The organism is Mesorhizobium sp. B2-3-4 (genome assembly GCF_006442315.1).
Taxonomy (GTDB): Bacteria; Pseudomonadota; Alphaproteobacteria; order Rhizobiales; family Rhizobiaceae; genus Mesorhizobium.
Genome location: NZ_VFVY01000003.1, coordinates 168811 through 223737, shown reverse-complemented (window position 1 = coordinate 223737; position 54927 = coordinate 168811). Strand labels below are relative to the sequence as shown.

At 64.1% G+C, this 54927-nt stretch carries 59 protein-coding genes (2 of these 59 cut by a window edge); 25 read left to right on the top strand and 34 right to left on the bottom strand.

What is annotated here, in order from left to right; genetic code table 11:
• Positions 1-1464 carry the 5' portion of a magnesium-protoporphyrin IX monomethyl ester anaerobic oxidative cyclase gene (gene bchE / locus FJ967_RS07305; protein WP_140731032.1) on the bottom strand. Its footprint begins 81 nt before the window's first position, so 1464 of the gene's 1545 nt are visible here — the first part of the coding sequence; the start codon lies at positions 1462-1464; the stop codon falls past the left edge of the window.
• Positions 1465-1573: 109 nt separating this feature from the next.
• Positions 1574-2050: an Lrp/AsnC family transcriptional regulator gene (locus tag FJ967_RS07300; protein WP_140731031.1), complete on the bottom strand. Its 477-nt coding sequence runs from the start codon at positions 2048-2050 to the stop codon at positions 1574-1576.
• Between the two features lie 139 nt (positions 2051-2189).
• Between FJ967_RS07300 and phhA the strand changes: the two genes are divergently transcribed.
• On the top strand, positions 2190-3026 hold the full coding sequence (phhA, locus tag FJ967_RS07295; protein ID WP_140731030.1) for a phenylalanine 4-monooxygenase: 837 nt from the start codon (positions 2190-2192) through the stop codon (positions 3024-3026).
• Positions 3027-3124: 98 nt separating this feature from the next.
• Here the strand turns inward: phhA and FJ967_RS07290 are convergent, their stop codons facing one another.
• Positions 3125-3529: a VOC family protein gene (locus FJ967_RS07290; protein ID WP_140731029.1), complete on the bottom strand. Its 405-nt coding sequence runs from the start codon at positions 3527-3529 to the stop codon at positions 3125-3127.
• A gap of 102 nt (positions 3530-3631) precedes the next feature.
• Between FJ967_RS07290 and FJ967_RS07285 the strand changes: the two genes are divergently transcribed.
• Positions 3632-4264, top strand: a complete 633-nt coding sequence (locus FJ967_RS07285) for a TetR/AcrR family transcriptional regulator (RefSeq protein ID WP_140731028.1) — start codon at positions 3632-3634, stop codon at positions 4262-4264.
• Between the two features lie 170 nt (positions 4265-4434).
• The gene (locus tag FJ967_RS07280) at positions 4435-5739 is read left to right on the top strand and encodes an FAD-binding oxidoreductase (RefSeq protein WP_140731027.1); all 1305 of its coding nucleotides are present in this window, start codon (positions 4435-4437) and stop codon (positions 5737-5739) included.
• Positions 5740-5811: 72 nt separating this feature from the next.
• Here FJ967_RS07280 and FJ967_RS07275 read toward each other — a convergent pair whose 3' ends face one another.
• Entirely contained in the window at positions 5812-6285 is a 474-nt protein-coding gene (locus tag FJ967_RS07275; protein WP_140731026.1) for a MarR family transcriptional regulator, read from the bottom strand.
• A 97-nt stretch (positions 6286-6382) separates the two neighbouring features.
• Here FJ967_RS07275 and FJ967_RS33290 point away from each other — a divergent pair, with 97 nt between their 5' ends.
• Positions 6383-6550: a hypothetical protein gene (locus FJ967_RS33290; RefSeq protein ID WP_181175695.1), complete on the top strand. Its 168-nt coding sequence runs from the start codon at positions 6383-6385 to the stop codon at positions 6548-6550.
• A 38-nt stretch (positions 6551-6588) separates the two neighbouring features.
• Complete coding sequence (locus FJ967_RS07270; protein ID WP_246675207.1) at positions 6589-7770, top strand: NAD(P)/FAD-dependent oxidoreductase; 1182 nt, start codon at positions 6589-6591, stop codon at positions 7768-7770.
• A 145-nt stretch (positions 7771-7915) separates the two neighbouring features.
• Here FJ967_RS07270 and FJ967_RS07265 read toward each other — a convergent pair whose 3' ends face one another.
• The 3 genes from FJ967_RS07265 to FJ967_RS07255 all read right to left on the bottom strand — a co-directional run bounded on the left by FJ967_RS07265 (position 7916) and on the right by FJ967_RS07255 (position 10481).
• Complete coding sequence (locus FJ967_RS07265; protein WP_140731024.1) at positions 7916-9355, bottom strand: GMC family oxidoreductase; 1440 nt, start codon at positions 9353-9355, stop codon at positions 7916-7918.
• Positions 9352-9537 (bottom strand): hypothetical protein, encoded by a 186-nt coding sequence (locus FJ967_RS07260; RefSeq protein ID WP_140731023.1) that lies wholly within the window; start codon positions 9535-9537, stop codon positions 9352-9354. The genes FJ967_RS07265 and FJ967_RS07260 overlap by 4 nt, the downstream gene beginning before the upstream one ends.
• A gap of 182 nt (positions 9538-9719) precedes the next feature.
• Positions 9720-10481: a GGDEF domain-containing protein gene (locus FJ967_RS07255; protein WP_140731022.1), complete on the bottom strand. Its 762-nt coding sequence runs from the start codon at positions 10479-10481 to the stop codon at positions 9720-9722.
• A gap of 161 nt (positions 10482-10642) precedes the next feature.
• Here FJ967_RS07255 and FJ967_RS07250 point away from each other — a divergent pair, with 161 nt between their 5' ends.
• Positions 10643-11362 (top strand): pyrimidine 5'-nucleotidase, encoded by a 720-nt coding sequence (locus tag FJ967_RS07250; protein WP_140731021.1) that lies wholly within the window; start codon positions 10643-10645, stop codon positions 11360-11362.
• Positions 11363-11446: 84 nt separating this feature from the next.
• On the opposite strand, the gene FJ967_RS07245 is transcribed toward FJ967_RS07250, so the two are convergent.
• Entirely contained in the window at positions 11447-12292 is an 846-nt protein-coding gene (locus FJ967_RS07245; protein ID WP_081294967.1) for an LOG family protein, read from the bottom strand.
• A gap of 225 nt (positions 12293-12517) precedes the next feature.
• Between FJ967_RS07245 and dapD the strand changes: the two genes are divergently transcribed.
• The 4 genes from dapD to FJ967_RS07225 all read left to right on the top strand — a co-directional run bounded on the left by dapD (position 12518) and on the right by FJ967_RS07225 (position 14960).
• Positions 12518-13372, top strand: a complete 855-nt coding sequence (dapD, locus tag FJ967_RS07240; RefSeq protein WP_140731020.1) for a 2,3,4,5-tetrahydropyridine-2,6-dicarboxylate N-succinyltransferase — start codon at positions 12518-12520, stop codon at positions 13370-13372.
• A gap of 71 nt (positions 13373-13443) precedes the next feature.
• Positions 13444-13797, top strand: coding sequence for a DUF805 domain-containing protein (locus FJ967_RS07235; protein WP_140731019.1), 354 nt, complete (start codon positions 13444-13446; stop codon positions 13795-13797).
• Positions 13790-14167, top strand: coding sequence for a DUF805 domain-containing protein (locus tag FJ967_RS07230; RefSeq protein WP_181175694.1), 378 nt, complete (start codon positions 13790-13792; stop codon positions 14165-14167). The genes FJ967_RS07235 and FJ967_RS07230 overlap by 8 nt, the downstream gene beginning before the upstream one ends.
• Before the next feature lie 13 nt (positions 14168-14180).
• The gene (locus FJ967_RS07225) at positions 14181-14960 is read left to right on the top strand and encodes a hypothetical protein (protein ID WP_140731018.1); all 780 of its coding nucleotides are present in this window, start codon (positions 14181-14183) and stop codon (positions 14958-14960) included.
• On the opposite strand, the gene FJ967_RS07220 is transcribed toward FJ967_RS07225, so the two are convergent.
• Positions 14860-15915, bottom strand: coding sequence for a 2-dehydropantoate 2-reductase (locus FJ967_RS07220; protein ID WP_140731017.1), 1056 nt, complete (start codon positions 15913-15915; stop codon positions 14860-14862). The genes FJ967_RS07225 and FJ967_RS07220 overlap by 101 nt on opposite strands.
• A gap of 125 nt (positions 15916-16040) precedes the next feature.
• Here FJ967_RS07220 and dapE point away from each other — a divergent pair, with 125 nt between their 5' ends.
• Both dapE and FJ967_RS07210 read left to right on the top strand, forming a co-directional pair.
• Positions 16041-17234 carry a succinyl-diaminopimelate desuccinylase gene (dapE, locus tag FJ967_RS07215; protein ID WP_140731016.1) on the top strand — a complete coding sequence of 398 codons (1194 nt, stop codon included), beginning with the start codon at positions 16041-16043 and terminating at the stop codon, positions 17232-17234.
• Between the two features lie 5 nt (positions 17235-17239).
• The gene (locus tag FJ967_RS07210; RefSeq protein ID WP_140731015.1) at positions 17240-17872 is read left to right on the top strand and encodes a transporter; all 633 of its coding nucleotides are present in this window, start codon (positions 17240-17242) and stop codon (positions 17870-17872) included.
• On the opposite strand, the gene truA is transcribed toward FJ967_RS07210, so the two are convergent.
• The 4 genes from truA to def form a co-directional block, all read right to left on the bottom strand.
• A complete protein-coding gene (gene truA, locus FJ967_RS07205; protein WP_140731014.1) occupies positions 17869-18630 on the bottom strand; it encodes a tRNA pseudouridine(38-40) synthase TruA in 762 nt (253 codons plus the stop codon). The genes FJ967_RS07210 and truA overlap by 4 nt on opposite strands.
• A gap of 121 nt (positions 18631-18751) precedes the next feature.
• Positions 18752-19258 (bottom strand): N-acetyltransferase, encoded by a 507-nt coding sequence (locus FJ967_RS07200; protein WP_140731013.1) that lies wholly within the window; start codon positions 19256-19258, stop codon positions 18752-18754.
• Positions 19255-20202: a methionyl-tRNA formyltransferase gene (fmt, locus tag FJ967_RS07195; RefSeq protein ID WP_181175703.1), complete on the bottom strand. Its 948-nt coding sequence runs from the start codon at positions 20200-20202 to the stop codon at positions 19255-19257. Before fmt ends, FJ967_RS07200 begins: the two co-directional genes overlap by 4 nt.
• A gap of 10 nt (positions 20203-20212) precedes the next feature.
• Complete coding sequence (gene def / locus FJ967_RS07190; protein ID WP_140731011.1) at positions 20213-20743, bottom strand: peptide deformylase; 531 nt, start codon at positions 20741-20743, stop codon at positions 20213-20215.
• Between the two features lie 103 nt (positions 20744-20846).
• Here def and FJ967_RS07185 point away from each other — a divergent pair, with 103 nt between their 5' ends.
• Entirely contained in the window at positions 20847-22100 is a 1254-nt protein-coding gene (locus FJ967_RS07185; protein ID WP_140731010.1) for a DNA recombination protein RmuC, read from the top strand.
• Between the two features lie 12 nt (positions 22101-22112).
• Here FJ967_RS07185 and FJ967_RS07180 read toward each other — a convergent pair whose 3' ends face one another.
• On the bottom strand, positions 22113-22517 hold the full coding sequence (locus FJ967_RS07180) for a GFA family protein (protein ID WP_140731009.1): 405 nt from the start codon (positions 22515-22517) through the stop codon (positions 22113-22115).
• A 116-nt stretch (positions 22518-22633) separates the two neighbouring features.
• Positions 22634-23587 (bottom strand): cation diffusion facilitator family transporter, encoded by a 954-nt coding sequence (locus FJ967_RS07175; RefSeq protein ID WP_140731153.1) that lies wholly within the window; start codon positions 23585-23587, stop codon positions 22634-22636.
• 227 nt (positions 23588-23814) lie between these two features.
• Between FJ967_RS07175 and FJ967_RS33930 the strand changes: the two genes are divergently transcribed.
• Together FJ967_RS33930 and sugE are read left to right on the top strand one after the other, a co-directional pair.
• Entirely contained in the window at positions 23815-23940 is a 126-nt protein-coding gene (locus FJ967_RS33930) for a hypothetical protein (protein WP_081294138.1), read from the top strand.
• 200 nt (positions 23941-24140) lie between these two features.
• Complete coding sequence (gene sugE / locus FJ967_RS07165; RefSeq protein ID WP_140731008.1) at positions 24141-24455, top strand: quaternary ammonium compound efflux SMR transporter SugE; 315 nt, start codon at positions 24141-24143, stop codon at positions 24453-24455.
• A 249-nt stretch (positions 24456-24704) separates the two neighbouring features.
• On the opposite strand, the gene FJ967_RS07160 is transcribed toward sugE, so the two are convergent.
• Positions 24705-25133, bottom strand: coding sequence for a DUF6481 family protein (locus FJ967_RS07160; RefSeq protein WP_140731007.1), 429 nt, complete (start codon positions 25131-25133; stop codon positions 24705-24707).
• 219 nt (positions 25134-25352) lie between these two features.
• Between FJ967_RS07160 and FJ967_RS07155 the strand changes: the two genes are divergently transcribed.
• Positions 25353-26414 (top strand): LLM class flavin-dependent oxidoreductase, encoded by a 1062-nt coding sequence (locus FJ967_RS07155; RefSeq protein WP_140731006.1) that lies wholly within the window; start codon positions 25353-25355, stop codon positions 26412-26414.
• A gap of 57 nt (positions 26415-26471) precedes the next feature.
• Here the strand turns inward: FJ967_RS07155 and FJ967_RS07150 are convergent, their stop codons facing one another.
• Positions 26472-27308 (bottom strand): helix-turn-helix transcriptional regulator, encoded by an 837-nt coding sequence (locus FJ967_RS07150; RefSeq protein WP_246675206.1) that lies wholly within the window; start codon positions 27306-27308, stop codon positions 26472-26474.
• A 97-nt stretch (positions 27309-27405) separates the two neighbouring features.
• Positions 27406-27972: a carboxymuconolactone decarboxylase family protein gene (locus tag FJ967_RS07145; RefSeq protein WP_140731005.1), complete on the bottom strand. Its 567-nt coding sequence runs from the start codon at positions 27970-27972 to the stop codon at positions 27406-27408.
• 321 nt (positions 27973-28293) lie between these two features.
• Here FJ967_RS07145 and FJ967_RS07140 point away from each other — a divergent pair, with 321 nt between their 5' ends.
• The 4 genes from FJ967_RS07140 to FJ967_RS07125 all read left to right on the top strand — a co-directional run bounded on the left by FJ967_RS07140 (position 28294) and on the right by FJ967_RS07125 (position 32236).
• The gene (locus FJ967_RS07140; RefSeq protein ID WP_140731004.1) at positions 28294-29442 is read left to right on the top strand and encodes an AI-2E family transporter; all 1149 of its coding nucleotides are present in this window, start codon (positions 28294-28296) and stop codon (positions 29440-29442) included.
• Between the two features lie 91 nt (positions 29443-29533).
• A complete protein-coding gene (locus FJ967_RS07135) occupies positions 29534-30367 on the top strand; it encodes an arylamine N-acetyltransferase (protein ID WP_140731003.1) in 834 nt (277 codons plus the stop codon).
• Positions 30364-31365, top strand: coding sequence for an LLM class flavin-dependent oxidoreductase (locus FJ967_RS07130; protein ID WP_140731002.1), 1002 nt, complete (start codon positions 30364-30366; stop codon positions 31363-31365). The genes FJ967_RS07135 and FJ967_RS07130 overlap by 4 nt, the downstream gene beginning before the upstream one ends.
• 82 nt (positions 31366-31447) lie before the next feature.
• Positions 31448-32236 carry an inositol monophosphatase family protein gene (locus FJ967_RS07125; RefSeq protein WP_140731001.1) on the top strand — a complete coding sequence of 263 codons (789 nt, stop codon included), beginning with the start codon at positions 31448-31450 and terminating at the stop codon, positions 32234-32236.
• Positions 32237-32256: 20 nt separating this feature from the next.
• Here the strand turns inward: FJ967_RS07125 and FJ967_RS07120 are convergent, their stop codons facing one another.
• Entirely contained in the window at positions 32257-33276 is a 1020-nt protein-coding gene (locus tag FJ967_RS07120; protein WP_140731000.1) for a LacI family DNA-binding transcriptional regulator, read from the bottom strand.
• 218 nt (positions 33277-33494) lie between these two features.
• On the opposite strand from FJ967_RS07120, the gene FJ967_RS07115 reads away from it, so the two are divergent.
• Genes FJ967_RS07115 through FJ967_RS07105 form a run of 3 tightly spaced genes read left to right on the top strand, consistent with a single transcriptional unit; the run spans position 33495 to position 37341 of the window.
• Positions 33495-35072, top strand: coding sequence for a sugar ABC transporter ATP-binding protein (locus tag FJ967_RS07115; protein ID WP_140730999.1), 1578 nt, complete (start codon positions 33495-33497; stop codon positions 35070-35072).
• The gene (locus FJ967_RS07110) at positions 35069-36376 is read left to right on the top strand and encodes an ABC transporter permease (protein ID WP_140730998.1); all 1308 of its coding nucleotides are present in this window, start codon (positions 35069-35071) and stop codon (positions 36374-36376) included. The genes FJ967_RS07115 and FJ967_RS07110 overlap by 4 nt, the downstream gene beginning before the upstream one ends.
• On the top strand, positions 36373-37341 hold the full coding sequence (locus FJ967_RS07105) for a substrate-binding domain-containing protein (RefSeq protein ID WP_140730997.1): 969 nt from the start codon (positions 36373-36375) through the stop codon (positions 37339-37341). Before FJ967_RS07110 ends, FJ967_RS07105 begins: the two co-directional genes overlap by 4 nt.
• Before the next feature lie 77 nt (positions 37342-37418).
• Here FJ967_RS07105 and FJ967_RS07100 read toward each other — a convergent pair whose 3' ends face one another.
• The 9 genes from FJ967_RS07100 to FJ967_RS07060 all read right to left on the bottom strand — a co-directional run bounded on the left by FJ967_RS07100 (position 37419) and on the right by FJ967_RS07060 (position 47010).
• Positions 37419-38141, bottom strand: coding sequence for an amino acid ABC transporter ATP-binding protein (locus FJ967_RS07100; protein ID WP_140730996.1), 723 nt, complete (start codon positions 38139-38141; stop codon positions 37419-37421).
• Positions 38128-38796 carry an amino acid ABC transporter permease gene (locus FJ967_RS07095; protein WP_140730995.1) on the bottom strand — a complete coding sequence of 223 codons (669 nt, stop codon included), beginning with the start codon at positions 38794-38796 and terminating at the stop codon, positions 38128-38130. Before FJ967_RS07095 ends, FJ967_RS07100 begins: the two co-directional genes overlap by 14 nt.
• Before the next feature lie 122 nt (positions 38797-38918).
• The gene (locus FJ967_RS07090) at positions 38919-39731 is read right to left on the bottom strand and encodes a basic amino acid ABC transporter substrate-binding protein (protein WP_210243561.1); all 813 of its coding nucleotides are present in this window, start codon (positions 39729-39731) and stop codon (positions 38919-38921) included.
• A 217-nt stretch (positions 39732-39948) separates the two neighbouring features.
• Entirely contained in the window at positions 39949-40410 is a 462-nt protein-coding gene (locus FJ967_RS07085; RefSeq protein ID WP_140730994.1) for a MarR family transcriptional regulator, read from the bottom strand.
• Positions 40407-40991 (bottom strand): amino acid synthesis family protein, encoded by a 585-nt coding sequence (locus FJ967_RS07080; protein WP_140730993.1) that lies wholly within the window; start codon positions 40989-40991, stop codon positions 40407-40409. Before FJ967_RS07080 ends, FJ967_RS07085 begins: the two co-directional genes overlap by 4 nt.
• Positions 40984-41868 carry a UPF0280 family protein gene (locus tag FJ967_RS07075; protein ID WP_140730992.1) on the bottom strand — a complete coding sequence of 295 codons (885 nt, stop codon included), beginning with the start codon at positions 41866-41868 and terminating at the stop codon, positions 40984-40986. The genes FJ967_RS07080 and FJ967_RS07075 overlap by 8 nt, the downstream gene beginning before the upstream one ends.
• Positions 41868-43409, bottom strand: coding sequence for a 6-hydroxynicotinate reductase (locus FJ967_RS07070; RefSeq protein WP_140730991.1), 1542 nt, complete (start codon positions 43407-43409; stop codon positions 41868-41870). The genes FJ967_RS07075 and FJ967_RS07070 overlap by 1 nt, the downstream gene beginning before the upstream one ends.
• A complete protein-coding gene (locus tag FJ967_RS07065) occupies positions 43406-46153 on the bottom strand; it encodes a molybdopterin-dependent oxidoreductase (protein WP_140731150.1) in 2748 nt (915 codons plus the stop codon). Before FJ967_RS07065 ends, FJ967_RS07070 begins: the two co-directional genes overlap by 4 nt.
• A gap of 2 nt (positions 46154-46155) precedes the next feature.
• On the bottom strand, positions 46156-47010 hold the full coding sequence (locus FJ967_RS07060) for a xanthine dehydrogenase family protein subunit M (protein ID WP_140730990.1): 855 nt from the start codon (positions 47008-47010) through the stop codon (positions 46156-46158).
• 343 nt (positions 47011-47353) lie between these two features.
• Between FJ967_RS07060 and pncA the strand changes: the two genes are divergently transcribed.
• Entirely contained in the window at positions 47354-47968 is a 615-nt protein-coding gene (pncA, locus tag FJ967_RS07055) for a bifunctional nicotinamidase/pyrazinamidase (protein WP_140730989.1), read from the top strand.
• A gap of 28 nt (positions 47969-47996) precedes the next feature.
• Positions 47997-49421, top strand: a complete 1425-nt coding sequence (locus FJ967_RS07050) for a sodium:proton antiporter (RefSeq protein ID WP_246675205.1) — start codon at positions 47997-47999, stop codon at positions 49419-49421.
• A 60-nt stretch (positions 49422-49481) separates the two neighbouring features.
• Here FJ967_RS07050 and FJ967_RS07045 read toward each other — a convergent pair whose 3' ends face one another.
• From FJ967_RS07045 to FJ967_RS07020, 6 genes are all read right to left on the bottom strand, one after another.
• Complete coding sequence (locus tag FJ967_RS07045) at positions 49482-50219, bottom strand: ABC transporter ATP-binding protein (protein ID WP_140730988.1); 738 nt, start codon at positions 50217-50219, stop codon at positions 49482-49484.
• Positions 50216-50956 (bottom strand): ABC transporter ATP-binding protein, encoded by a 741-nt coding sequence (locus tag FJ967_RS07040; protein ID WP_140730987.1) that lies wholly within the window; start codon positions 50954-50956, stop codon positions 50216-50218. Before FJ967_RS07040 ends, FJ967_RS07045 begins: the two co-directional genes overlap by 4 nt.
• The gene (locus FJ967_RS07035; protein WP_140730986.1) at positions 50953-51915 is read right to left on the bottom strand and encodes a branched-chain amino acid ABC transporter permease; all 963 of its coding nucleotides are present in this window, start codon (positions 51913-51915) and stop codon (positions 50953-50955) included. The genes FJ967_RS07040 and FJ967_RS07035 overlap by 4 nt, the downstream gene beginning before the upstream one ends.
• On the bottom strand, positions 51912-52793 hold the full coding sequence (locus FJ967_RS07030; protein WP_140731148.1) for a branched-chain amino acid ABC transporter permease: 882 nt from the start codon (positions 52791-52793) through the stop codon (positions 51912-51914). Before FJ967_RS07030 ends, FJ967_RS07035 begins: the two co-directional genes overlap by 4 nt.
• Before the next feature lie 105 nt (positions 52794-52898).
• The gene (locus FJ967_RS07025; RefSeq protein WP_140730985.1) at positions 52899-54203 is read right to left on the bottom strand and encodes an ABC transporter substrate-binding protein; all 1305 of its coding nucleotides are present in this window, start codon (positions 54201-54203) and stop codon (positions 52899-52901) included.
• 156 nt (positions 54204-54359) lie between these two features.
• Positions 54360-54927 carry the 3' portion of a hypothetical protein gene (locus tag FJ967_RS07020; protein WP_246675204.1) on the bottom strand. 1139 nt of this gene lie beyond the right edge of the window, so only the last 568 of its 1707 coding nucleotides appear in the window; its start codon lies off the right edge, out of view — the gene reads right to left on this strand; it ends in the stop codon at positions 54360-54362.

Below are 54927 nucleotides of genomic sequence, written 5' to 3'. Positions count from 1 at the left end.
CTGCGGTGCGCCCCAGAATTCGGCGAGCGTCGGTCCGTTCTTGACCCTGCCGTCGCTGACCAGAAACCCCCAGACCTCGCGGAACCAGACCCTGCGGCCCATTTGCGTGTACCAGCGCATCGAATGGCGCTGCTCTGGATCGGGGTGGAACAGGATGCGCGCCAGCGCCTTGGGTCGTGACTGCACGGCCACTTCGATCAGCTTGACGGCGAAGAAAAGCATCCACGGTTTCAGCCGGGTCATGTGCAGCACCTGGTGCTTGTAGTCCCATAGACGGGCATCCCTTTGGATGACCTTGCGGTCGCGGGCGATGCGGAAGAAGGGCGTCCAGCGGTGCGGCGTCACATAGAGGGCCTGGATCTGGTCGGGATCGTAGGCGATGAGCTGGCGGAAGCCGCGCCATAGATCGCGAAAGCTCTCATCCTCGAAACCGGCCACCCAGGTCGCCATCGACAGGATGCCGTGCTTTCGCAACAGTCGGATCGCCTCGCGGTCGGACGAGGTGCTGCCGCCCTTGCGGATCAATGCAAGCGTCTGCTCGTCGGTGTTTTCCATGCCGAGCAGCCAGCGGATGACGCCGGCCTTGCGGTAGAGATGCAGGATGTCGGCGTCGCGCACGATGTCGTCGGCCCGCGTCGAGCCGACGATCAGAACCGGCACGTTCTCGGCGATCAGCGCGTCGAGAAAGGCGCGCCAGGCCTTCTTCGACACCGTCGGGTTTTCGTCGGCAAGGTTTATCAGCTCGACGCCATGCTCGCGGTGCAGCCAGGCGATCTCGCTCGCGAAGCGGACCGGGTCACGATGCCGCCAGCGGGTCCAGAAGCCGCGCTGGCCGCAATAGTTGCACAGATGCGGACAGCCGCGCGAGAACTGCATGACGACCGCACGCTTGCCGCCCCAGTAGGAGTAGCGCCTGTGATCGATCAGTTCCCAGCCGACGCGATAGGCGTCGAGATCGGCGATGGTCATGGCGGCTTGCGTGGCGACGGGGCGGCTGAGATCGTCGCGATAGGCGATGCCGGCGACGCTTGCCGGCGGCTGGTGCATCTCCAGCGCCTCGACCAGCGCCACCACGGTCGCCTCGCCCTCGCCGCGCACGATGAAGTCGAAAACGTCGGTCTCAGCCAGGATGTCGCGCCAGTGATAGGTCGGGAAGACGCCGCCATAGATGACGATCGTCGCCGGCGCGCGCGCCTTGATCATGCCTGCGATCAGCAAGGCGGTCGGATGCGCCGAGGTCGAGCCTGAATGGCCGATCAGGACGAAGTCGGGGCAGTCCTTCAGGGCTTCCGCGACGACGGCGGCGAGCGGCATCGGCCCGAATTCGGCATCGACGAGGCGCACCTCATGGCCGGCATCGATGAGCGGGCCGCCGATCGCCAGCAGGCCGAGCGGCGGCAAATGATCGTCGGGCACGCGGCTGCCGATGGCGGTGTGCGGCGGGTTGATCAGGACGATGTTCATGGCGGACCTCCGGGAAATTGGTCCGCGCATGCTGGCCGGCGATAGCGCCGCCCGATTGGCCGGTTTCAGCAGTTTGCTTGCAGCTTTTCCGCAGAAACGGGAAGCGCCCTCACCGTCTGAGATGCGCGAGCGGCACGTGGCCGGGTCCCTTGATGTTCTGCAGCACCAGCTGGGTGTGGACGTCGCGCACGCCGTCGAGCCGCATCAGCCGGTGCATGACGAAGGCGTTGAGTTCGTCGACCGACGGGACCATGACATGCAGCAGGAAATCGTGGTCGCCGGTCATCGTCCAGCACGACGACACCTCGTCCATGCGCTGCACGGCGGCAATGAAGCTTTCGGGCGAGCCGTCGCTGTGGCTGACAAGGCGCACCTGGATGAACACCTCGACCATCAGGCCGACGGCCCGGCGGCTGATCACCGCGGCAAAGCCCTTGATGATGCCGGTATCCTGCAGCGCCTCGAAGCGTCGCGCGCAGGGCGTGGTGGAGAGGCCTATCTCCTGCGCCAGCTCGGAGACAGGTTTGCGCCCGTCGCGCTGCAGGACATCGAGCATCTTGACCTCGAAATCGTCGAATTGAGGCATTTTCACTCTCCTGGCGGATATTTTGAGTGAATGGTATCTCGAATGGCCTGCTTCAGCCATCATCAAAACCGATTTGCCTCGGCAAATCAGGCTAGCCTCCCGGTCACGTCAGCCATTCGTGATTTGCAGGGAGAGAACCATGACCACGATGAGCGTTGCCGAATATGCCCGCGACTGTGCGGCCCAGGGGCTGCGCGGCGACTATTCGGTCTGCCGCGCCGATTTCACCGTGGCCCAGGGCTATGACTATTCGGCCGAGGAGCAGGCGGTGTGGCGCACGCTGTGCGACCGCCAGACCGAGCTGACACGCAAGCTCGCCCACCACTCCTATCTCGACGGCGTCGACAAGCTCGGCCTGCTCGACCGCATCCCCGACTTCGAATCGGTGAGCGCCAGGCTGCGCAAGCTGACCGGCTGGGAGATCGTCGCCGTGCCGGGGCTCATTCCGGCCGCCCCCTTCTTCGATCATCTCGCCAACCGCCGCTTCCCGGTGACGAACTGGTTGCGCACCAGACAGGAGCTCGACTACATCGTCGAGCCCGACATGTTCCACGACTTCTTCGGCCATGTGCCGGTGCTGTCGCAGCCGGTGTTCGCCGACTTCATGCAGATGTATGGCAGGAAGGCCGGCGACATCATCGCGCTCGGCGGCGACGAGATGATCACCCGGCTTTATTGGTACACCGCTGAATACGGCCTGATGCAGGAGGCCGGCCAGCCGCTCAAAGCCTTCGGCGCCGGGCTGATGTCGTCCTTCACCGAGTTGCAGTTCGCCGTCGAAGACAGGGATGCCCACCATGTGCCGTTCGACCTGGAGACGGTGATGCGCACCGGCTACGAGATCGACAAGTTCCAGCGCGCCTATTTCGTGCTGCCTTCCTTCGACGCCTTGCGTGACGCCTTCCAGAATGCGGATTTCACCGCGATCGTCGCCCGCCGCAGAGGCCAGCCCGCGCTCGACCCAGCGACGGTGTAGGCCTTTCTCTGGGGTGCTCCAGCAAATCCGTGCCGGTATTTCGGCGCGTCGCATGAATCAGTTTCCAGGCGACGCGCATTGGCCTTGGTTCAGCTGGGCTATTGCATCGCGGCCGGGTTCATCCACAGCAATTCCCAGACGTTGCCGTCGGGATCCTCGATGTGGCGGTTGAACATGAAGCCGAGATCCTGTGCCGGATTGGGATCGGCACGGCCGCCTGCCGCCACGCCCTTGTCGATCACGGCGTTGACCTCGTCCTTGCTGTCGGTGGTGAGCGCGATCAGCATCTGGCTCTCACGCCTGGGGTCGCCGATCTGCCGCGCCGTGAACTGGCTGTAGTGCTGGTGCGTAAGCAACATGACCCCAATGGAGTCCGAGAACATGATCGAGCTGGCCTGATCGTTCGAGAACTGCGGGTTCAGCGTGCCTCCGATCGCGAGATAAAACCTGGTCGCCACCTGAAGATCGCGCACTGGCAAATTTATAAAGATCATCTTGGTCATCGGTTTAAACCTTGCCTTCGTTGACAGGTACTAGTCAGTCCAGTACCGTTTTCATGGCTATCATAAGGGAACGGTACCGTCTAGTACTGTTTGCGAGGGACCATGAAAATCGACGGCGAGACCAGATCGGCACGCAAGGACCGTGAGATCATCCAGGCGGCGACGGCGGCGTTCATAGCGAAGGGTTATGATGGAACCAGCATGGAGGAAATCGCCACCAGGGCGGGAGCCTCCAAGCAGACCGTCTACAAGCATTTCAAGGACAAGGAGACGCTTTTCGGCGAAGTGGTTCTATCAACCGCTGCCCAGGTCAACGATATTATCGAGTCCGTGACGACACTGCTTTCGGAGGCGAAATTCATGCAGGGCGGCCTGCAGCAGCTTGCTCGACGTCTGGTCACTGTTCTCATGGATGAAGAACTGTTGAAGCTGCGGCGCCTGATCATCGCCAACGCGGATCGAATGCCGCAACTTGGCCGTAGCTGGTACGAAAAAGGTTTCGAGCGCATGCTCGCCTCGATGGCGTCCTGCTTTCAAAAGCTCACCGACAGGGGACTGATACAGACCGGCGATCCCCATCTGGCGGCCAGCCACCTTTTTGGGATGCTGCTTTGGATCCCGATGAATGAAGCCATGTTCACCGGAAGCAACCCACGCTCCAAATCCGACCTTGAACGGCATGCGGATGCCTCGGTGAAAGCGTTTCTCGTCGCCTACGGGGTCCAGCCGAAATAATCCCGTTCGCAGGCAAGAGGCCCGGTGACGTGAAGATGGCACGCTCGCCGTGCCGACCACGAAGTGGTACGGCAAGAACCACAGCGCCAAGTGAGGTCATCCACCGGCTGCCTCCGGGCAGTGGAGGCCTCACTCCACCACATGAAACGATCCTCGCAGCAAAGTCACCGATGGCCTATCCGGACACCTACTACGCACGCACCCAGACCGACCGCAAGACAAGGCCTGCGCTGCAAGGCGATGCGCAGTGCGACGTTGCCGTCGTCGGCGCGGGACTGGCCGGGCTGACGGCGGCGCTGCAACTGGCACGCGCCGGATTGCGTGTCGCCGTGCTGGAAGCACAGCTCGTCGGTTTCGGTGCCTCGGGCCGCAATGGCGGCTTCGTCACGCCCGGTTTCGCCACTGGCGGAGACGCCATTGCCGCACGTGTCGGCAAGATAGCGGCGCGCGACCTGCACCAGCTCTCGATCGAAGGCGTCGAATTCGTGCGCGACACGATCGAGACCCTCGCAATATCGGCAGCCATGCCGCGTCCCGGCCTGCTCAGCGTTTTACGCTACGACGACGGCGACGCGCTCAAGGCGTATGCCGACCAGATGGCTCGCGACCACGGCTATGAACTTCAGTATCTCCAGACAGAAAAGGTCCGGTCGGTGCTGAAATCCGCCCGCTACCATCAGGGGCTGCGCGACCCGAGCGCCTTTCACATCCACCCGCTCAACTATCTGCGTTGCCTGGCCGACGAGATCGAGCGCCTCGGAGGCAAAATCCATGAGGGGTCGGAGGTCGTGCAATGCGACCTGTCTGGACCGCAAAAGATGCTGCGCACCCGACAGGGCACGCTTCGGGCCTCCCACGTCGTGCTGGCGACCGGCGGCTATACCGGCCCGGTATTTTCTCAACTCCATCGCGCCTTCCTGCCGATCGCGACCTATGTGATGGTTTCCGAGGCGGCTCCCCGCCTTGTCGCGCAGGCCATCGCCACCGCGGAGGCCGTCGGCGACAACAGGCGGGCCGGCGACTATTATCGCCTGGTCGAGAACGGCAATCGGCTCTTGTGGGGCGGACGCATCACCACGCGCGCCGCGTCGGCCGACGCGCTGGCGCGCGAACTGCGCCGCGAGATGGTCGGCACCTATCCGCAGCTTGCCGGCCTCAAGACCGAATTGGCCTGGTCGGGGCTAATGTCCTACGCGCGGCATCTGATGCCCCAGATCGGAGAGTTGCAGCCGGGTGTCTGGTACTGCACTGCTTTCGGCGGGCACGGCCTCAACACCACGGCGATCGCCGGCAAAATCGTCGCGGAAGGGATTCTGGGCGCTTCGGACCGCTACCGGCAGTTCGCGCCGTTCGGGCTGAGCTGGGCCGGCGGCGCCGCCGGCCTCGCCGCCGCGCAGCTCACCTACTGGAAATTGCAGGCGCAGGACTGGTGGCGGGAACGCCGCGCCACCCCCAAGGGCGAGGTGACGGCATGATCGGCGGGCGTGATTCTTTGCCTTCCCAGCCGGCTTGCGTTCAAGGCGGCGTGTCTAGCGCGGCCGCGGTTCCTAGGCCTTCAGTCGCTCGAGCTGGGCACGCTGCAGGTCGAGCGCGGCATTGACGAAACGTGAGATGGTCGCGAGTTCGGCCTCGCTGAATGTGGCGATGACCTTTTCCCCCTCCTTGGCGATGGCGCCGTAATAGCGCTCCGACAAGGCGCGTGTCGCCTCGGTCCCCTCTATCACCACCTTGCGCCTGTCCTCGAGACTGCGTGTGCGCGTGACAAGACCTCGCGCCTCCAGCCGATCGATCAGCGCCGTCACCGCGGCAGGCGTCAGCCCGGTCGCCGTCGCGATGGCGCCGGCCGATTGCGGGCCGCCATAGAGCAGCCCCAGGCAATGCCGTTCGGCCGCGTTGAGCTCAAGCTTCGCCCCCACGGCCTCATCGTAAGCCTGCGTCGCGTCCTGCCATTGCATAACGGCGAGGCCGATTGACGCCGACAGCACGGCACGATTTTCGCTTGACGTATTTATTTCGATCATCTAACTATCAATCTGTCTAACATTTAGACCATTGCACAAATATGCGGTCATGTCTCGGACAAAGCAAGAGCCCGGCCGCCCGACAAGGATATGAAAAATGAGCCTGATTCAACAACGTTCGCCCCTCTCCCACGACGAGGAGTATAAATACGCCAAGCTTGCCATGGAGTGGTATGGCTGGGGCTCCCCCATCGGCCTCGGCATCCTGCTGGTGTCGCTGGCGGCCGCCGCCGTTCTGGTGCGCATCGCCATCCACGGCCTGTAACGATGACCGTTACGCGCACAGGCGTCGGAGCTTTGCCGGTGGCCATCATCGGCGCCGGCGTCGGCGGACTGGCTCTCGCCGTGATGCTGCGCCGGCAAGGTTTCGGCGTCAGCCTGTTCGAAGCAAGGTCACGCGAGGCGCTCAGCGAAGGCGCCTTCCTCACTCTGGCGCCCAACGGGATCAATGCCTTGCGGGCGCTTGGGCTTGCCCAGCGCATCACGGCGCTCGGCATTCCCACGCTCGGCTTCGAGATCACGAACGCCGCCGGGCGCCGTCTCGTCCATCTCGACGAGCGGCAGTCCATGCGCGAGGCCGGCGCCGAGAGCATCACCATCAGACGCTCGGATCTGCTCGGTGCGCTGCTGGACGAGGCACAGGCGCTTCGCGCCGACATCCGCTTCGGCCACGCGCTTGCCGACATCGAAAACCAGCCGGAGGGTGTGCGCCTGACCTTCGGCAACGGTGTGCGGGTCGACGCCGGCTGGCTGGCGGGTTGCGACGGTGTCTGGTCGCGCGTCCGCCGGCCCTGCTTCCCGGCCTCGCCGGATCCTGTCTATACCGGGCTGACCGGCACCGGCGGCACGATCGATGTTCCATCCGTGGCTCCGACCGACGGGTTCATGCACATGGTGTTCGGCGAGCAGGCATTCTTCGGCTACATGAAGGCGGCGGACGGACCGGTGTTCTGGTTCGATTCCTTCCCGCTCAGCGAGGACGCGGCGACGGCGCGGCCCGAACCGGCGCAGCTGGCCGCGACGGTTCGCCAACTGCATGCCGGCGACCCCGGGACGATCCGCGAGATTGTCGGCGCCATCGCGGAAGTTCCGCGCGCCTATCCGGTTTTCGACATGCCCCATCTGCCACAATGGCACACCGGCAATGTGGTCGTGCTGGGCGACGCGGCGCATGCCGTCTCCCCGCATGCCGGGCAAGGCGCGTCGATGGCCATCGAGGATGCCGTGGTGCTGGCCGCGTGCCTGGGCGCGACGCCATCGCCGTCGCAGGCCTTCGCTGCCTTTCAGGCGCTGCGCCGGGATCGCGTCGAACACATCGTCAAGATCAGCCGGCGCATCGGCACGCAAAAGCAGGCAAAGGGCCGCCTCGCCCTGTTCCTGCGCAATCTGATCCTGCCATTCTTCGTCCGCTTCGGCGCGCGCACCACCCGCGCCATCACGCTTTACCGCGCCGACCTGGCGCCGCTCGAAAAGCCATCGATCTGATGACGGCCGCGCCCTGCGCGAGCGCGGCCATTCCGCCAGCTTCCTACAGCATGTCGCGGCGAATAGGATTCGCCGACCTACTGTAAGCTTCTGATATTATGCATGTCGTTGTCCCGGAACCGAGGACACTTCCGGGCGACACGCATTAGACCGAAACCACCTTGCTCAAATGGTCGCCCAGCCGGCAGGCGAGCGCGGTGATGGTGGTGGTCGGGTTGGCTTGACCGGATGTGCAGAACACCGAGGAACCGCCGACATAAAGATTGTCCATGCCATGCACCTTGCAGTTGGCGTCCACCACGCTCCTGGCAACGTCGGTGCCCATTCGCGTACCGCCCATGTGATGATGACCGGCGGTTTCCTCGTTGGTCGGATAGTCCTCGCCGTTGGCGATCCAGTCCATGAGCCGAACGCGGCCGAGGTCCTTCTCGATCAGCGTCGTGCCGAACAGTTTCAGCCCCTCGACAAGCGTGCGGCGCTCCAGTTCCGATTTCTTCCAATGAAGTTCGATGCGCGGCACGCCGGCATGATCGACATCGGTCTTCGACAGTTCGACCTGGTTGGAGGCGAGCGGCGCCTGTTCCCAGGCGACATAGAGCTGGGCCGCGCAGCGCAGATTCTGGCTGAGCTTGGAGGACATCCATTCGGCCATATCGGGCGCGGTGCAGGCGAGGTCAGCGACAAGGCTTTTGACGCCCGCATAAGGCGTCTCGATCAGCCTGATGCCGAAATTCATGATCTTCAGGCGCTCCATGGCGGCAAGCGTCGGCGAGAAGAAAGCCTCTTTGACGTCGTCGACCTCGAACTCGCCATAGTTGGCCAGGATGGCATTGCCACCCTCGAAGGTCGGGTGCTCCATCCAGTAGCGGCCAAGGGCGGCGGCATTCGGCACGACGCCGCCATTGGAGCGCTGGTTCGACCACAGAAGCAGCCGCGAATTCTCCAGCCCGCCGGTGCAGACGATGAAATAGTCGGCGTTGAAGGTGCCCGCATCCCTGCCGTTGGACCACAGCCTGGCGCCCGTCACCCGCTTGCCGTCGCCGGCAAGCTCGGTGGCATAGGTGTTGAGAACGACGGCTATGTTCCTGCTCTTGTCGAGTTCGTCGCCGAACTTCTCCGCAAAGCGCACCGCCGGGCTCTTGATCAGCTGCACCCAGCGGATGTCGTCGGAGATCGGAACGTCCGGCCGGAAATCGGCAAGGTCGAGAATATCGTGCACTTCCGGGAGGTAGGGTTCGATGTCGGCGCGGCGGATCGGCCAACCTGTGTCGGGCGCCCAGGCTTTCGGCTCGAAATCCTGCTTGTCGAGCACGCGGCACCAGCCGGCCCAATGATTGGAACTGCCGCCCATGAACCGCAGCCGGGTGATGTCGAGATCGAAATAGAAATCGCCCACCGTGGAGCCGCGGTAGAAATCCTGCGACTCGTCGCTGAAATCCCGCGAACCGGCTTCCAGCACCACGACCGGGATGCCGGCCGCATCCAGTTTTCTGGCGATCGTGGTGCCGGCCGGACCGGAACCAAGGATGCAGACCTTCGGCGCGAAGCTGGCGGCGCGATACGCCTCGTAGCTGTCGAAGATCATGCCAGGTCACTCCGCTTCAGGATCCAGCCATTGACCTCGACGATTTCGTCGGGGTCGGCCAGGGATGCGCCGGCATGCGCGGTGTTGGCATCAGGCAGCTTGCCAAGCACGGACAGGGCAGGCAGGGCGACCAGCGCCTGCACGAGCGCGCGGCGCGACATTTTTTTTATGAAGAAACTCATGACAGGTCTCTCGAACAGGGGCTTCGATGCGCGCGATGACGTTCCCCGAACGGCACACGCATCTTCACCGAAGCCAGTATCGTGCCAAGGATGGGCTTAAGGCCGTGAAATGGCGATAGGCCGCGCAACAGGCTGCGAACAGGGTTAGGGAGTCCTTAACGGGCCGGGTTGGCCCGGACCGTTCATGCGGCTTCGGAAATGTCGGTATCCAGGATCGTCAGGTTGCGGCCGCCATGCTTGGCCTGATACAGGCGCCGGTCCGCGGCCCGCATCAGTTCCGATACGTTGGCATCCTCGCCGCAAACGGTGCCGCCGATGCTGACGGTCAACGGAATGGTCCGTTCATCGACTGGCCGGAAGCGGATGAGCTCGACCTCGCGGCGGATGCGCTCGGCGACACGCTTGGCCTCCTTGTCGGTGGCGCCGATCAGGAACGCACCGAATTCCTCGCCGCCGATACGGCCCAGCACATCACCGGCGCGCACGCCGCGCTCGATGGCGCTGGCGATCAGCAGCAGCGCGTCATCGCCGGTCAGATGCCCGAAATTGTCATTGATGGTCTTGAAGTGATCGGCATCGATGATCAGCAGGGCGCCGCGGTCGGACTTGCGCCGCGAGCCGTCCAGCGCGGCAAAGAAGCTCTCCCGGTTGAGCATGCCGGTCATGTCGTCGCGGCTCGCCTTTTCCGCCAGGCGGCGGTGCGCGGCGGCGAGTTGGGCATGCGCACGGGCAAGTTCGCGATGCGCGTTCTTCAGCCGGTCGCTCTGCCAGAACGTGCTGGCGCACGCCGCCCAGGCAAGCACCAGCGGACAGAGCGTCGAGGTCAGCCAGATGGTGCGGGTGATCGGGAAGCCCATGGCTGGGACGATGATCAGGGTCAGCAGGAGAGAGACGGCGACGGAGGCGAAAGCGATGGCGGCGGATTTGAGAATGATGCTGTTCATCGCGAACTCCCCACAGGACTGTCTCTGTGCCAGCAAGCCCTGAAGGCTACCTTTCCCGGATGATTAAAATTTGAATCGCGAGGCTGTTTATGCAACCTCAACGGGCAGAGGTTGTGGATAAAGTCCCTTTCAGAATCCCTGTTTCATGCCATAAGAAGCGCATGACGACGCTTCCCGATCCCGCCCGCTTCGCCCATGTCACCGACTGGGTGTTCGACCTCGACAACACGCTCTATCCGCACCACTCCAATCTGTTCTCGCAGATCGACGTCAAGATGACCGCCTATATCGGGGAGCTGCTGGCATTGCCGCGCGAGGATGCGCGCAAGCTGCAGAAGGAACTCTATCTCGAATACGGCACGACGCTGAACGGGCTGATGACGCGCCACGGCATCGACCCGGACGACTTCCTCGAGAAGGTGCATGACATCGACTATTCCTGGCTGGTGCCCGATCCTGTCCTGGGCACCGCCATCCGCCAGCTTCCCGGCCGCAAGTTCATCTTCACCAATGGCGACCGCAGGCACGCCGAGCGCACCGCGCGCCAACTCGGCATCCTCGACCATTTCGACGACATCTTCGATATCGTCGCCGCCGATCTCAACCCCAAGCCGGCGCGCCAGACCTATGAGAAGTTTGCCGAGCTGCACGCCGTCACCGGCCACAATGCGGTGATGTTCGAGGACCTCGCCCGCAACCTGGAGGTGCCTAAGGCGCTGGGCATGACCACGGTTCTCGTGGTGCCGCGCAATTTCGAGCCGACCTTTTCGGAAATCTGGGAACGCGATCCGGCGCAGGAAGACGACGTCGATTACGTCACCGATGACCTGGCGACGTTCCTGACGGGGATAGTTGCGGGGGTAGAGGAATTGAAGAATTGAGAAACTGGGGAATTGAAGAACTGGGGAATGATCCGGTCCTCTTTTCCTCAATTCTTCAATTCCCCAGTTCCTCAGTTCTCCGTCCTACTCCCCTAATTTGTAAAACCTGCTGATGATCCCCCAGGCCTCATCCGCCGTGTCGACGAAGTCGATAATGTCCTGATCACCGGGGCTGATCGTGCCCTGCTCGGCGAGGAAGTCGAGATCGATCGCCCGTTTCCAGAACGACTTGCCGAACAGGATCACCGGCACGCGCTCCATGCGCCCGGTCTGGATCAAGGTCAGTGTCTCGAAGAACTCGTCCATGGTGCCGAAGCCGCCGGGAAACACCGCGACCGCCTTGGCGCGCATGACGAAGTGCATCTTGCGAATGGCGAAATAGTGGAAGTTGAAGCAGAGTTCCGGCGTCACATAGGGGTTCGGCGCCTGCTCGTGCGGCAGCACGATGTTGAGACCGATCGACGGCGCGCCGACATCGTCGGCGCCGCGGTTTCCCGCTTCCATCACGCCAGGCCCGCCACCGGTCACCACGACATATTCGCGATAATAGGAAGCGGCGGACTGCTGCGAGCAAAGGCGGGCGAATTTGCGCGCCTCCTCGTAATATTTGCTGTTTTCCTCGAGGTTCTTCTTCTGCGTCTCGTTCTTGGCCGCCCATGCCTCGCCGCCGGGCTCGGGCAGGCGCGCGCCGCCGAACAGGATCACCGTCGAGCGGATACCGCGCTCGGCCAGGATCATTTCCGGCTTCAGGAGTTCGAGCTGCAGCCGCACCGCGCGCAGTTCGCGCCGCGTCATGAAGTCGGGATCGTTCCAGGCCAGCCGGTAGGTCTCGGCCCGTGTCTGCGGCGTGTCCGGCACGCTCTTCGACCGCTCCAGATCCTCGTCCGAATGCGGTAGCGGCGTCCATCCCGCCTTTTCCATAGGAGTCATCGAGTCCACCCGTCCAAATTCCCTTACTTGCGCCGTCCCATGACGCAGGCGCGATTGACCCCCATTGAGCCTTAACATAAGCAGGTTCCGCAAAAGTGTGCGGCGGTTTTGCGACAAGAACCTGCTACATGCAAAGACCCGGGCAGGCAAAGCCTGCCAGGCGTCCGCGCGACTCTTAAACAGGTTAAGGCGCAGCCCTTAACAGCTTGGTAATGGAGCAAATTCATGTCGAAGCCCGATCTGGCGAGCCTCGAAAAGACCATCGACAAGGCCTTCGAGGAACGTGACGCCATTTCGACCGCGACCCGCGGCGAGGTGCGCGACGCCATCCAGTCGGCGCTCGACCTGCTCGACCGTGGGGCCGCCCGCGTCGCCGAGCGGCAGGCCGACGGCAAATGGCATGTCAATCAGTGGCTGAAGAAGGCGGTGCTGCTCTCCTTCCGGCTCAACCCGATGGAAATCATCAAGGGTGGTCCGGGCGAGGCCGTGTGGTGGGACAAGGTGGCGTCGAAGTTCGATGGCTGGAGCGCCGTCGATTTCGAGAAGGCGGGCTTCCGCGCCGTCCCGTCGTCGATCGTGCGCCGTTCCGCCTATGTCGCGCCGGGTGCCGTCCTGATGCCGTCCTTCGTCAATGTCGGCGCCTATGTCGATTCCGGCACCATGGTCGACACCTGGGCCTCGGTCGGCTCCTGCGCCCAGATCGGCAAAAACGTCCACCTTTCCGGCGGCGTCGGCATTGGCGGCGTGCTGGAGCCGATGCAGGCCGGCCCGACCATCATCGAGGACAATTGCTTCATCGGCGCGCGTTCCGAAGTGGTCGAAGGCTGCATCGTGCGCGAGGGTTCGGTGCTCGGCATGGGCGTCTTCATCGGCCAGTCGACCAAGATTGTCGATCGAGCTACCGGCGAGGTCTTCTATGGCGAGGTACCGCCCAATTCCGTCGTCGTCGCCGGCTCGATGCCGGGCAAGGCTTTTCCAAACAACGAGCCCGGCCCCGGCCTCTATTGCGCCGTGATCGTCAAGCGCGTCGACGCCAAGACCCGGTCCAAGACCTCGATCAACGAATTGCTGCGCGATTGATCTTTTCGAAAAGCAGGAGCACCTTCCGCCGGCGCGGCAATGGGTCGCGCCTGACATGACGGAGGGGTGACATGGACTGGAAATATCTGCTGACCAGCTACGAGGGTCGCATCAACCGCGCGAAGTTCTGGGCTTGTGTGGGCGTCATTTTCGTCGGCGCGATTGTCGCGATGATCCTCGACAATATCCTCGGCACGACATTCAACAGCATGCCCTATGGTTTTATCTATGTGGTATACACGCTCGCCATGCTCTATTCGATCTTCGGCGTCTACGCCAAACGCTGGCATGATCGCGGCAAGTCGGGCTGGTGGACGCTGATCGCTCTCGTGCCCTTCATCGGTGCCATCTGGCTGCTCGTCGAGCTAGGAATTCTCGAAGGCACCAAAGGTGCCAATCAATACGGACCGGACCCGCTTGCCTGACAGATCGGATCTCATCTGGCTTTTCTTCAAGACATCGGGCCGCGTCAGCCGCGCGGCCTATTTTCTTGGCGGCCTGCTCGTCGCCATCATCCAGGCGTTCCCGCTGTACCGCTTCACGCTGGTGCCGGAAGGCTCGCCCGAGAGCAATATGTGGTCGTTCATCTTCTTCATCGCCTTCATCGCCTCGCTGTGGTCGAATATCGCGCTGGCGATCAAGCGCCTGCACGACCTCGACAAGCCCGGCATTGCGGCGCTGATCCTGTTCGTGCCGGTCGTCTCGATCGTCGCCTTCCTTGTCTTGTGCCTGTTTCCAGGGCAGCCTGGACCCAACCGTTACGGCCGGCGCACCAACGAGCCGGCTCAACCCTGAGGACCTGTCGGGCATGCGCTACCGCACGCTTGATCCGAAACTGATCGTCGAGACCGCCGAACGTCTGGAAGGGCGCATTGCCGATCGCTTCCCGCAAGCAGGGTTGCGCGGCGTCGCGACCGAACTGGTGTCGCTGTCGCGCGACCTCGCCAAGGCGGCAAAGGCGCTGGAGGAGCCGATCTGGTGGCTGCGCGGCCTGATCGTCGCCGCCTTCATCGCCGGTGTGCTGGTGTTCCTGTTTGTCGGCACCATCCTGCCGCTCGACCGTATTTCAGGAAGCGACGACGCGGTGCAATCGGTGCAAGGCATCGAGGCTTCGATCAACACCGTCATCCTCGCGGTGCTCGGCTTTCTGGCGCTGATCCGCACCGAGGAGCGCATCAAGCGCAAGAAGGTCTTTCGTCAGCTGCACGGCCTGCGCTCGCTGATCCACGTCATCGACATGCACCAGTTGACCAAGGATCCAGCGACGCTGTCGGCCAGTTTCAAGCCAACGGCGCATTCGCCCGCCCGCCGCCTCACCAATGCCGCCGATCTGGCGCGCTATCTCGACTATTGTTCGGAGATGCTGTCGATCACCGGCAAGATCGCGGCCCTGTTCGCCCAGTCGGTCAATGACGATATCGTCATCGACGGCGTCAACGACATCGAGAATCTGAGCTCCAATCTATCCCGGAAAATCTGGCAGAAGATCACGCTGATCGAGGGCCGGCCGGCGGCGCTTGAAGCTTCTCCGGCACCAGACCCGGCGAGCCAAGCCGCTCGGCTTCCGCCGCACGCACCAAAGCGCTGATCCGCTGGATCGTCGGCGCCGGCGTGCCGGCTTTTTCGGCGAGCCGCAAGACTGCGCCCTGCAGGTCGTCGATTTCCGTCGGCCGGCCTCGCTGCAGATCATCCCACATTGACGAGCGCGCCTCGGGGTCGATCGCCAACATGCGGCGCGCCAGCAGCTTGAACAGCCAGTCGGGCAGCCTGAGCACTTTCGGCAGCAGCGCCGGCCGCAGGCCGGCGATGCGCGCCGGCTCGATGGCGGACGCCTTCATCGCCAGCAAGGCCTCGTCGATCTGGCCGGCCAGGACCAGCCGCCAGCGCCTGTCGGCAAGTTCGGTGGCCAGCGGCAAACCCGACAGCGCCACCAGCGCGTTGTTCAGGTTCATCAGCAGCTTGCCCCACAGAACGGCCTTCATGTCGCCATGCGTTTCGACGGCGAGCCCCTCGACATTGAGAAAACCGGCGACGTCGGGAAGGCCCGCAAGACCGCCCTCTTCGATCATCACCTTGCCGTGGCTGGCGCGATGGACGTTGAGCGGCAGTTCGCCGTCGGCCGACTGCACGACATTGAACGGCACCATGCCTGCCAAAACCGTTCTTTGGCCAAGTATAGCGCGCAGCCTGTCGGCATTGCCGACGCCGTTCTGCAGGCTCACCACCACGGCATCCGGGCGGGCATGGGCCTTGACGAGTGCCGCCATCTCCTGCGTCGCGCCGCTCTTGACGGTGACCAGGATCACATCGGCCCCGGGCAAGGCGACGGCTGGATCGGTGGTGACGGCGAGTTGTTCCGGCTTGACGAGGCGATCACGGCCTTCGAGGTCGCTGACGCGCAGCCCGCCCTGCCGCAACGCTGCCTCGATGCGCGGCCGGGCCAGCAGTGCAACCTGCCGCCCGGCTAGCGCCAGGCAGCCGCCGGCATAACAGCCAATGCTGCCGGCGCCGGCAATGACGATCCTTTTTTCCTTGTCAGCCATCTCTTGCTCCGCACCAGTTCTGTTATACGACATGAAAACCATAATGTCGGCGGTATGTCAGGCCATAGCGCTGGCCCCTACGTCTGGCCGTGACAGGCGTTTCGCTTTCGACTATCGCTTTTGCCATGACGCTGCCGACCGATCCCGCCGCAAACCTTGCCTCCCTCATCCGCTGTGCCTCGGTGACGCCAGCCGAAGGCGGCGCGCTCAGCGCGCTGGAGGCGATGCTGAAACCGCTTGGTTTCCTGGTGGACCGGCCTGTCTTCTCCGAGGACGGTACGCCCGATATCCAGAACCTCTATGCCAGGCGCTCCGGCAACGGCCCGCATCTGATGTTCGCGGGCCATACCGACGTCGTGCCGGTCGGCGACGAAGCGGCCTGGACGCATCCGCCTTTCGCCGCCGAAATCGCCAATGGCGAGATGTATGGCCGCGGCGCGGTCGACATGAAGGGCGGCATAGCCTGTTTCATCGCGGCGGTGGCACGCCATGTCGAGCAGAAGGGCGGGCCGAAGGGCTCGGTTTCGCTGCTGATCACCGGCGACGAGGAAGGTCCGGCCATCAACGGCACCGTCAAGCTGCTCGAATGGGCCGCGTCCAAGGGCGAGAAATGGGACGCCTCGATCGTCGGCGAGCCGACCAATCCGGATACGCTCGGCGACATGATCAAGATCGGCCGGCGCGGCTCGCTGTCGGGCAGCATCACCGTCAATGGCCGCCAGGGCCATGCCGCCTATCCACAGCTCGCCGACAATCCGGTGCGCGGACTGATGAGCCTGGTGGACGCCTTGCTGCATCCCGTCTTCGACAAGGGCACGAAGGATTTCCAGCCGACCAATCTGGAGGTCACCTCGATCGATGTCGGCAATCCGGCCACCAACGTCATCCCGGCCAAGGCGACCGCGATCTTCAACATCCGCTTCAACGACACATGGACGGCCGAGACGGTCCAGGGCGAAATCCACAATCGCCTCGATCAGGCGGCCGGGCGCAAGAAATACCGGCCGGGCAAGAAGACGCCGATCGACTATGACCTGGTCTGGCGCGACCGGCCGAGCCATGTCTTCCTGACCCGCGACGACAGGCTGATCGAGACGCTGAGCGGCTCGGTCGGTGCCGTGGTCGGCAAAAAGCCGGCGCTGTCCACCTCCGGCGGCACATCGGACGCGCGCTTCATCAAGGATTATTGTCCGGTGGTCGAATTCGGCCTGGTCGGCAAGACCATGCACATGGTCGACGAACGCGTCGCCATCGCCGACCTGGAAACGCTGACGCGAATCTACCAGCGCTTCATCGAAGACTGGTTCGGACAGGGCTGACCAGCATGCTTTCGGCGGACGAAACCCAAGCTTCGCTGACCGGCGCCTGGCGGCTGATGCTCGGCAAGGCCGATGGCCTGCGCCTGCTCGACCTGTCGGCCGACGGTTTCTGGAATTCGTTTTTCGCCATAATCGTCGCGGCGCCGGCGCTGATCGTCGGCTGGGTCGGTATCGCCAACGAGATCGGCGATCCCGACGCCTTCGCCGGCCGCTTCTCAATGCTATTGCGGCTGGCGACGGTCGATATCGGCTCCTGGGTGCTGCCGCTGGTCGCGCTCGCCCTGGTGGCGCCGCGCGCCGGCATTGGCGGCCGCTTCGTCCACTATGTCGTCGCCAGCAACTGGGCCTCGGCCATCACCGCCTGGCTGATGCTGCCCTCGGCCCTGATCAGGCTCTTCCTGTCCTCGACAAGCCAGGTTTCCAGCCTTGTGTCGCTGCTGCTGTTTTGCCTGTCCATGGTGCTGACCTGGCGCATGACCAATGTGACGATCGGCAAGGGCGCGGCCGTCGGCACCGCCGTTTTCGTCGGCATGTTCATCGCGTCGCTGCTTGTGCTGTTCGGGCTGCAGATGCTGCTGGGCATCACCGTGCCGGACGATGTCGGGGCACAGAGCCTTTCCAGGCTCTATCCGGGTTAGACAGCACCCTGGCCGGGATAATCCACGCCTGTCAGGAAAAGCCCATCGGGCGGCGCCACCTGGCCGCAGGCGGCGCGATCCTTCGCCTCGAGCGCCGCCTTGAGATCGGCTGACGTCCAGCCGCCGTCACCGACGCGCTTCAGCGAGCCGACCATGGAGCGCACCTGATTGTGCAGGAAGGACCGTGCCGAGGCTCTCACCTCGATCATGTCGCCCTCCCGGTTCACATCGAGCCGCTCCAGCGTCCTGACCGGGCTGTTCGCCTGGCACTGGGTGGAGCGGAAGGTGGTGAAGTCGTGCCGGCCGAGCAGGAGCTTCGCCGCCTCATGCATGGCGCCGGCATCGAGCCGCTTCGGCACCCACCACACCTTGCCCTTGTCCAGCGCCGAGGGCGCCCGCCGGTTGAGGATGCGGTAGAGATAATGCCTGCCGGTGGCCGAGAAGCGGGCATCGAATTCGTCGGGAACGATCGCAGCCTTCAGAACGGCGACATGCGCGCCGGATGCCTGCAGATGGGCGTTGATGGCATCGCGCACCTTGTCGCCGGACCATTCCTTGGCGAGGTCGACATGCGCCACCTGCGCGGTCGCATGCACACCGGCATCGGTGCGGCCGGCGGCGCGCAAGCGGACCTCTTCGCCGCTGAATTTTTCGACCGCCTGCTCGATCGCCTGCTGCACCGAAGGCTGGTCGGCCTGATGCTGCCAGCCGGCAAACAGGCTGCCGTCATATTCGATATCGAGGCGAAAACGCGGCATTTGCGGCTATAGCTCTCGCCTCGAGCAATTCCAGGAAAAACGTGAAACGGGTTTTCGTTCGGAATTGCGTTGAACCAAAGAGATAGAGCAGGTCACCGTTTCCATGAAACGGTAGACTGCTCTACGCGGCCAGAGCGGTAAAGGCGGAGGCATAGACCAGCCTGCCGGCTTCGGGAGCATCACCCCAGGCCAGCGCCTGCAGCGCTTCGCCCTGGTATTGGCTCTCGAACTTCTCGGCGCGGGCATGGCTGTAGCCGAAACGGCCGTAGTAGGCCGGATCGCCCAGCACCACGGCCAGCGTCTCGCCGGCTTCCTTGAGCCGGATATGGCCTTCGCGGATCAACGCGCCGCCGATGCCGCTGCCATGGAAGGAAGGCTCGACCGCCAATGGCGCCAGCGCCACGGCGGCAAAGCTCTTGCCGCCGCTCTGGACGAACAGCCGCGAAAACAGGATGTGGCCTACCAGCTGGCCGTCCTCTTCCGCCACCAGTTCTACGACGGCGTCGCCACCGGTTACTAACGCATCGACCAGGCCTGCTTCCGCCTGCTGGCCGAAAGCGTGTTCCTCGACGAGGCGGATGGCCTCGCGGTCCCGCGGCGTCGCCGCGCGTATCGACATCATGCTCATGAGAATTTCAGTCCTTTTTCGATCTTGGCTCCGCGCAGAAACTCCTGCGCGGCAGCGGGCTTCCCGCCCGCACGTTGAACTTCGACCAGCCTGATCGCGCCGCTTCCGCAGGCGACCGTCAGCCGGTCATCGAGAATTCCTCCCGACTCGCCCTGGTCTCCCGAAGGCGACAGGCCATCCGGAAGCGTCGAGCGAAGCAGTTTCAGCCGTTCCATGCGGCCGCCAATTTCTATCTCGGACCAGGCGCCGGGAAAGGGCGACAGGCCACGAATGCGGTTGTGGACCTCGACAGAAGGCCGTGTCCAATCCAGGCGCGCCTCGGATTTATCGATTTTCCTGGCGTAAGTCACCCCTTCCATGGCCTGCGTGGAAAATGTCAGGGTGTTGTCTTCCAGCCCCGTCAGCGCTTTGACCATCAGGCCAGCGCCAACGCTCATCAACCGATCATGAAGATCGCCGGCTGTCATATCGGGGTCGATGGCGCATTTTTCAACCAGTCCCACCGGGCCGGTGTCGAGGCCCTCCTCCATGCGCATCACCATCATGCCGGTCTCGGTATCGCCGGACATGATGGCGCGCTGGATGGGCGCGGCGCCGCGCCAGCGCGGCAAAAGCGAGGCATGACCGTTGACGCAGCCAAGCCGGGGCGCGTCCAGAACCGCCTTGGGCAGCAGCAGACCATAGGCGACGACCACGGCGACATCGGCGCCAAGGGCGGCAAAAGCAGCCTGCTCGGCCTCGCCCTTCAACGATGTCGGCGTGCGCGCTTCGATGCCAAGCCGCTCCGCCTCGCGCTGAACCGGCGACGGCGTCAATTCCAGCCCGCGCCGGCCGGCCGCGCGCGGCGGTTGCGTATAGACGGCCGCGATCTCATGCCCGGCCTCGGCAATCGCGCGCAGCGTCGCCACCGAAAACTCCGGCGTGCCCATGAAGATGACGCGCAGGGGCATTGCCCTATCCTGCCAGCTTGCCCGGCGCCTTGTCCCTGGCGATCTTCTTGAACTTCTTCACCACCATGTCGCGCTTCAGCTTGGAGATGTGGTCGATGAACAGCACGCCGTTAAGATGGTCGATCTCGTGCTGCAGACAGGTCGCCATCAGGCCCTCGGCCTCCATCTCCTGCAGCGCGCCGTCGCGGTCGAGATATTTGACCCGCACGGAAGCCGGGCGCTCGACCTCGGCATAGTAATCCGGAATCGACAGACAGCCTTCCTCGTAGACGGAACGCGCGTCGGCGCTGTCGAGAATCTCGGGATTGATGAAGACATGCGGCGCCGGCGTTTCGTCCTCCTTGGCGAGGTCGATCACCAGCATGCGCAACGGCTCGCCGATCTGGATTGCCGCCAGCCCGATGCCGGGCGCGTCATACATCGTCGCCAGCATGTCGTCGGCCAGTTTGCGCAAGGGCGCGTCGACACGCTCCACCGGCTTGGAAACCTGGCGCAGGATGGGGTCGGGAAGAATGATGAGCGGCTTGATCGGCATGGCGTTCCAACTAAGACCTCAAAAGAAAGGCGTCAACCGTTGGACGTGCGTCTCGTTCACGTTTTGATCTGTGCTAGCAAGCCGAATCGGCTATGCTGTCCACATGAATGATCTGAGCACCATCCTTTCGGAGCCTGTCGCCCGGCTTGGCGCCACCACGATCACGCTCGGCCACGCCTTGGCCTTCGGCGCCCTTTTGTTTCTCGGCCTGTTCGTGGCGCTGGTTATCGCACTGTGGCGCGCGGCCAAGGCGCGCGCGGTCGCCGCCGCGGAAGCCGCCGACCACGCCCGCGACGCCGAGGCGCGGATGGCCGGCATATTGCAGAGCCAGGCCGAGATGCAGGGCCGCATGGGCGCAATCGCCGAAGTATTCGGCGCGCGCCAGGCCGAACTGACGCAGTCGATCGGCCAGCGGCTCGACGCCATGACCGGCCGTATCGGTCAGACCATGACCGAGCAGACCAAATCCACCCATGAGAGCCTGGCGAGACTGCAGGAGCGGCTGGCGGTCATCGACACCGCACAAGGCAACATCCAGTCGCTCGCCGGCCAGGTCGTGCAGTTGCAGGCAATCCTCTCCAACAAGCAGACGCGCGGCGCCTTCGGCCAATCGCGCATGGAGGCGATCGTCGCCGACGGCCTGCCGCATGGCGCCTACGAATTCCAGGCGACGCTGTCGAACGGCAGCCGGCCGGACTGCCTGGTGAAGATGCCGAACGGCGCGCCGTCGCTGGCCATCGATGCCAAATTTCCGCTGGAAGCCTGGAACGCCATCCGCGCCGCCGACGGCGCCGATCTGCAGAAGGTCGCGGCCCAGGCCTTCCGACGCGACATCGAGATCCATGTCCGCGATATTTCGGAAAAATACCTGCTCCAGGGCGAAACGCAGGACACCGCCTTCATGTTCGTGCCGTCGGAATCGGTGTTCGCCGAGATCCACGAGAATTTCGAAGCCGTCGTTCAGAAGGCGCACCGCGCCCGCGTCGTCATCGTCTCACCGTCTCTCTTGATGCTGTCGATCCAGGTCATCCAGGCGATCCTCAAGGATGCCCGCATGCGCGAACAGGCGCATCTGATCCAGGGCGAGGTCATCAGGCTGATGGAAGACGTCCAGCGCGTCGACGAGCGGGTGCGCAAATTGCAGGGCCATTTCGGCCAGTCGGCCAAGGACATCGAGGACATCCTCGTCTCGACCTCGAAAGTGACCAAGCGCGGCCAGAAGATCGAGGCGCTGGAGTTCGGGGAAGTCGAGCCCGACGCGCCGCGCGGCGCCGCCCCCAAGGTAGAGGCCGGCACGCGCGTGGCCGATTCCAAAACGGGGCAGTTGAGGCTGAGGGTCGTGGAAGGCGACGACTGAAAGTAGCCGGAGCTACTGTTCCTCCACCGTTGTCATGCCCTCGAATTCCGGGAGCCAGTGCAGCGCGGAACGGTGCCACTTTTGCTGTCTCGGAACCAGATCCTGACGTTGCCGCGCGGATCCAACCCTGATCCCATAGACCTTCGGGCCGTCGCCGACCGATGTCGCATAAAGATGCGAGCCGCAGTCGGCGCAGAAGGCCTGGGTACGCTTGGCGCCACTCGCCACCGTCTTGATATAGATTTTCGGAGAGCCCCTAGTGATCCGGTAGTGATCCTGCGACGCCGGGACGGTGACGCGAAACGCCGTGCCGGTCAGTTGCTGGCAATCGGTGCAGTGGCAGATCGAGGTCTTTTCCGGGTCGACCTCCGCCTCATAGGTGATGGCACCACAATGACAGCCGCCGTCGATCTTCATCGTCATTCCTCCAACATCGCTCGGCTGATCTTAGCCGCGCGGGACCGCGAGGCAACGGCGCGGCACTAGGCCAGGGCATGATCGCTATAGCGGGGCGATTTCCGGACCATGTTCAATTATCCGGACGCCGATTCGATCAGCTTGCGCCGCTGTTCCCAGGTGCCTGACGTCTGCGGCTTGACGAATAGCCGGGTGATCTCGGGCATTTCCTTCTTCAGCCGCGCCTCGATGCGCTCGACACAGGCCTCGATCTCCGGCGCCGCCAGATGGTCCTCGAATTCGATGCTCAGGCCGGCGACGATCTCGCGTGGCCCCAAATGGACCGTCAGCACGCCGTTCGCCCGCTGCACCGCCGGATCCTGCTGGGCGATCGCGAGCACCTTTTGCTGGACCTCGGGGGAGGCCGGCTCACCGATGAGCAGGCCCTTGCTTTCGCGCGCCAGGAAAATAGCCGTGGCGCCCAGTATGAGCGCGATGCCGATCGAGGCGGCGCCGTCGAGCTCGGGCATCTCGAAAATCTCCGCCGCCAATATGCCGGCGAAGGCGACGATCAGGCCGAGCAGCGCGGCACTGTCCTCGAACAAGACGGTATAGACGCTCGGATCCTTGCTCGATTGCACCGCCTGCAGCCAGCCCTGCCCACCCTTCTCCCGGCGAAATTCCTTCAGCGCCACCAGCCAGGAGCTGCCCTCGAACAGGAAGGACAGTCCGAGCACGATGTAGTTGACCTTGACGTTGGCGACCGGTTCGGGCGCCATGATGTGGACTATGCCCTCGTAGAATGACACCCCCGCGCCCAGCGCGAAGACGAGAAGGGCGACGATGAAGCTCCAGAAATAGAGTTCCCGGCCATGGCCGAGGGGATGCGTGCGGTCCGCCGGACGCGCGGCGCGGTGCATGCCGTAAAGCAGCAGGCCGCCATTGCCGGTGTCGACCAGCGAGTGCACGCCCTCCGACAGCATTGCTGAACTGCCGGTGAAGAAAGCGGCGGCGAACTTGGTCAGCGCGATCGCGAGATTGCCGGCTAGCGCCGCATAGATGACCGTCCTGGAGCCGCCGTGCCCTGCCATCGCTTCCTCGTCGTCGCCGATGTTGCGGGAGAGCTTAGCCGCCCTCGCGCGCAAGCTCCACATCCATCCTCAACGCATCGCCCGCCGATCCGTTCTGGCCACGGTGGGGCCGGACGGCCGGAAAGCGGTTGATACGCGCCGGGCAAGGGTGGCGGGACCCAAACAGCCCCTTGCCTAGAAACGCTTCTCTTGTTTCACTTCGCGTCCCGCAACTGGAGGAACGAATCATGGCTAAAGGTGCGATGAAGGCAGGCAAGGAAGCCCGCAAGCCGAAGAAGGATGCCAAGAAGCCCGCCGCCGCTCCGGCCCTCAAGGCGCCGCCGGTCAAGGCAATGCGGATCAAGGAAAAGTAAGTCTCGCCAATCCGGCGCGGCGGGATTTCACCGGCGGTATTGGGCAATGCCGCCGGCATGTGTTGATCGGGCGTTCGGAGAGCCCTATATCGATGGCGCGGGGACGACCTCGCACTTTCCGAAAAATCGGTCGGGACGACCCGCCCTTGTCGAACGAGCATCCGAGGCCGCGGGCCTGGATGTTTCGATGGAGCGCTCCGATGTCCTGGATTCTTCTGTTTTTTGCCGGCCTGTTCGAAATAGGCTGGGCAATCGGTCTCAAATACACCGATGGCTTCAGCAGGCTGGTTCCGACCGTGCTTACGGTCGCTTCGATGATCGTCAGCCTCACCTTGCTCGGCCTGGCGCTGAAGACGCTGCCCGTCGGCACCGCCTATGCGGTGTGGACGGGTATCGGCACAGTCGGCACCGCGCTGCTCGGTATCTGGCTGTTGGGCGAGCCGGCCACGGCGATCAGGCTTGCCTGCATCGCCCTCATCGTCTGCGGCATCATGGGGCTGAAGTTCGCGGCCTAGTTCACCGTTTCACGGAAACGGCGAACTGCCTAACTCTTTGTTTTGACGCAATTCCCAAGGGGAAGCGCTACGCGCTTCTCCCAGGAAAACCGTTTCACTTTTCCTGCAATTGCTCTCGGGGCGACCCGACGCGAACAGGCTAACGGACCCGCCCGGCAAGCATGTCCGGCGGTCCGGTTCATGCGCACAAACGCAAGCAGGGCCACAACAAGGCAGCCCTGGTTCATCATCTTGAAACGAGCGAAGCGCTCAGCGGCCGGTAAAACCGGGCGGGGCCCTGCCGTTGCGAGCCTTGCGCGCAGCATAGCGTGCGTCACGCTTGGCCTTGCGTTCGGCTTCGTCGGCCAGCAAGCGGGAGATGCGGTCGTTCTCTTCTGCTTCCCGGATCTTCGCTTCCGCCGCGGCGGCCTCTTCGGCGGCGATGCGCGCCGCTTCGGCGGCGGCCTCGCGCTCGGCCTTCTCGGCCGCCTCGCGTGCCAACTTTTCCTGCTTCAGCCGGGCCTTTTCGGCCTCGCGGATTTCACGGGCCGCAAGGATCGCCTTGCGTTCGGCCTGTCGCGCCAGCACCGCGGGATCGTCTGCTGCCGGCTTTGACTTGAAGCGCTCCAGAAGCGCCTTCTTTGCCTCGTTCGCGGCATTGCGCCGTTCGAATATGTCTTTTTCCCTGTAGATAGCCAAGTCCACTTCCTTGAAGTCTATTCGCGACGCTTACATACGCGCGAAAACCGGGAGTTCAAGCGCCAAAACGGTATGCCAGCCATGAAATTCCGGGATGTTGCACCCGGGAGACGCATTTGCCGCCGAAATCGACATGCACTGTTCACCAGCCGCCCTCTGGCGGCGTGGCGGGCGCGTCGCTACCTCTAGCGCAACAATCAACACACCGGGATGACATCAATGGAACTCGGCCTCTACACTTTTGCCGATGTAAGCCCTGCGCCGGGTCCCGGCGCCATCGGCCCGCACGAGCGGTTGCGCAACCTGATCGAGGAAGTCGAACTGGCCGACCAGGTCGGCCTCGACGTGTTTGGCCTCGGCGAACATCACCGGCCCGACTATGCCGCCTCGGCGCCCGTCGTGGCGCTGGCCGCGGCGGCGGAACGCTCGAAACGCATCAGGCTGACCAGCGCGGTCACCGTCCTGTCCTCCGACGATCCGGTTCGCGTCTTCCAGCAGTTTTCCACGCTCGACCTGTTGTCGGGCGGCCGGGCCGAGATCATGGCGGGGCGCGGTTCGTTCATCGAATCCTTCCCGCTGTTCGGCTATAATCTGGAAGACTATGACGAGCTGTTCGCCGAAAAGCTCGACCTTTTGCTTGCCATCCGCGACCAGGTGAAGGTCACCTGGTCGGGCAATCTGCGCGCCCCGATCAACGATCGCGGCGTCTATCCCCGGCCCTTCCAGGCCCGGCTGCCGGTCTGGATCGCCATTGGCGGAACGCCGCAGTCGGCCGCCCGCGCCGGCGCGCTCGGCCTGCCGCTGGCGCTCGCCATCATCGGCGGCGAACCGGCGCGCTTCGCGCCGCTGTTCGACCTCTACCACGAGGCCGCCAAGCGGGCCGGCAGCGATCCGGCGGGATTGGCCACCAGCATCAACGTACACGGCTTCATCGCCGACACGACCGAGCAGGCGGCGGACGATTTCTACGGACCGCAGGCCGAGGTGATGAACCGTATCGGCCGTGAGCGCGGCTGGGGTCCGACATCGCGGGCGCATTTCGACCAGTCGCGTGGTCCCAGCGGCGCCCTGTTCGTCGGCAATCCGGAGCAGGTCGCGGAAAAGATCGTCGCCCAGCACAGGATTTTCAACAACGACCGCTTCCTGCTGCAGATGGCGATCGGCACCATGCCGCACGCCAAGATCATGAAGGCGATCGAGCTTTACGGCACCAAGGTGGCGCCGATCGTGCGCAAGGAAACGGCGAAACCCGCACCCGCCGTGGCGGCGCCTGTCGCGTGAACTCGATGGGGCCCGCGAGAGCAGGGCCCCATTCCATCCGCCCCGCGATGCGCAGGCCTATGGCTTTGGCCGGTGCGAGGCCGCGTCCATCATCGCGGCATGATGGATTTCGGTCGCCTCGTCGGCCGGGAACATGCACTCGATGCGTAGTTCCTGGGCGGCGACGGTTTGGGGGGTGCCTACAGTTGTGATCATCGAAAAATAATTCAAGCGGCGACCGTCCTTGACGAAGCCGAGCGGGATGACCGGCATGAAGCCGATCGCCACCGGATTCTTCCACTCGCTCTCCACATCCGGATAGTCGAGCAACGCCGTCAACAGATCCCTGGTCCTTTGATCGACGACGCGGCCGATGGATTCGCGATAGACGCGCTCGAACAGGCCGCGTGCTACCTCGGGCCAATTGGCGACGAACGGGCGCATACCTTCGGGATCGAACATCAGGTGGAGCATGTTGCGCGGCGCTTGCCGAGCGGCCATGTCCAGGAAACAGCCGAAGAAGAGCGGCGCGGCCTGGTTGGTCATCAGCACGTTCCAGTACCGGTCCATGACCAGCGCCGGATAGGGTTCATGCTGCCGCAGAATCCGCGTCAAGGCATCGGTCACGCTTCTCATTTCCACGGAATCCCAGGCGCCTTCGGAAAACATCGGCGCGTAGCCCGCCGCCAGGAGCAAAGCGTTGCGCTCGCGCAAAGGGACGTCGAGCGCCCCGGCGATAGCCATCAAGGTGTCGCGGCCGGGAACGCTGCGTCCGCTTTCGATGAAGCTGATCTGCCTTTGCGAGATGCCGGTGTCTAGGGACAGGTCAAGCTGACTTTTGCCACGCACATTGCGCCAGTAACGCAAGAGCGTACCCAGGTCGGGTGTCATGGTCGTTCCAGGATTCGTTTTCATGGAATGCTGTCCTCGACGTCCCTCGACGATACACCGATGCGATCACGCTTGTCCGACGACGCATGGCACCAGCAGGTCCCATGCGCCGTCGATCGGGTCAGGCGGCAATCGCGGCGATGGGAGACCATGCCTGCGCCTGGAAGCGATCCTCGATCGGCGTACCGGCCACATTGGTGGTGGTTGCCGCCATGGTGGAAACGCCGACGCCGGTTACCACTTCCAGAATCTGGGCCTTCGAATAGCCGGCCGAAGTAAACGCATCGATGTCGGCATCGCTGACATTTCCCTTGTTTTCGATCAACGCCTTGGTAAGCGCCGAGAGGGCCGCATATTTCGGGTCCGCCGGCAACCTACCATCCCGGATCGCCTTGACCTCGCTCGGGGCAATCCCGTCCTCGATGGCGAATGTAGAATGCGCGGCGACGGTCCAGGGACATCTGATCGTGACCGCGTTGGTGAGCAGCAGCACCTGCTTTTCGATCTCGTCGAAGCTTCCGCCGTGAAAACTGCCGAAGCTCGAGACGAAACCATTGAGGAGAACCGGATTGTTTGCCATCGTCGCCATGACATTGGGAAGAAAGCCGAATTTTTCCGTCAACGACGCCAGAGCGGGTCTGGATTGTTCCGGTGCCGACTCGAGTGTCTGAAGAGTGAACCTTTGCATTGTAGAATCCTCTGTTCAAATATCTGTTTCTGACCACATGGATAGTTTCCGCGCTGCGCCATGACATGGTGCTATCGATCGCGCGTTGCACCGCCGGATTACATGAACCCGCTGCGCGAAAACATGCCTTGTATTACTCGTGCTGGAAGCATGGTCTCAATTACATCGAATGTAATATTTCGGGCGGCGCACTTCATTGGATCCGAGCCCGCACCGGAGACTTCGCTCCTGAAGCCGGCTCATGGAACCTCCGCCCGCGACTGCGCGTTTCTTCCGTGCATTGCCGACCGCTGAGGGGCGCGCCGGCGCGAGGGGATCAGCATGAAGACCGAACCCGCAGCCTTGGCCGCAGGCGTCGCCGACGACCCCGATCCGCGTGCCCAGGCGCGCGCGGATTTGCGGCTGATGCGGTCGCTGCTGATCGGCATCTTCATTTTGATGACCACCGCGGCGATCTATTTCGGCAAGGCTTTTTTCATGCCGGTCATGCTCGCCTTCCTGCTGACGCTGACCCTGACGCCAATCGTCCGTTTCCTGCGCAAGCGGGGCATCCCGGAGGTGGTTTCGGCGACAATGCTGGTGCTTTTCTCGATCTTCGTGTTCACCAGCGCCGGCTACCTGCTCAGCGGACCGGTCATCGATCTGCTCAACAACACCTCCTCGATCGGCCAGCAGCTCACGGAGCGGCTGGCGCAGTTCAAGCGGCCGCTGGCGCGGATGATGGATCTTGCCCATCAACTCGAAGCGCTGACCGAGACCTCCCAGGAACCGGGCGTGCAGCGGGTCGCGGTGGCCCCGTCCGGCATCCTGTCCACCGCCGCCAGCAACATTCTCGACGCGGGCACCAGCATCACCATCGTTTTCGTGCTGTCGCTGTTCCTGCTCGCCTCCGGCACGCTGTTCTACGAGAAGATCATCCAGTCCTTCGCCAGCCTCAGCCAGAAGAAGCGGGCGCTGCGCGTCGTCTACGACGTCGAGCGCGAGATCTCGCATTACCTGCTCACCGTCGCCGTCATCAACGCCGGGCTGGGCGCCGTCATCGGGCTGGGGCTGTGGGGGCTCGGCATGCCCAATCCGCTGGTCTGGGGCGCGGCGGCGGCGCTGCTCAACTTCCTGCCCTATGTCGGGGCGCTGATCACCATCCTGCTGGTCGCGGTCATCGCGCTGATCAGCTTCGACACGATCACCTACGCGCTCCTGGCGCCCGCCTTCGTCATCCTGTGCGATATCGTCGAAGGCCAGTTCGTAACGCCGATGGTGGTCGGGCGGCGGCTCGAGATCAACGCCGTGGCGATCTTCATCGCCATCGCTTTCTGGTCATGGCTGTGGGGCTTCGTCGGCGCGTTGATGGCGGTGCCGCTGCTGGTCGTCATCAAGGTGTTCTGCGACCATTTCGAAGGTCTCAGTCATGTCGGCAATTTTCTCGCCGCGCAACATGCCACGGTCGTGGAAGAGGAAGCGGACGAATAGGACGGCCAGGCCGCCGCGTAAGCGGCGCTCGGTTTGCGGCGGCGGTATCGAATGCCTATATCCGGCCGATCAGTGCCGGTGCCCCTTCCCGATGAGCGACATTCCCTTCGACCTCGACGCCTATTTCAGCCGGATCGGCCATGCCGGTTCCCGGGATGCTTCGCTCGACATGCTGAAGACGCTGCATTTCCTGCACCCACAGGCGATCCCATTCGAGAACATGGACCCGTTTCTGGGGCGCCCGGTCCGTCTGGACATCGCCTCGCTGCAGGACAAGATCGTGCTTGGCGGGCGTGGCGGCTATTGCTTCGAGCACAATCTCCTCTTCATGCATGCGCTGAAGGCGCTGGGCTTCGAGGTCGGCGGCCTTGCGGCGCGGGTGCTGCTGGGCCAGCCCGAGGACGCCATCACGGCGCGTAGCCACATGCTGCTGCGCATAGATCTCGATCAACGGACCTATATCGCCGATGTCGGTTTTGGCGGCCTGACGCTGACCGCCCCGCTGCGGCTCGATCCGGGCCTCGAACAGAAGACCCCGCACGAAACATTCCGCATCGTCGAAACCGGTGATCACTTCCGCCTGCAGGCCGCCATCGGCGGCGGCTGGCGTACGCTGTATCGGTTCGACCTGCAGCCGCACTATGAGGTCGACTATTCCATCAGCAATTATTTCATGTCGACCAACCCGGCATCGCATTTCGTGACCTCGGTTCTGGCGGCGCGGGCGGCACCCGACCGGCGCTACGGTTTGCGCGGCAACCGCCTGTCGATCCATCACATTGACGGCCGTACCGAGCAGAAGGAGATCGCCACCGCCGCCGAACTCGCCGACACGCTGGAAGGCCAGCTCGGCATCACCATTCCCGACCGCACGGCCTTCGAGGCACGGGTGCGCGAGAACAAGATCGTGGAGACCAATACATGACCGAACTGTCCGTTCTCGACCTGTCGCCGATCGTCGAGGGCAGCGATGCCTCGCGCTCGCTGGCCAATTCGCTGGACCTCGCCCAGCATGCCGAGCGGCTCGGTTACAAGCGCTACTGGCTGGCCGAGCACCACAACATGCCGGGCATTGCCAGCGCGGCAACGGCCGTGGTCATCGCCCATGTCGCCGGCGGCACGAGGACCATCCGCGTCGGGGCCGGCGGCATCATGCTGCCCAACCATGCGCCGCTGGTGATCGCCGAGCAGTTCGGCACGCTTGCCGCCCTTTATCCAGGCCGCATCGACCTCGGGCTCGGCCGCGCTCCCGGCACCGACATGAATACGGCACGCGCGCTGCGCCGCAATCTCGAGGCCGGCGTCGACAATTTCCCGCAGGATGTCGTCGAGCTGATGGGCTATTTCCTGCCGGCCGAGGAAGGCCAGCGCCTGCGTGCCGTTCCCGGCGAAGGCCAGACCGTGCCGATCTGGATTCTCGGGTCGAGCCTCTACGGCGCGCAGCTGGCCGCCATGCTCGGCCTGCCCTACGCCTTCGCCTCGCACTTCGCGCCGGCCGAACTCGACCACGCGCTCGACATCTACCGCTCGCGCTTCCAGCCCTCCGAGCAACTCGACAAGCCGCATGTCATGCTCGGCCTCAATGTCTTTGCGGCACCCACCGACGCCGAGGCGCGGCTCCAGTTCACCTCGCTGCAGCAGGCCTTCGTCAATCTGCGCACCGGCAGGCCCGGAAAATTGCCGCCGCCGGTCGAGAACTATGACCGGGACCTCGACCCGATGGCCAAGACCATGCTCGGCCAGGCGCTGTCCTGCGCCGTCGTCGGCTCGCCCGAAACGGTCCGGCAAGGCATCGATGCGTTCGTGCGCCGCACCGGCGCCGACGAGCTTATGGTCACCGCGCAGATCTTCGATCACGCCGCGCGCGTGCGGTCGTTCGAGATTCTGGCCGAGGCGCACAAATCGCTGTCGCAAGCGGCCTGAGATTTATTGGCCGGCAGGCGCTTTTGCCGATGCCGATGCTCTGCTAAGTGCGGGGCATCCCTACGCAAAGGCGAGCCTTCCCTTGACCCATGATCTCGACGCACGCACGCAGTTCGCCATCGATCTGGCGCGGCGCGCCGGCGAACTCGGCCTTGGATATTTCCGTGACCTCGACAGCCTGACCATCGAGAGCAAGGGCCATCAGGACCTGGTCTCGCAGGCCGACCGCGAGGTCGAGCTGTTCATCCGCGCGGCCATCGCCGCCGACTACCCTCGGGACGGCATCGTCGGCGAGGAACATGCCTCGGTCGCCGGCTCGACGGGTTACGCCTGGGTGATCGACCCGATCGACGGCACCGCGAATTTCGTGCGCGGCATTCCGGCCTGGTGCGTGGTTATCGCTTGCGCCAAGGATGGAGAGACGATCGTCGGCGTCATCCACGAACCGTCGACGGGCGAGACCTTCCACGGAAGGCTGGGCGGCGGCGCCTTCCTCAACGGCCGGCCGATCAGGACGAGTGCGGCGAGGAGCCTTGAAGAAGGCTCCGTCGGCACCGGATTCTCGAACCGGGCCGAGGCCGAGAACATCGCCGTGCTGATCAAGAAGATCCTGGCCGAAGGCGGCGTCTTCTTCCGCAACGCGTCGGGCGCGCTGATGCTCGCCTATGTCGCCTCGGGCCGGCTGCTCGGCTATGTCGAGGAACACATGAACGCCTGGGACTGCGTGGCCGGCATGCTGCTGATCGAGGAAGCCGGCGGTACGGTGCTGAAGGCCGATCCGAGGACCGTGCTGCAAAGCGGGACAAAGGTCATCACCGGCGGCAAGGGCGTCTTTTCAAAGCTGCAGGCGCTGTCTTCCGGCGTCTTCTAACCAGGCTGGCGCGCGCCTGTTCAGGCGTTCGCGCTCTGCACCAGGGCCGCCACCGGCCGGCATGAATCGCGGATCATCAGCCTACCCTTGAGCACGAGTTTGCGCGGCGGCGCATCCCTGTCGCCGCCCAGCCGATCGAGCAGCAGATTGGCCGCCTGTTCGCCGATCGCCTGCACCGGCTGCGCCACGGTGGTCAGTTGCGGCTGGAACACGTCCGACCAGGGGAAATCGTCGAAGCAGGCTACCGAAATGTCCTCCGGACAGGACAGGCCGATGTCGCGGATCGCCTTCATGGTGCCGATCACCATCGGGTTGTTGGCCGAGAAGATCGCGCTTGGCCGGTCATGCAGCGACAAAAGCTGCATGGTGGCGTTGTAGCCGTCGATCTCATGGAAATTACCCGAGCGCACCAGTTCTTCCAGCACCGGCAGGCCGGCGGCCTGAAGCGCCTCGCAATATCCGGTCATACGGTCATGCATGGGTGAAATGTCCGAGGTGCCGGTGATATAGCCGATGCGCCGGTGGCCGAGATTGATCAGATAGCGGATTGCGTCGAACACGGCGCGCTGGTTGTCGAGAACCACCGCATCGGTATCGACGCCCTCGCACAGGCGGTCCAGAAGCACCACCGGCACATTGGCGTCAGCGACGATCCGCTTGAGGATCGCGCCGTCGCCGACGCGCGCCACGATCAGCCCGTCGACCATGCGGTCGAGCAAGAGCCTGATCTGGTCGTCCTGGGTGTTCAGATCCTCGTCGGTGCAGCACAGCATGACGGCATAGCCGGCGCGGTCGAAAGCCTGCTGGATGACCGAGACGACATCGGTGAAGAATGGATTGGTGATGTGCGGAACGGTCAAGCCGATGGTGCGCGTGGTGCCCATCTTCAGGCTGCGGGCGATGGCGTTGCGCTTGTAGCCGATATCGCGGATCGCCTGCTCGATGCGGGCGCTGAGCTCGGGGCTGACCGTCGCCGTGCCGTTGATCAGCGCCGAAACGGTGGCGACCGAGACGCGCGCGGCCTCCGCCACGTGCAACATCGTCGGCGCGGAGGATTTGCGTTGTTTTTTTGGCCCTGACGCTGTCATTTTCGAAACGTTTCGTCACCCCTTGCCAGTGATACGTACGGAATCCTGTCATTTTAGGCAAGAATTGAAATGCACCAAAGTTTCGTCAGCCCATATCGGCTTGACATGATCGAAACGTTTAGATTAGCGTTCGAGACGCTGACGAAGACGGAAGGGAGGCCGCCATTGTCATGGAACAAAGCAGTTCCCTTTCCTCGACCGCATCGGATCGCTCGGACACCGTTCTGAGTGCGCAGCATATTTCCAAGAGCTTTGGCGGCATCGCCGCTCTCGTCGATGTCGGCTTCGACCTGCGTCGGGGCGAAGTCCACGCCCTGATGGGCGAGAACGGCGCCGGCAAGTCGACGCTGATGAAGATTCTGTCGGGCGTCTATACCGGCTATGATGGCACCGTCAGCATCGATGGCAGGCCAGTCAGCTTCGCCGGCGTGCGCGATGCCGAGGACGCCGGTATCGCCATCATCCACCAGGAACTCAACCTGGTGCCGGAGCTCAGCGTCGCCGACAACATCTTCCTCGGGCGCGAGAAGCTGATTGCCGGACTGATCGTCGACCGCAAGGCGAGCAGCCGCGCGGCGAGCGCCCTTCTGCAGCGGCTCGGTATCGAACTCGATCCGGACGCGCGCGTCGGCGCCTTGCGCGTCGGCGAACAGCAACTGGTCGAGATCGCCAAGGCTCTGTCGATGTCGGCGCGCATCCTGATCATGGACGAGCCGACATCGGCTCTGTCGCCGGCGGAATGCCAGCGGCTGTTCCGCATCATCGGCCAGCTTGCCGAAAGCGGCGTCGCCATCGTCTACATCTCGCACCGCATCGACGAGGTCATGCATCTGGCCGGCCGCGTCACCGTGTTCCGCGACGGGCGCCATGTGCTGACGCGGCCGATGGCCGAGCTCGACGAGAATGCCATCATTTCGGCGATGGTCGGACGGGACCTGCTCGCATCCTCCCAAGACGAGCGGGCCCCCGGCGGCAGGACCGTGCTTTCGGTCAGCGATCTGTCGCTGTCGAAGCCCGACCGCCAGGGCTGGCGGCAAGTGATCGAAGGCGTCGGTTTCGATCTCGCCGCGGGAGAGATCCTGGGCATAGGCGGGCTGCTGGGCTCGGGCCGCACCGAGATCATGGAAGCGATCTTCGGCTCCAGCGACGGCCGCGCCGGCGGCGAGATCAGGCTCGACGGTCAGCTGGTGGATATCCGTTCGCCGCGCGACGCGCGGCGGCTGGGCATCGCGCTGGTCACCGAGGACCGCAAGACGCAAGGGCTGCACCTGCAAGCATCTATAGCCGACAATGTGGCGCTGCCGCTGGTCGGCGCGCTGGCGCGCTTCGGCATACGCTCGCTGGCCGGCGAACAGGGGCTGGCGCGGCAGGCGGTCAAGGCGCTCGGCATACGCTGCCGCGATATCGACCAGCCGGCCGGCACGCTGTCGGGCGGCAACCAGCAGAAGGTGGTGATCGGCAAGTGGCTGGCGACACGGCCAAGGGTGTTGTTGCTGGACGAGCCGACGCGCGGCATAGATGTCGGCGCCAAGCGCGAGATCTACGATCTCATCTTCAAGCTGGCGCGCGATGGGCTGGCCATCGCCGTCATCAGCTCCGAGCTGCCGGAGCTGCTGCATCTCTCCGACCGCATCCTGGTGATGGCCGACGGCCGCCAGACAGGCATCCTTTCGCGCGACGCGGCGAGCGAAGAGGCCATCATGCGCCTCGCCGCGCCGCGCCGGACCCTATCGAGACCCGCCGCATGACCGCACTGAAACTCCTGTCGCGCACCAAGCTCTACTGGGGCCTGATCGCCATCTTCCTGATCGGCGTGCTGGGCTCGCCGGTCAGTTCCAAGGGCAACAATATCTTCCTGTCCTACGGCAATCTGCTCGACGTGCTGCGCCAGGTGTCGACAACCGGACTGATCGCAACCGGCATGACGGCTGTCATCATCACCGGCGGCATCGACCTGTCCGTCGGCTCGCTGATGGCCATCTGCTCGGTGGTCTGCGCCATGCTGCTGACGGTTCCCGGCGTGACGCCCGGCGTCGTGCTGGGCGTGCCGACCGTTGCCCTGGTGGCGCTTTGCCTCGGCTTCGTCGTTACGCGCTTCATTTTCCTCAATCTCGAAAAAGCCGGCGCCGAGCCGGCCGCACGGGACGCCAGGCTGGATGGCGTGCGGGGCGTGGTCACGCCCGCCATCGTCGGCATCGTCCTGTGCTGCCTGTCGCTCTGGTACCTGCTGCCGCAGATCGAGCCCAAATTCGGCGTGCTCGGGGTGCTTCTGGTGGCGCCTTGCGTCGGCCTGCTGTTCGGCGCGATCAACGGTTTCATCATCGTCGCCGGGCGGCTGCAGCCCTTTATCGTCACGCTGGCCATGATGGTGACGGCGCTCGGCATCGCCCGGCTCACCGCCGGCCAGAACAACGCCGTGCTGCCGGTCTATACCGGTTCCAACGCCACGGCCGATTTCGAGCTGCTGCGCTCGCTGGTATTCGGCGTCATCCCGATGCCCGGTCTGTTCTTCCTCGGTGCCATCGTGCTCTACGGCGCGGTGCTGCGCTTCACGCCGTTCGGCCGCTATGTCTATGCCATCGGCGGCAATGAGGAGGCGGCCAGGCTTTCCGGCATTGCCGCCGGGCGCGTCAAGATCGCCACCTATGCCATCTCGGGACTGCTCGCCGGCATCGCCGCGGTGCTCTATGTGGCGCAGTACCGGCAAGGCAAGCCGGACGCCGGTGCCGGGCTGGAGCTCGACGCCATCGCCGCCGTGGTCATCGGCGGCACCAGCCTGATAGGCGGACGCGGCAGCCTGACCGGAACGTTCTGCGGCGTGCTGATCTTCGGCCTGCTGTCCAACATCCTGCAACTCCACAACATCAATTCGAACCTTCAGCTGGTGCTGAAGGGGATGATCATCATCGGCACCGTGCTCGTGCAGGAGCGCAATGCCGGCGATCTCATGGCCTATCTGCGCCTGCCTGGAGCGGCGCACAAGGAAACGGCCGCCGCGAAACGGCCGTCGCAAGAGACACCGTCTCTCAATCTCGGAGGAAACAAGAAATGAAACGACGTGACATGCTCAGGCTTGCCGTACTCGGCGCGGCATTGCTGACCACCACGGCACTGCTTTCGACCGGCAATGCCTTCGCCCAGGACAAGAAGTGGAAGATCGGCTTCTCGCAGGTGACCACCATCGAGCCCTGGCGCGCGCAGTTCAACAAGGACATCATCGCCGAGGCCGCCAAGCATCCGGAAGTCGAACTGATCATCACCGACGGCGAAGACAAGACGGAGAAGCAGGTGGCCGACGTCGAGAACCTGATCCGCCAGGAAGTCGACGCGCTGCTGGTGTCGCCGAAGGAATCGGCCGGCCTGACCGGCGTCGTGCAGCAGGCCATCGACGCCAAGATCCCGGTCTTCGTGCTCGACCGCAATGTCGACACCAAGGACTACACGCAGTTCGTCGGCGGCGACAATGCACTGATCGGACGCGCGGCCGGCGAATACGCCGTCGAACTGCTCGGCGGCAAGGGCAAGGCGGCGGGCAATGTCGTCGAGATCTGGGGCGGCATGGGCACCCAGCCGGCGCATGACCGCCATGACGGTTTCCATGAATTCACCGACAAGGAGCCGGGCATCAAATATCTGCTCGACCAGCAGTCCGGCGACTGGAAGCAGGACCAGGCCTACAATCTGATGGCCAATGCGCTGAAGACCAACGAGAAGATCGATCTAGTCTACGGTCACAACGACCCGATGGCCTACGGCGCCTATCTCGCCGCCAAGGATGTCGGCCGCGAGAAGGACATCAAGTTCATCGGCATCGACGGCCTGCCCAATGAAGGCGTGCAGATGGTGAACAAGGGCGAGCTGACGGCGACCTTCACCTATGTCACCCCCGGTGCCGAAGGCCTGCGTCAGGCGATCAAGTTCCTCAATGGCGAGAAGGTCGAGAAGACCATCACCTTGCCGACGCAGAAGATCACCAAGGAAAACGCCGCCCAGGTGCTCAAGGACAACGGCCTCTGAGGCGCTTGCGGTAAAAACGTAGGGGGCAGGGCATGGCCCTGCCCCCTACGCTTGCGAGCCTCCTGCTCCGCTGCCGCTTATAGAATCTTTGCCAGGAAACTTTTCGTGCGATCCCGCTGCGGATCCGAGAAGAGCGCCTTGGGAACTCCCTCTTCCACGATCAGCCCGTCATCCATGAAAATCACCCGGTGCCCGACCTCGCGGGCAAAGCCCATCTCATGGGTGACGACCACCATCGTCATGCCTTCGATCGCCAGCGTCTTCATGACCTGAAGCACTTCGCCGACCATTTCGGGGTCGAGCGCCGATGTCGGCTCGTCGAACAGCATGACATTCGGCCCCATGGCCAGCGAACGGGCGATCGCCACGCGTTGCTGCTGGCCGCCGGAAAGCTCGTCGGGGTAGCTCGCTTCCTTGCCCACCAGCCCGACCTTGGCCAGCAATTCGCGCGCAACCTTGTTGGCTTCGGCCAGCGCGACCTTCTTGACCTTGCGCGGCCCGATCGTGACGTTCTCCAGAATGGTCAGGTGCCTGAACAGGTTGAACTGCTGGAACACCATGCCGACATGCTGCCGCAGCATGTGAATGTTCGTCTTCGGATCGGTCAGCACCATGCCGGCGATTTCGATCTCGCCGCTGGTGGCGGTCTCCAACCCGTTGAGGCAGCGCAGGAACGTGCTCTTGCCGCTTCCCGAGGGGCCGATGACGACGACGACCTCCTTCTCCGCCACATGGGTGCTGATGCCCTTCAATATCTCATTCTCACCGAAGGACTTGTGAAGGTCTTTAACGTTTATCAACTTGAAGCCTCCTCTCCAGGTAGGACGCGAACTTCGACAAGGAGAAGATGAGGACGAAGTAGAGTGCCGCGATAAGGCCCCAGATGGCAAAGGACGCGAACGTCTCGGCGATCACGATCTCGCCCTTGTAGACCAGTTCGGCGATGCCGACCGGGGCCAGGAGCGACGTGTCCTTGATCGTCTGGGCCGCCTGGTTGACCAGCGGCGGGATCATGCGCTTGAACGCCTGGGGCAGGACGATGTAGCGCATCGTCTGAAAGCCGTTCATCGCGATGCTCTGGGCGGCTTCCTTCTGGCCCCGGTCGACGCCGAGAATGCCCGCACGGATGATTTCGGTGACATAGGCGCCTTCGTTCAGGCTGAGCGTCAAGGCGGCCGCGAGGATCGGATAGGTCAGCTGCCCGAACCATTGGTTGACGGGCAGGATGGCGGGCAATCCAAGCACGATGAAGAAAAGCTGCACCAACAGCGGCGTGGATCGGAAAATCTCGACATAGGCGGTGGCGATCCATCGCAGCGGTGCGACCGTCGACAGGCGCATGAGCGCCGCGACCAGGCCGATGACCACCATCAGGATGATAGCGACGATGGAATACTGGATCGTCAGCCGCAGGCCGTCGAGCAGAACGGGTAGGTTTTGCCGGATGGGGTCCATGAACCGTGCCTTGGATTGCTATTCCCGGCCGCCTCGGCGAGGTGATTGCACGGAGATGTGCGATCACCCGCGGACGGCCGGGGAGGCCGAGCTATGCGCCGTTCGGATGAACGAAACGGGACTCAGCCCGAAATCGCAACCGCGGACGGTTTCTGCACGTCATTGACCACGCCGCTGGTATCGCCGCCGAAATAGGTCTGGAACAACTTCTGGTATTCGCCGCTCTGCTTGATTTTGGCGAGGCCGTCATTGATCTTTTCGACGAGTTCCGGCTTCTGCTTGCTGATGGCGATGCCGTAATATTCGCCCGTCAGCAGTGGTCCCACGGTCTTGGTGTCCTTGTGGGCGGTCATGAAATTCACGTTCACCGGGTTGTCGAAGATGACGGCGTCGGCGCCGCCGGTCTCGAGCGCCTGATAGGCGGCATCGATGCTCTGGAACTGCTTGATGTAGTCGGGCGCGAAGCCATGGCCGGTCAGATAGTCGACCGACGACGTAGCCTTCTTGGTGGCCACCACGTGGCCTTTCAGGTCGTCGAAGCCCTTGATCTCGGAGTCCTGCTTCACCAGAACCGACAGGCCCGACTTGTAGTAGGCGTCGGAGAACTCGACATTCTGCATGCGGCTGGTCTTGATGGTTATGCCGGCGACCGCGGCATCGATCGAACCGGCCTGCAGGCTCGGGATGATGCCGTTGAAAGGCAGGGTCTTCAGCGTGACCGTCATGCCCTCGGCCTTGGCGATCGCCTTGATCATGTCGATGTCGAAGCCGGTGACCTCGCCATTCGTTTCGGTCTCGAAGGGCGGGAAGGTGGTATCGGCGCCGACGACGATGTTGGTCGCGCTTTGCGCGAACGCCACCGATGTTGCACCGGACGACAGGGCGAGGCCGAAAGCCAATGACGTAGCCAGCACGATGAGCGACTTGTTTTTCACAGATGTCTCCTTTCCGGCGGGCGTTCGTCAGCTTCGAGCAAGTCAACGATGAGGCGGGATGCGTGAGTGCATGAACTCAAAGCCCGTCCAGAGCCATCTGGATCGGCATGGACCCAAGTCAAGACTTGGGAATGCTTCACATTTGCGTTTTGGATTGGGCCAGCTTCGCGATTGCCGCTCCATCAGAAGCGGCCCGGCGCAAATGGCTCGACGGGCCTTAAGCCAGCTTGGCCAGCAGCCTCATGAACGTGGTGATTTCCTTGTTCGTGAGCGGCGCCAGGGTTTCCTGCGTGATCTCCCGGGCAAGCGGGATCAGCCGTTCGATCGCGTCGCGTCCCTCGGTGGTGAGGTTGACCAGCAGCCGCCTTTTGTCGACCTCATGCCTGGAGAGCTCGACCAGACCGCGCGCCTTGAGCCGGTCGATCACGCCCTTCACCGTTGCCGCATCCATGGCGATCAATGTGCCCAACTGGTTCTGCGAGGTCTCGCCGACGTCGCGCAACTTGGCGAGCGCCGCGAACTGCGGCGGCGTCAGGTCGCCGATACGGGCGGCGAAGATCGAAACATGGCGCTGGTGCGCCTTGCGCAGGATGAAACCGACCTGCTCCTGCAGCAGGTAATCCTGGCCGTCGGCCTCTTCGGCCTCGACGAGCTTGAGCAGATTGTCCTCGCCGCTCACCGCAGCCCGTCCCAGGCCTTGATGTCCCTGGCCGCGAGGCCGCCCATGCGGTCGTGCACGCGCGGGCCGCAGGTCATGGCCAGGCAGAACAGGATTTCGTCGGGACGCGGCCCGTCGCTGATGCCGACCTCCATGGCGTCGAAATGGCTGCGCACATAGGCGGCGTTGATGTGGCCGAGCGGCACGTCGAGTTTCGAGCCGAAGGCGCCGACCTTCTTGGCCGAGGGCACGATGGCCTTGGCGTCACCCAGCCGCTCGCGCATGGCGTAGCCGCCCGGCACATGCCACAGCGCACCGTGCTCCAGTTCGCCCGCCGTGCCGACGATGGCGCCCTTGCCGTAGCCGTCGATCTGTTTGACGTCGCCGCCGAGCGCGGCAATGAGCTTGTCGGAGAGCAGCAGACCGAGCGGCTTCAGATCCTCCATCGCGCCCTGCAATTCCTCGACATAGCGCCCGGCGAACGGGTTCCTGACCACCGCCATGGCCGCGGCACGCCGGCGCGGCAGGTCCGCGACAGGCCCGCCCTCATGAAAAATCTCCTCGCTCAGCACCGCGATCTTGCGGATCGGAAACTCAGGCATGGGCGATCTCCTCCGGTTCATGCTTGTCGGGCGCGGCGAGTGCCACGGAGCCGCTGATACGGGCCTCCCCACCCAGAAACAGCGCCGACGCGGCAATCAGGCCGCGCCGGCGAAAATCTTCTGCGACGGCAAGCCCGTTGTCCAGCGCCCGCGCGACGTCGCCGGGGGCAAGCGTGCCGACGCCTTGCGTCACCAGGCGCGCGCCAAGGTCGCTGTCGGGCGACAGGTCGCGCGCTGGAATGCGGTTGATGGCGGGATTGCCGGGCAGGTCCACCGCATTGGCGATGAGCGTCGCCGCCGCATCGGCCTCGGCGCCGGTGCGCGCCAGCACGGTGACGGCATCGGCAATGCCGAGCGAGAAGGAGCGGCCGCGCCAGCCGCTGGTGGCGACGCCGCGTACGCCGTCCTCGGCGCGAATGGTGATCCGGTCTCCCATACCGTTGCCGGTACCGGCGACCGCCAGCCCCATCGACCGGCCCTTGCCGATGTGCAGGGCGCTGTCGCCGCCATTGTTGACATAGGCGCGATCGAGCTTGCGGCCGGCTAGCAGTGCGGCCAGCATTTCGTCGGCTACCGATCCGGCGACGGCGGCCATCGGGGTGATGAAGCACTCCGCCAGCGGTATGACGGCTGCCTCCATCCGGCGCGCCGTCGGGCCGGCAAAGGCGCGCGGCGCCAGGAAAAACGCCGGGAGGCGCAATTCGGGAAGCTCCTCGACCAGTTCGACCAGGATGGTCTGGAAGCGCGCGACGGCCTGGGCGTAGGCGGCGCGGCATTCGTCCTCGGCGCCGAACGCCTCGACGATCAGGTCGATCGGCCCGTGGTTGAGATGCAGCCGCTTGCCGTCCTGCAGCCAGTGCGCTTGCGGGCCTTCCATCACCCGGCTCCGTCCGGGCGCGCGCGCCGCAATTGCGCCAGCGGCGGCCAAGGATTGCCGGCAGGCGCGCCGCTGCCGCGACGCGCATTGAGATATTCGCCGCCCTTGGCAACGATGTCGGCGACGCTGCGTATCTCGGCCTCATAGCCGCCGAGCCTGACATAGTCGTCGCGACGCAGCGTGAATTCGATCGGCGCCACCAGGGCCGGGGTCGGAACATAGCCGAAAGCACCTTCCGGCACGCGGGTCACATCGACCATCAGCGTGATGCCGCCGCCCGGCCAGACATAGACCGGCGCGCCGCCGACGGTGACATAGGTCTTCAGGCCCTGCACGGAGCGGGTGAGATTGACGGGATTTTCGGTGACGCCGGCACGCAGCGATCCGCCGGCACCCCCGATGAACAGCACGGTGCACAAGGCCGGCTCGCAATTGTCCTCGATCAGATTGACCGATTTCCGCAGCCGCTCCGGAAACGGTTTCTCGACCGGCTTCAGCTCGTCATCGAGCTCGTAATAGGCGAACTGCTCGCCGGTGGTCGATACCATCAGCAGCGACAGACCCGGACGCGCGCCCTTCTTGGCGTTCCAGTCGCCGAGGATCGACAGCGGGTCTGAAATCGAGGTGCCGCCCCAGCCGAGGCCGGGCTCGGAGACCTTGAAATAGCGGCCCGGTGTCGAACGGCGGCCGATGATCTTTATGCCTGTATCCTGCCAGCCCAGGACCTTGCCTGCCTGGTGCTCGGAGACGACGCCGGTTATGTGGTCGTCGACCACCACCACCTCGTCGACCAGCCCGCGCCATTGCGTGGCGAACATGCCTATGGTCGCCGAGCCGCAGCCGACGCGCATGCGGTGTTCCTGCTTGCCGTCGATGATTGGTGGTTTGCCGGCTTCGACAATGATGGTGGCGCCGCCGTCGATGGCGAGTTCCACCGGCTTGCGGTTGCACAGATCGAGCAGCGCGTCGCAAGTGGCGCGACCCTCCGCCTTCGAGCCGCCGGTCAAATGATGGACGCCGCCCAGCGACAGCATCTGCGAGCCATATTCGCCCGTCGTGACGTGGCCGATCGCTTCACCTTGCGACCGCACGACAGCCGTTTCGGGGCCGAGATGCCGATCGGTGTCGATCTTCACCTTGACGCCGCAATATGAAAATATTCCCTCGGTGACGACGGTGACGAGATCGACGCCCTCGACCTCCTGGCTGACGATGAAGGGAGCGGGCTTGTAGTCGGGATAAGTCGTTCCCGCGCCAATAGCCGTAACGAAACGGCGGCCGGTGTTGACCAGTTCCCCGTCCCACGCCTCACCCTCGGCGACGAAGGGCACCATGGTGACACCGGTCTCGGCCGCATGATCGAGAATGGCCAGCGGGTCCATGCGTACGATCTTGCCGTCGACATTGCCGTAGCGGTCGCAGGCCCCCGTGCGGCCATCCGCGATGTAGCACATGACCGGGCAGGCATCGCAGCGGATCTTTTCCGCCACCAGCTTCTCGCCGGGATCATGGGTTTCGAAGCGTTCGGCAAGCTCGCTCATCGGCGTGCCTCCTTGTCGCGGATCGCCGCCAGAATGCGGCTCGGCGTCGCCGGCACCTTGGTGACCAGCACGCCAGTGGCGTGACGGATGGCGTTGAGGATCGCCGGCGCGGTCGGGATCAGCACATGCTCGCCAAGCCCCTTGGCACCGAACGGTCCTTCCGGATCGGGAACCTCGACCAGGATGGTCTCGATCGGCGGCACGTCGCCGATGGTCGGGATGAGATAGTCGTGCAGATTCTCGGTGCGGCCGGGGATGTACTCCTCCATCAGCGCCATGCCGATGCCTTGCGCGATGCCGCCCTCGATCTGACCCTCGACCAGCAGCGGATTGATCGCCTTGCCGACATCGTGCGCGGCGGTGATTTTCAGGAGCTTCACTGTGCCGAGCTTGAGATCGACCTCCAGCTCGGCGATCTGCGCGCCATAGCCATAGACGGCATAGGGTTTGCCCTGACCCTTGGCATCGAGCGGCAATGTCGGCGGGTCGTAGGTCTCCTCGGCGCGGAAGACAAAGCCGTCGGCGTCCACCTCCAGCGAGGCGAGATCGATACGGCGTCTGGCTTCGTCCTCACGGATGACGATCGCGGCACCATCCAGTTGAAGGGATGCCTTGTCCGAGACATTGGCAAAGCGCAGGATTTTTTCACGCAGCGCACGGCCCGCCTTCTCGGCCGCCTTGCCGGTGACGAAGGTCTGCCGCGAGGCCGAGGTCTTGCCGGCGTCGGGGCTGATCGCCGTATCGGCGCTCTTCAGCCGGAATCTTTCCAGCGGCAACCCTAGCGCGTCGGCGCAGATCTGGGTGATGACGGTGTTCGATCCCTGGCCGATATCGACGGCGCCCTGATGCAGGATGACGTCGCCCGATGCCGCGATGCCGACGCGGATTGTCGACGGATTGGGCAGCGAGGTGTTGCCGCAGCCATACCAGCAGGACGCGACGCCGACACCGCGCTTTTTATCGATGCCGGCAGTGTTGAAGGCAGCCGCATCGGCCGTCGCCCGCGCCCAATGCGGCAGCAAGGCTTCGAGACATTCGGCGATGCCGACGCCTGACTCCAGCCGCTGCCCGGTAACCGTTTCGGAGCCGTTCCGAAGGCAGTTTTTCAGACGGAAATCGAGCCGGTCGATGCCGAGCTTGCCCGCCAACTCGTCGTAAAGCGTCTCCTGCATGATGGTCGCCTGCGGCACGCCGAAGCCACGGAAGGCGCCGGAGATCGGGCCATGGGTGTGAATGGCGCGGCCCTCGGCACGGTAGTTCGGGGTGAGATAGGGGCCGGAGGCATGCACCGGCACGCGGTTGGCCACCGTCGGACCCCAGCTCGCATAGGCGCCGGTGTTGAAATCGCCGACAAAGACCATGCCGATGACATGGCCGTCGGCATCCACGCCGATGGTCGCCTTCATCTCGGCCGGATGGCGCTTGGTGGTCGACATCATCGATTCGTTGCGGGTGTAGGCAAGGGCCGCCGGCCGTCCCGTCTTAAGGGCCACCAGGCCAATCAGCGGCTGCAGCGAAACGTCGAGCTTGGAGCCGAAACCGCCGCCGGTCGCGGTGGGCACGATGCGCACCTTGTCGACGGCAAGGCCAAGGACTTTGGCGGTATCGTCGCGATCCATGTAGGGCGCCTGCGTGCAGGCGACGACGACGAGCGTGTCGCCGTCGAGATATGCATAGCCGGCTTCCGGTTCGATATAGGCGTGCTCGACATAGGAAGTATCGATGGCACCGGACACAGTGAACGCCGCCTCGGCTAGAGCCGTTTCCGGCTCGCCGCGCTCAACGAAGCCCTTGGTCAACAGATTGGCCGGGCGGCTGTCATGAATCAGCGCCGCCCCTTCCGCCTTCGCTTCGGCGGGATGCAGAAAATGCGGCAGCTCCGTCCAGCGGATCGGAAAATCCGACAGATCGAGGTCCAGGATCGCCTCGCGCTCGCCGGCGACCAGCGCCACCGCCTCGCCACGCAGGCGGGCAAAGCCTTCGGCCAGTGCCGGCTGGTCGGCGAACGGACCGATGACGCCGAAGCAGTTCCTGCCCGGGATATCGGCTGCCGTGAAAACGCCCGCGATGCCGGGATGCTGCTTCGTCCAGCCATCGATGTCGCCGAAAGCGAAACCGGCATGATAATGCGGCGAGCGGACCACCAGCACGGCAAGCGCATCGGCCGGGAAGGAATCGCCCCCGAACTTTTCATCGCCTGTCACTTTCGGAACGCCGTCGAGCCTGACCGGCGACGCGCCAATGGCGTGGCCGGACCGAGGCAAGCGGAAATCCAGGCTTGCGGTCTGGACGGACGCCTCCATCACCGCGGCGATGATCTTGCGGTAACCGGTGCAACGGCAGAGGATGCCGCCCAGCGCATCCTGCACCTCGACCCCGGTCGGCCTCGGTTTCTTGTCCAGCAGCGCGGTTGCCGCGACGAGCAGCGCGGGCGTGCAGATGCCGCACTGCGCCGCACCATGCGCCAGGAAGGAGGCCTGCAGCGCCGACAACCGGCCATTGGCCAATCCTTCGACCGTGGTCACCGCTGCGCCGGCGGCCGAGGCTGCCGGCATCAGGCAGGCGCAGACGGGATCGCCGTCGACCAGCACCGTGCAGGCGCCGCAATCGCCTGCGTCGCAGCCGACCTTGGTGCCGGTGAGCCGCAACTCGTCGCGCAACACCGAGGACAGCCGGCGCAGCGGCGGCACGCTGACCGAGACGGCTGCGCCATTGACCGCGAAGGCGATATCGGCGCGATCCATGCTCATGCCGCCACCTTGTCATCCGCCGGCATCGATGCCGCCGCAAGCACGGCGCGGGCAACGATCTCGCGCACCGCGTCGAGCCGGTATTCGGCGCTGCCGCGCACATCGGCGATCGGCGACAGTTCTCCCATCGGCGCGGACTGAACAGCGTCGGCAAGCCCGGCGTCCACGGGGAGCCCGCGCAGCGCCGCCTCGACATCGCCAAGCCGCCTGGCGACGGCCGAACAGGAGCCGACGGCAACCGCCGCTTCCGCGACAAGGCCGTTTTCGACAACCAGGCGCGCCGCCACCATGGCGATGGAGATGACGAGATAGCGCCGGGCGCCGAGCTTGACGAAGGCCGATGTGCCGGCGGTTTTCGGCACGCGGATGGCGGTCACCATCTCGCCAGGCTGCAAGGCCGTGCGGCGATTGCCGAGAATGAACTCCGACAGGGGCAGATGGCGCGTCGCCGCGGCCGAGCGCAGTTCGACCTCGGCGTCGAGCACCAGCAGCCCGGGCACGCCGTCAGCGGCCGGAGAGGCGTTGCACAGATTGCCGGCGACCGAGGCGACGTTCTGTATCTGCGGCGAGCCGACCTCGCGCGCCGCCTGTTTCAAGGCGTCGAAAGCTGTAGGCAAGGGATGGCGGACGACATCGGTCCAGGTCGTGCGCGCGCCGATGACCCAATGGCTTCCGGTTTCGGCGATGCCGCGCAAGGAAACGAGGCCGTTGATGTCGAGGACATTGTCGCGAAACGGCTTGCTGCCCTGCGCCGGATAGAAGTCGGTGCCGCCGGCAAGGATGCGCCATGCACCCTCGCCAAGCAGTGCGAGCGCCTCGTCGATCGTGGTGGGTTTCGCGTAACGGATCACGCCTGCCTTCCAAACAAAACAGGCCCTCCCGGCAAAATGGGCCTTCCCAGATTGGGCCTTCCCCGAAACCGGCCCGCCCAAAGCGTCACCCCGGGATGGTTTCGACCGGCTTCCGAACCGGAAATTCATTCGTATGCAAATGATATCAAGACGGCGGAAATTGTCAAAGCCAGAGTTTTGGCCCGGAGTTTTGGTCATTGTCCTCGCCGGAATGCGGGCAACGCGATTGTTATGTCTTCGGAGGTTGACGCCGCCGGCCATCTGGTCAAGTTTCTGCGTCCGGTCGCGTCAGCGGCATCTTTCTACTGGAGCCTGAGCCCAACACAGAGAAGAAGGAGGCCCCATGGCCGACGAAGCGCTCGTTGTCATCGACCTGCAGAACGACTTTTGCCCGGGCGGCGCGCTGGCCGTTGCCGGTGGCGACGAGATCGTGCCGCTGGTCAACGACCTGATTCGGCGGACCGACCATGTCGTGCTGACGCAGGACTGGCACCCTGCCGGCCATTCCAGCTTCGCCTCCAGCCATCCCGGTTCGCAGCCCTATTCGACGTTTGAGATGCCCTATGGCCCGCAGACGCTGTGGCCGGACCATTGCATCCAGGGCAGCCTTGGTTCGGATTTCCATTCCGGCCTTGCCTGGACAAAGGCCGAACTCGTCATCCGTAAGGGCTTTCGGCCCGATATCGACAGCTACTCCGCCTTCTTCGAGAACGATCACAAGACGCCGACCGGGCTCGCCGGCTATCTCAGGGAGCGCGGCATCGGCACGCTGACGCTGGTCGGCCTGGCGACCGATTTCTGTGTCGCTTACTCGGCGCTGGACGCGGTCAAACAGGGTTTCAGGACCACGGTCCGGCTCGATGCCTGCCGTGGCATCGATCTCAATGGATCGGTCGAGACAATGCTGGCGAAGATGCGCGATGCCGGCGTGACGCTCGAAGACCACGCGTCGGACTGACCGCACCGTGAGCGGCAAAGAGGGATCGTTGCCGACCACGATCGGGACGGCCGGGGCGGTCATCGTCGCGACGCTGTTTCCGGCACCGGCCTTCGCGGCCGAACAGCACGGCCTGCCGGGCGCCGCGATGTCGTTGTGGTGGGCACTGCCTTTTGCCGGTCTGCTTCTGTCGATAGCCACCGGGCCGCTGCTGTTCCAGCACGTCTGGGAGCATCACTACGGCAAGATCGCGGCTCTTTGGGCGGCCCTGGTGATCGTGCCGCTGGCGGCCGCCTTCGGCATGCCCGCGGCCAGCGAGGCGGTGCTGCATGCGCTGCTCACCGAATACATGTCCTTCATCATCCTTCTGTTCGCGCTGTTCACCATCTCGGGTGGCATTCTGGTCGCCGGCAACATCCACGGCACGCCGCTGGTCAATGCCGGACTGCTGCTGATCGGCGCGCTGCTCGCCTCGGTGATCGGCACGACCGGCGCCTCGATGATCCTGATCCGGCCGATCCTGCGCGCCAACGACGCCAGGCCTTTCAATGCCCATGTCGTCGTCTTCTTCATTTTCCTGGTGTCCAACATTGGCGGCTCGCTGACACCGCTCGGCGACCCGCCGCTGTTCGTCGGCTTCCTGCGTGGTGTCGACTTCTTCTGGACGACCGCAAATCTCTACCGGGAGACGCTGTTCGTCGGCATCGTCGTGCTGGCGGTGTTCCTGGCGATCGACATCATCCTGCACCGGCGCGAGGCCGGCGCGCCGAAGATCAAGGATCCGACACCGGATACGAAAGTGCGCCTGCGTGGGCTGGCCAACCTGCCGCTGCTGGCCGGTGTGATCGGCGCCATCCTGCTATCGGCGGCCTGGAAGCCGGGCGTGAGTTTTCCCATCCTGGGCGTAAGCCTCGAACTGCAGAACCTGGTGCGTGACGCCATCATCCTGGCGCTGGCCTTCGTTTCGCTGGCGGTCTCGCGAAAGGAATATCGCGAGGCGAACGGCTTCAACTGGGCCCCGATCGCGGAGGTGGCCAAATTGTTTGCCGGCATCTTCATCTGCATCGTGCCGGTCGTCGCCATTTTGAGGGCCGGCCATGACGGCGCGCTGGCGCCGCTGGTCGCGCTGGTAACCTCGGCGCAAGGCACGCCCAACGACCTCGCCTATTTCTGGCTGACCGGAGCGCTGTCGTCCTTCCTCGACAATGCGCCGACCTATCTGGTGTTCTTCGAGCTTGCCGGCGGCGACCCCCGGCATCTGATGACCGAGGCGGCCTCGACGCTGGCCGCGATTTCGGCGGGCGCCGTGTTCATGGGCGCCAACAGCTATATCGGCAATGCACCAAACTTCATGGTCTATGCCATCGCCAGGCATCGCGGCATCAAGATGCCCGGCTTCTTCGGCTACATGGCATGGTCCGGGCTGGTGCTGATCCCGACCTTCCTGATCGCGGGTTTTGTTTTCTTCGGCTAGATTTGTCTAAAGCAATTCCGGACGGAAAACCGCTACACACTTTTCCTGGAATTGCTCCTATCAGCCGACGCCGACATAGCGCCTGACCGCCGAGGGGTCGGCGCGCAAGGCCTCGACATCGACGGTCTCGCGGTTGCGGCCGTTTTCGATGAAGCAAACGCGGTCGGCGACGGACAGCACCGCATCGACCCGCTGCTCGACCAGGATGGTCGAGACATCCATCTCGCGCAGCTTGGACACGGTCTCGCGGATCCTGGCGATCATCGACGGCATCAGCCCTTCGGTCGGCTCGTCCAACAGCAGCACCTGCGGCTCGAGGCACAGTGCGCGCGCCATGGCCAGCATCTGCTGCTCGCCGCCGGAGAGCGTGCCGGAGCGCTGCCGCAGCCGCTGGCGCAGCAGCGGAAACAGGTCGAGAACCTGCTCCTTCGTCGCCTTGCCCTTGCCGCGCGCCATCAGCCCGATCTCGATGTTTTCGGCCACCGTCATCTCGGCGAACAGCCGCCTGCCCTGCGGCACATAGGCGATGCCCGCCTTCGGCACCTCATGCGCGGGCAGGTCGGTCAATTCCCTGCCGGCGAGCTTGATCGAGCCGGCGCTCGCCGGAACCAGGCCCATGATCGCCTTCAGCGTCGTCGTCTTGCCGGCGCCGTTGCGGCCGAACAGGCACAGCACCTCACCCTTGTTCAGCACCAGGTCGAGGCCATAGAGCACCTGGACTTCGCCATAGGAGCAGTCCAGCCCGGAGATCATCAGTGCCTGGGTCTTGCTCGTCTCCATCATGTTCGTTTCGGTCATGTTCGTTTCGATCTTGGGGCGGTCCCCAGATAGGCTTCCTGCACCGCCGCGTTCTCGCGGATCTGCCCGGGCGTGCCCTCGGCCAGGATCTTGCCGGCATTGAAGACGGTGATGCGGTGGGCCAACTGCATGACCACGGGCATGTTATGCTCGATCAGAAGCACGGTGGCGTCCCTGGCGATCTCGCGCACCAAGGCGATGAAATTGTCGATCTCGCTGTCGGCCAGCCCTTGTGTCGGCTCGTCGAGGATCAGCAGGCGAGGCTTCAGCGCCAGGCCCATCGCCACCTCCAGCAGGCGTTGGTGGCCGTAGGACAACTGCCCGGCCGGCATATCGGCACGGTCGGCGAGGCCCGTGCGTTCGAGCGCCGACATGACGCCTGCCTTGATCGCGCCTGCGGACCGGCGATCGCTCAGTGTGAGCTGCACCGGCAACGCGACATTGGCGTAGGCGCTGAGATTGGCGAAGACGCTGGTGATCTGGAAGGTGTAAGCGATGCCCCGGCGCACCCGGGCATAGGCGGGCAGGCCGGTAATGTCGTCGCCGTCGAATATGATCGCTCCCGAAGACGGCTGGATGCGGCCGCTGACCAGGCTGACGAAGGTCGTCTTGCCGGCTCCGTTGGGGCCTATGACGGCGCGAATCTCGCCTGGCATCAAGGTGAAATCGACATTGTCCACGGCGCGCAGGCCGCCGAAATGGCGCGACAGGCCCCTGGTGCTCAAAAGAGGTGTCATGGCAGCCACCTTAGCCAGCGTTGGCGGATGGTGCCAAGAATGCCCTTTGGGAAAAACAAAACCAGCAGGATCAGCGCGATGCCGACGATCAGCAGATAGGCCGATGTGTAGCCGCTGGTGATGTCGATGACATAGTACATGAAGACCGTGCCGATGAGCGGCCCAAGCGTTGTGGCGGCACCCCCGAGCAGGACCCACAGCAGCGGCAGAATCGAATACTGCACCGAGGCGAAACTCGACCCGACATAGCCGAACAGCAGCGCATAGGCGGCGCCCGAAGCTGCGCAGATCGTGCCTGAGACGACCACGGCGGCCAGCTTGTTGGAGTAGGTGTCATAGCCCAGCATCTTGGTGCGCTCCTCGTTCTCGCGGATAGCGACCAGCACGCGGCCATGGCGGGAGCGGACGATGGAAAGGGTGATGAGCAGCACGAGAGAGAACAGCGTCAGCGCGCAGATGTAACGCACGGTCGGATCGGTGAGATCGAGCGAGGTCGCGCCGAAATTGAGAACACGCGCCGGCTGCGGCACCACCATGCCCTGGTCGCCCCCAGTCCATGTCGCGAAATAGAGGATAAGGAGATAAAAGACCTGGGCGAACATCATGGTGACGATCATGAAGGCGACGCCTGTGGTGCGCAGCGCGAGCAGGCCAATGACCAGGGAAAGAACCGCACCGCAGGCGAGCCCGGCGGCTAATGCCGCCGGCACGCTCCAGCCGAGCTGGATTATGGCAAGGCCGGCGCCGTAGAGCCCGGCGCCGAAGAACATGGCGTGGCCGAGACTGAGCAACCCGACATAGCCGAACAGCATGTTGTAACCCATGGCAAAGACCGCCAACACCATGATGCGGGCGAGCAGGCCGTGGTAATATTCGGGCAAAATGAAGCTCAGCGCGAACAGCAGCGCGATTATGCCGAGATGCAGAGCGTAAGCTTTTGCCGGCGATGCCTCGCTCATCGCGACGCCGTCCCGAACAGGCCCTGCGGGCGAAACACCAGCACCATGGCGACCAGCAGCGTGGCGATGATCTTGGCCAAGGTCGGCGAGAAGAACATCGAGATGATGCCGTCCGACAGGCCGATCAGCACGGCGGCGACGACGGTGCCGCGCAACGAGCCTAGCCCGCCGATGATGACGACGATGAAGGAGAGCAGCAGCGGGTCCTGCCCCATCAGATAGTGCGCCTGGCTGATCGGCACGATCAGCACCGCGGCGATGGCCGCCAGCATGGCGCCAAGTGCGAAGACGCCGCCATAGACGCGGCCGACGGGAATGCCGAAGGCCTGCGCGGTCTCGCTGTCATATTGGGTGGCGCGCATGATCAGGCCGATCCTGGTGCGCGTCAGCACCAGCCAGGTCGCGATCAAGAGCAGCGCGGAGGCGGCGATGATCGACAGCTTGTAGCCGGAATAGCCGAACCACGGCAGCAGGATGCGGTAGTTGAACGGCGGCTCCACCGGCCGCGCTTCCGGGCCATAGAAGGTCAGCGCCAGTTGCTGGATGATGTAGAGCATGCCGATGGTGGCGACGATGGTGGCTTCGGGATTATAATTAAGCCGGCGCAACACCAGCCGTTCGGCAACCAGCGCGATGGCGCCGACGATCAGCGGCGCGATGATCAGAGCCGCCAGGAAGCCAAGCGCCGGATGGCCTGAAATAGCCGTCGAGATCGCCCAGGCGAGCACGGCGCCCAGCATGAAGAACTCGCCATGCGCGACGTTGACGACGCGCATGACACCGAACACCAGCGACAGGCCCAGCGCCGTCAGCGCCAGCACGGCTGAGGTGACGAGGCCTTCGAGGGCGGCGAGGAGGAGATGGGGTCCGAAATGCACGGTTACACGCCCGATGAAGTGGTGCCAAGCGTGCACCTCTGGCCTGTCGGCCATGCCGGCAGGCCATGGAGGAGTGGCTTGGCGCTCACGCTGGCTGGAATGAGCCTAAAGTGCCTGTGTCGTGTAATCCCCTTCGGCCTCGTAGAGCCCGTCCTCGATCTTGGTCTTGTGCACGACCTTGAGCTTGCCGCCCTCGACCTTGGAGATGTTCTGGATGCCGAAGCACTGGTGGATCTTGCCGTTGAAGGTCTTTGGCCCTTGCGGATGCTCCGGCCCTTCGGCGAATTCCTTCAGCGCTTCGGTCGCCTCGACCAGCTTGGCGCGGTCCTCAGGCCCCTTGTAGCCGGCGTCTTCCATCGCCTTCTTGACGACATAGAGCGTTTCCCAGCAGCCGAACATGTGCGCGGCGGTGGAGACATCCTTGGGGTCGCCGACGGCGGCACCATTGTCGTCGATGCCGACGGCGGCGCGATAAGCCTTCTGCGCCTCGCTGTCATCAGCCTGCGCGTAGCGCGGCGAGCCTTCCCAGAAATGGCTGCCGTCGAGGAATTCCAGGCCGGGGCTGTTGATGTCGACGGCTTCCAGCGAATCGATGAAGCCGAACAGTTGCGGCCGCTGCGAGCCGTAGAACTCACCGAGTTCCTTGACGAAGGTAAGCACCGCCGGGCCGACCATGACGTGGTAGATCACCTCGGTCTCGGCCGGAATCTGCGGGAAGTACTTGGTGAAGGAGGATTCCGTCGGCGGAATGGCGATCTGCGCGATGACGTCGGCGCCCTGCGCCTTCAGCGCCGGCGGCAGGTAGTCGCGATGGTCGTAGCCGAAGGCGAAATCGGGGAAGATCTGCGTCACCTTCTTGCCGGCATTGGCAGCGATCCATGGCGCCATCGACTGGATCTGGCTCTTCACATCGGTGATCCCGGGCTGGAAGACATAGCGGTTGAGCTTGGTCGAGGCGACGTGGTGGCCTTCGCTGACGACGAAATAGGGCATCTTGGCTTCGCCGGCGGCGGGCGCCGAGCCGATGACGACATGCGAGAACAGCGTGCCGAAGACGATGTCGGTCTTGTGCTGGGTGGCGAACTTGCCGACCACTTCGGCGCCACGGCCGGGATCGGTGCCATCATCCTCGATGATGACTTCGACCTGACGGCCATTGATGCCACCGGCGGCATTGATCGCCTTGATCGCGGCAGCGGTCGTCTTTTCGTACCAGCGGCCATAGGCGGCGCCGATGCCGGTGCGGTGCGACTGGAAGCCGATCTTGATCGGCGCGGAGCTCTGCGCCTGGGCGTAGCGGACGAAGCCGGGCGCCACGGCCAGCCCCGCGCCGGCGGCTAAGCCCTTGAGAGCCTTGCGACGGGTGATGCCTGATTTGGAAAGGTCGAAAAATCCGTTCTTGTCAGTCACGTTCGTTCCCCTGTTCTTGCGTTTTGACCAACGATAAGGCGGCTCGAACATCCTCGGCAAGAGGATGCAAAATTGCATGTATACAAACTAAATCACCAAAGGCATGGCCTGGCAAGCGAGCTTTCCGTCGGGGCATGCCACGCGAGTGACTTCATCTCATCCGACCGTCGGCGTGGCAAGCAGCCAGAGACCGAAAATGGTGTAGGCGATCATCAAGACGGTGAGCGGAAACTGGCTGAGCGCGGCGCGGGCGGGCTGGGGATGCAGGCGCCCGGCAAAGCCGTGGGCGACGAGGACGGCCAGCACATGGCCCGATATGATGGCGCCGGCCTGGACGTTCCACAGCCACCAGGCGGAGCCGGCGCCGGCAACGATGCCGGCCTCGACCTGCATGTCGGCTGTACCAAACAGGTTCCAGCCCTGCGCGAAGGGATCGGACAACGCGGCGATCGCGTACTGGCCGTCGACCAGCAGCGCCGTCAGGTAGTGCGCGACATGATAGGCGAGGGCGATCGGCACGATCGACCACACCAGCAGTCCCGCCGCCTTGGCGAAAGGCTGGTCGCCCTGGGCAAGACGCTGCCCGAGGAAGACGGCAAGCAGGAACACGCCCGCCAGCAGCAGGAATGTCAGGACAAGGCCCAGGCTGCCGCTGCCGATCACTGCCGTGCGGCCGGGAAATTCCAGCGGATTGATGCCGAACAGGCCAAGCCAGAAGAAGGTT

Coding starts and splice junctions, on each gene's coding strand:
- FJ967_RS07250 (WP_140731021.1), top strand. CDS start 10,643: ATGACGACGCTTCCCGATCCCGCCCGCTTCGCCCATGTCACCGACTGG.
- FJ967_RS07200 (WP_140731013.1), bottom strand. CDS start 19,258: ATGAGCATGATGTCGATACGCGCGGCGACGCCGCGGGACCGCGAGGCC.
- FJ967_RS07115 (WP_140730999.1), top strand. CDS start 33,495: ATGGAACAAAGCAGTTCCCTTTCCTCGACCGCATCGGATCGCTCGGAC.
- FJ967_RS07185 (WP_140731010.1), top strand. CDS start 20,847: ATGAATGATCTGAGCACCATCCTTTCGGAGCCTGTCGCCCGGCTTGGC.
- pncA (WP_140730989.1), top strand. CDS start 47,354: ATGGCCGACGAAGCGCTCGTTGTCATCGACCTGCAGAACGACTTTTGC.
- def (WP_140731011.1), bottom strand. CDS start 20,743: ATGCCGATCAAGCCGCTCATCATTCTTCCCGACCCCATCCTGCGCCAG.
- FJ967_RS07070 (WP_140730991.1), bottom strand. CDS start 43,409: ATGAGCGAGCTTGCCGAACGCTTCGAAACCCATGATCCCGGCGAGAAG.
- FJ967_RS07110 (WP_140730998.1), top strand. CDS start 35,069: ATGACCGCACTGAAACTCCTGTCGCGCACCAAGCTCTACTGGGGCCTG.
- FJ967_RS07035 (WP_140730986.1), bottom strand. CDS start 51,915: ATGAGCGAGGCATCGCCGGCAAAAGCTTACGCTCTGCATCTCGGCATA.
- FJ967_RS33290 (WP_181175695.1), top strand. CDS start 6,383: ATGAGCCTGATTCAACAACGTTCGCCCCTCTCCCACGACGAGGAGTAT.
- FJ967_RS07135 (WP_140731003.1), top strand. CDS start 29,534: ATGAGCGACATTCCCTTCGACCTCGACGCCTATTTCAGCCGGATCGGC.
- FJ967_RS07275 (WP_140731026.1), bottom strand. CDS start 6,285: ATGATCGAAATAAATACGTCAAGCGAAAATCGTGCCGTGCTGTCGGCG.
- FJ967_RS07140 (WP_140731004.1), top strand. CDS start 28,294: ATGAAGACCGAACCCGCAGCCTTGGCCGCAGGCGTCGCCGACGACCCC.
- FJ967_RS07130 (WP_140731002.1), top strand. CDS start 30,364: ATGACCGAACTGTCCGTTCTCGACCTGTCGCCGATCGTCGAGGGCAGC.
- FJ967_RS07220 (WP_140731017.1), bottom strand. CDS start 15,915: ATGGCTGACAAGGAAAAAAGGATCGTCATTGCCGGCGCCGGCAGCATT.
- truA (WP_140731014.1), bottom strand. CDS start 18,630: ATGCCGCGTTTTCGCCTCGATATCGAATATGACGGCAGCCTGTTTGCC.
- dapD (WP_140731020.1), top strand. CDS start 12,518: ATGTCGAAGCCCGATCTGGCGAGCCTCGAAAAGACCATCGACAAGGCC.
- FJ967_RS07155 (WP_140731006.1), top strand. CDS start 25,353: ATGGAACTCGGCCTCTACACTTTTGCCGATGTAAGCCCTGCGCCGGGT.
- FJ967_RS07075 (WP_140730992.1), bottom strand. CDS start 41,868: ATGGAAGGCCCGCAAGCGCACTGGCTGCAGGACGGCAAGCGGCTGCAT.
- FJ967_RS07180 (WP_140731009.1), bottom strand. CDS start 22,517: ATGAAGATCGACGGCGGCTGTCATTGTGGTGCCATCACCTATGAGGCG.
- FJ967_RS07290 (WP_140731029.1), bottom strand. CDS start 3,529: ATGACCAAGATGATCTTTATAAATTTGCCAGTGCGCGATCTTCAGGTG.
- sugE (WP_140731008.1), top strand. CDS start 24,141: ATGTCCTGGATTCTTCTGTTTTTTGCCGGCCTGTTCGAAATAGGCTGG.
- FJ967_RS07285 (WP_140731028.1), top strand. CDS start 3,632: ATGAAAATCGACGGCGAGACCAGATCGGCACGCAAGGACCGTGAGATC.
- FJ967_RS07105 (WP_140730997.1), top strand. CDS start 36,373: ATGAAACGACGTGACATGCTCAGGCTTGCCGTACTCGGCGCGGCATTG.
- FJ967_RS07235 (WP_140731019.1), top strand. CDS start 13,444: ATGGACTGGAAATATCTGCTGACCAGCTACGAGGGTCGCATCAACCGC.
- FJ967_RS07095 (WP_140730995.1), bottom strand. CDS start 38,796: ATGGACCCCATCCGGCAAAACCTACCCGTTCTGCTCGACGGCCTGCGG.
- FJ967_RS07225 (WP_140731018.1), top strand. CDS start 14,181: ATGCGCTACCGCACGCTTGATCCGAAACTGATCGTCGAGACCGCCGAA.
- FJ967_RS33930 (WP_081294138.1), top strand. CDS start 23,815: ATGGCTAAAGGTGCGATGAAGGCAGGCAAGGAAGCCCGCAAGCCGAAG.
- FJ967_RS07175 (WP_140731153.1), bottom strand. CDS start 23,587: ATGGCAGGGCACGGCGGCTCCAGGACGGTCATCTATGCGGCGCTAGCC.
- FJ967_RS07080 (WP_140730993.1), bottom strand. CDS start 40,991: ATGCCTGAGTTTCCGATCCGCAAGATCGCGGTGCTGAGCGAGGAGATT.
- FJ967_RS07065 (WP_140731150.1), bottom strand. CDS start 46,153: ATGGATCGCGCCGATATCGCCTTCGCGGTCAATGGCGCAGCCGTCTCG.
- FJ967_RS07245 (WP_081294967.1), bottom strand. CDS start 12,292: ATGACTCCTATGGAAAAGGCGGGATGGACGCCGCTACCGCATTCGGAC.
- FJ967_RS07260 (WP_140731023.1), bottom strand. CDS start 9,537: ATGAGTTTCTTCATAAAAAAAATGTCGCGCCGCGCGCTCGTGCAGGCG.
- FJ967_RS07255 (WP_140731022.1), bottom strand. CDS start 10,481: ATGAACAGCATCATTCTCAAATCCGCCGCCATCGCTTTCGCCTCCGTC.
- FJ967_RS07210 (WP_140731015.1), top strand. CDS start 17,240: ATGCTTTCGGCGGACGAAACCCAAGCTTCGCTGACCGGCGCCTGGCGG.
- phhA (WP_140731030.1), top strand. CDS start 2,190: ATGACCACGATGAGCGTTGCCGAATATGCCCGCGACTGTGCGGCCCAG.
- FJ967_RS07300 (WP_140731031.1), bottom strand. CDS start 2,050: ATGCCTCAATTCGACGATTTCGAGGTCAAGATGCTCGATGTCCTGCAG.
- FJ967_RS07145 (WP_140731005.1), bottom strand. CDS start 27,972: ATGCAAAGGTTCACTCTTCAGACACTCGAGTCGGCACCGGAACAATCC.
- FJ967_RS07280 (WP_140731027.1), top strand. CDS start 4,435: ATGGCCTATCCGGACACCTACTACGCACGCACCCAGACCGACCGCAAG.
- FJ967_RS07265 (WP_140731024.1), bottom strand. CDS start 9,355: ATGATCTTCGACAGCTACGAGGCGTATCGCGCCGCCAGCTTCGCGCCG.
- FJ967_RS07045 (WP_140730988.1), bottom strand. CDS start 50,219: ATGACCGAAACGAACATGATGGAGACGAGCAAGACCCAGGCACTGATG.
- FJ967_RS07120 (WP_140731000.1), bottom strand. CDS start 33,276: ATGTTGCACGTGGCGGAGGCCGCGCGCGTCTCGGTCGCCACCGTTTCG.
- FJ967_RS07150 (WP_246675206.1), bottom strand. CDS start 27,308: ATGAAAACGAATCCTGGAACGACCATGACACCCGACCTGGGTACGCTC.
- FJ967_RS07040 (WP_140730987.1), bottom strand. CDS start 50,956: ATGACACCTCTTTTGAGCACCAGGGGCCTGTCGCGCCATTTCGGCGGC.
- dapE (WP_140731016.1), top strand. CDS start 16,041: ATGACGCTGCCGACCGATCCCGCCGCAAACCTTGCCTCCCTCATCCGC.